The sequence below is a fragment of the Patescibacteria group bacterium genome (genome assembly GCA_041649475.1).
Taxonomy (GTDB): Bacteria; Patescibacteriota; Patescibacteriia; order Magasanikbacterales; family GWA2-37-8; genus JBAZNA01.
Map to the genome: position 1 here is coordinate 519,044 of JBAZNA010000001.1, position 57,671 is coordinate 576,714.

The 57,671-nt window shown below is 41.6% G+C and carries 56 protein-coding genes (2 of these 56 running past the window's edge); 46 read left to right on the plus strand and 10 right to left on the minus strand.

All coding sequences use genetic code 11. The features are described 5' to 3' along the window. The 5 genes in view from WC526_02525 to WC526_02545 are tightly spaced (at most 2 nt apart) and all read right to left on the minus strand, a layout consistent with a single transcriptional unit that may run on beyond the window. Positions 1–1,031: the 5' portion of a Mur ligase family protein gene (locus tag WC526_02525; protein ID MFA5061994.1), read on the minus strand. Its footprint begins 379 nt before the window's first position; the window shows 1,031 of its 1,410 coding nt (coding positions 1–1,031); it begins with the start codon at positions 1,029–1,031; its stop codon lies off the left edge, out of view. A gap of 2 nt (positions 1,032–1,033) precedes the next feature. Further along, positions 1,034–1,681 (minus strand): hypothetical protein, encoded by a 648-nt coding sequence (locus WC526_02530; protein ID MFA5061995.1) that lies wholly within the window; start codon positions 1,679–1,681, stop codon positions 1,034–1,036. 2 nt (positions 1,682–1,683) lie between these two features. Beyond that, positions 1,684–2,805 (minus strand): phospho-N-acetylmuramoyl-pentapeptide-transferase, encoded by a 1,122-nt coding sequence (locus tag WC526_02535; GenBank protein ID MFA5061996.1) that lies wholly within the window; start codon positions 2,803–2,805, stop codon positions 1,684–1,686. Between the two features lies 1 nt (position 2,806). Next, positions 2,807–3,607: a hypothetical protein gene (locus tag WC526_02540; GenBank protein MFA5061997.1), complete on the minus strand. Its 801-nt coding sequence runs from the start codon at positions 3,605–3,607 to the stop codon at positions 2,807–2,809. Position 3,608: 1 nt separating this feature from the next. Beyond that, entirely contained in the window at positions 3,609–5,252 is a 1,644-nt protein-coding gene (locus WC526_02545; protein MFA5061998.1) for an NUDIX domain-containing protein, read from the minus strand. A gap of 43 nt (positions 5,253–5,295) precedes the next feature. Between WC526_02545 and murB the strand changes: the two genes are divergently transcribed. The 5 genes from murB (at position 5,296) to WC526_02570 (ending at position 11,677) form a co-directional block, all read left to right on the plus strand. Beyond that, complete coding sequence (gene murB, locus WC526_02550) at positions 5,296–6,255, plus strand: UDP-N-acetylmuramate dehydrogenase (GenBank protein ID MFA5061999.1); 960 nt, start codon at positions 5,296–5,298, stop codon at positions 6,253–6,255. A 14-nt stretch (positions 6,256–6,269) separates the two neighbouring features. Further along, a complete protein-coding gene (raiA, locus tag WC526_02555; protein MFA5062000.1) occupies positions 6,270–6,632 on the plus strand; it encodes a ribosome-associated translation inhibitor RaiA in 363 nt (120 codons plus the stop codon). Position 6,633: 1 nt separating this feature from the next. Continuing rightward, positions 6,634–8,883 carry a sulfatase-like hydrolase/transferase gene (locus WC526_02560; protein ID MFA5062001.1) on the plus strand — a complete coding sequence of 750 codons (2,250 nt, stop codon included), beginning with the start codon at positions 6,634–6,636 and terminating at the stop codon, positions 8,881–8,883. A 69-nt stretch (positions 8,884–8,952) separates the two neighbouring features. Continuing rightward, positions 8,953–9,318, plus strand: coding sequence for a hypothetical protein (locus tag WC526_02565; GenBank protein ID MFA5062002.1), 366 nt, complete (start codon positions 8,953–8,955; stop codon positions 9,316–9,318). A 100-nt stretch (positions 9,319–9,418) separates the two neighbouring features. Then, entirely contained in the window at positions 9,419–11,677 is a 2,259-nt protein-coding gene (locus WC526_02570; protein ID MFA5062003.1) for a 1-deoxy-D-xylulose-5-phosphate synthase N-terminal domain-containing protein, read from the plus strand. A gap of 32 nt (positions 11,678–11,709) precedes the next feature. Here WC526_02570 and WC526_02575 read toward each other — a convergent pair whose 3' ends face one another. Further along, positions 11,710–11,907, minus strand: coding sequence for a hypothetical protein (locus WC526_02575; protein ID MFA5062004.1), 198 nt, complete (start codon positions 11,905–11,907; stop codon positions 11,710–11,712). 95 nt (positions 11,908–12,002) lie between these two features. Here WC526_02575 and WC526_02580 point away from each other — a divergent pair, with 95 nt between their 5' ends. The 5 genes from WC526_02580 (at position 12,003) to WC526_02600 (ending at position 19,865) form a co-directional block, all read left to right on the plus strand. Continuing rightward, complete coding sequence (locus tag WC526_02580) at positions 12,003–14,459, plus strand: cation-translocating P-type ATPase (GenBank protein MFA5062005.1); 2,457 nt, start codon at positions 12,003–12,005, stop codon at positions 14,457–14,459. Continuing rightward, positions 14,452–15,462, plus strand: coding sequence for a 23S rRNA (adenine(2503)-C(2))-methyltransferase RlmN (rlmN, locus tag WC526_02585; protein ID MFA5062006.1), 1,011 nt, complete (start codon positions 14,452–14,454; stop codon positions 15,460–15,462). The genes WC526_02580 and rlmN overlap by 8 nt, the downstream gene beginning before the upstream one ends. 75 nt (positions 15,463–15,537) lie before the next feature. Next, positions 15,538–15,813 carry a metal-sensitive transcriptional regulator gene (locus WC526_02590; protein MFA5062007.1) on the plus strand — a complete coding sequence of 92 codons (276 nt, stop codon included), beginning with the start codon at positions 15,538–15,540 and terminating at the stop codon, positions 15,811–15,813. Positions 15,814–15,835: 22 nt separating this feature from the next. Further along, on the plus strand, positions 15,836–17,590 hold the full coding sequence (locus WC526_02595) for a sulfite exporter TauE/SafE family protein (protein MFA5062008.1): 1,755 nt from the start codon (positions 15,836–15,838) through the stop codon (positions 17,588–17,590). A 4-nt stretch (positions 17,591–17,594) separates the two neighbouring features. Then, on the plus strand, positions 17,595–19,865 hold the full coding sequence (locus WC526_02600) for a heavy metal translocating P-type ATPase (protein MFA5062009.1): 2,271 nt from the start codon (positions 17,595–17,597) through the stop codon (positions 19,863–19,865). Between the two features lie 10 nt (positions 19,866–19,875). Here WC526_02600 and WC526_02605 read toward each other — a convergent pair whose 3' ends face one another. Next, positions 19,876–22,314: a hypothetical protein gene (locus WC526_02605; protein ID MFA5062010.1), complete on the minus strand. Its 2,439-nt coding sequence runs from the start codon at positions 22,312–22,314 to the stop codon at positions 19,876–19,878. 150 nt (positions 22,315–22,464) lie between these two features. On the opposite strand from WC526_02605, the gene thiI reads away from it, so the two are divergent. The 36 genes from thiI (at position 22,465) to WC526_02785 (ending at position 54,931) form a co-directional block, all read left to right on the plus strand. Next, complete coding sequence (gene thiI, locus WC526_02610) at positions 22,465–23,625, plus strand: tRNA uracil 4-sulfurtransferase ThiI (GenBank protein MFA5062011.1); 1,161 nt, start codon at positions 22,465–22,467, stop codon at positions 23,623–23,625. Positions 23,626–23,639: 14 nt separating this feature from the next. Then, a complete protein-coding gene (locus WC526_02615) occupies positions 23,640–24,224 on the plus strand; it encodes a ribonuclease H-like domain-containing protein (GenBank protein MFA5062012.1) in 585 nt (194 codons plus the stop codon). Positions 24,225–24,241: 17 nt separating this feature from the next. Next, positions 24,242–24,640, plus strand: a complete 399-nt coding sequence (locus WC526_02620; protein MFA5062013.1) for an Rrf2 family transcriptional regulator — start codon at positions 24,242–24,244, stop codon at positions 24,638–24,640. Between the two features lie 11 nt (positions 24,641–24,651). After that, positions 24,652–25,884, plus strand: coding sequence for a cysteine desulfurase family protein (locus WC526_02625; GenBank protein MFA5062014.1), 1,233 nt, complete (start codon positions 24,652–24,654; stop codon positions 25,882–25,884). A gap of 17 nt (positions 25,885–25,901) precedes the next feature. Next, positions 25,902–26,582 carry an iron-sulfur cluster assembly scaffold protein gene (locus tag WC526_02630; GenBank protein MFA5062015.1) on the plus strand — a complete coding sequence of 227 codons (681 nt, stop codon included), beginning with the start codon at positions 25,902–25,904 and terminating at the stop codon, positions 26,580–26,582. A gap of 17 nt (positions 26,583–26,599) precedes the next feature. Continuing rightward, the gene (locus WC526_02635; GenBank protein ID MFA5062016.1) at positions 26,600–26,788 is read left to right on the plus strand and encodes a ferredoxin; all 189 of its coding nucleotides are present in this window, start codon (positions 26,600–26,602) and stop codon (positions 26,786–26,788) included. Between the two features lie 5 nt (positions 26,789–26,793). Continuing rightward, a complete protein-coding gene (locus WC526_02640) occupies positions 26,794–27,123 on the plus strand; it encodes a nucleoside triphosphate pyrophosphohydrolase family protein (protein MFA5062017.1) in 330 nt (109 codons plus the stop codon). A gap of 4 nt (positions 27,124–27,127) precedes the next feature. Beyond that, positions 27,128–27,793, plus strand: a complete 666-nt coding sequence (gene rsmI / locus WC526_02645; protein ID MFA5062018.1) for a 16S rRNA (cytidine(1402)-2'-O)-methyltransferase — start codon at positions 27,128–27,130, stop codon at positions 27,791–27,793. A gap of 2 nt (positions 27,794–27,795) precedes the next feature. Then, entirely contained in the window at positions 27,796–29,334 is a 1,539-nt protein-coding gene (gene metG, locus WC526_02650; GenBank protein ID MFA5062019.1) for a methionine--tRNA ligase, read from the plus strand. A 5-nt stretch (positions 29,335–29,339) separates the two neighbouring features. Then, complete coding sequence (locus tag WC526_02655; protein MFA5062020.1) at positions 29,340–29,864, plus strand: CvpA family protein; 525 nt, start codon at positions 29,340–29,342, stop codon at positions 29,862–29,864. A gap of 4 nt (positions 29,865–29,868) precedes the next feature. Then, positions 29,869–30,225: a hypothetical protein gene (locus WC526_02660; GenBank protein MFA5062021.1), complete on the plus strand. Its 357-nt coding sequence runs from the start codon at positions 29,869–29,871 to the stop codon at positions 30,223–30,225. 2 nt (positions 30,226–30,227) lie between these two features. After that, the gene (locus tag WC526_02665) at positions 30,228–31,067 is read left to right on the plus strand and encodes a TatD family hydrolase (GenBank protein ID MFA5062022.1); all 840 of its coding nucleotides are present in this window, start codon (positions 30,228–30,230) and stop codon (positions 31,065–31,067) included. 25 nt (positions 31,068–31,092) lie between these two features. After that, entirely contained in the window at positions 31,093–31,380 is a 288-nt protein-coding gene (locus WC526_02670) for an AtpZ/AtpI family protein (GenBank protein ID MFA5062023.1), read from the plus strand. Positions 31,381–31,383: 3 nt separating this feature from the next. Further along, positions 31,384–32,175, plus strand: a complete 792-nt coding sequence (gene atpB, locus WC526_02675) for a F0F1 ATP synthase subunit A (protein MFA5062024.1) — start codon at positions 31,384–31,386, stop codon at positions 32,173–32,175. A 143-nt stretch (positions 32,176–32,318) separates the two neighbouring features. Beyond that, the gene (locus WC526_02680; GenBank protein ID MFA5062025.1) at positions 32,319–32,537 is read left to right on the plus strand and encodes an ATP synthase F0 subunit C; all 219 of its coding nucleotides are present in this window, start codon (positions 32,319–32,321) and stop codon (positions 32,535–32,537) included. A gap of 57 nt (positions 32,538–32,594) precedes the next feature. Further along, entirely contained in the window at positions 32,595–33,155 is a 561-nt protein-coding gene (gene atpF / locus WC526_02685; protein ID MFA5062026.1) for a F0F1 ATP synthase subunit B, read from the plus strand. A gap of 79 nt (positions 33,156–33,234) precedes the next feature. After that, positions 33,235–33,624, plus strand: a complete 390-nt coding sequence (locus WC526_02690) for a F0F1 ATP synthase subunit delta (protein ID MFA5062027.1) — start codon at positions 33,235–33,237, stop codon at positions 33,622–33,624. Positions 33,625–33,626: 2 nt separating this feature from the next. Then, entirely contained in the window at positions 33,627–35,114 is a 1,488-nt protein-coding gene (atpA, locus tag WC526_02695; protein ID MFA5062028.1) for a F0F1 ATP synthase subunit alpha, read from the plus strand. A 3-nt stretch (positions 35,115–35,117) separates the two neighbouring features. Then, positions 35,118–36,080: an ATP synthase F1 subunit gamma gene (gene atpG, locus WC526_02700; protein MFA5062029.1), complete on the plus strand. Its 963-nt coding sequence runs from the start codon at positions 35,118–35,120 to the stop codon at positions 36,078–36,080. Positions 36,081–36,109: 29 nt separating this feature from the next. Then, positions 36,110–37,477 (plus strand): F0F1 ATP synthase subunit beta, encoded by a 1,368-nt coding sequence (gene atpD, locus WC526_02705; protein ID MFA5062030.1) that lies wholly within the window; start codon positions 36,110–36,112, stop codon positions 37,475–37,477. A gap of 1 nt (position 37,478) precedes the next feature. After that, complete coding sequence (gene atpC, locus WC526_02710; protein ID MFA5062031.1) at positions 37,479–37,904, plus strand: ATP synthase F1 subunit epsilon; 426 nt, start codon at positions 37,479–37,481, stop codon at positions 37,902–37,904. A 364-nt stretch (positions 37,905–38,268) separates the two neighbouring features. After that, on the plus strand, positions 38,269–38,892 hold the full coding sequence (locus WC526_02715; GenBank protein MFA5062032.1) for a hypothetical protein: 624 nt from the start codon (positions 38,269–38,271) through the stop codon (positions 38,890–38,892). After that, complete coding sequence (locus WC526_02720) at positions 38,889–40,649, plus strand: ABC transporter ATP-binding protein (GenBank protein ID MFA5062033.1); 1,761 nt, start codon at positions 38,889–38,891, stop codon at positions 40,647–40,649. The genes WC526_02715 and WC526_02720 overlap by 4 nt, the downstream gene beginning before the upstream one ends. A 20-nt stretch (positions 40,650–40,669) precedes the next feature. Next, complete coding sequence (locus WC526_02725) at positions 40,670–43,636, plus strand: ATP-dependent DNA helicase (protein ID MFA5062034.1); 2,967 nt, start codon at positions 40,670–40,672, stop codon at positions 43,634–43,636. A 2-nt stretch (positions 43,637–43,638) separates the two neighbouring features. Next, positions 43,639–43,929 (plus strand): DUF721 domain-containing protein, encoded by a 291-nt coding sequence (locus WC526_02730; protein MFA5062035.1) that lies wholly within the window; start codon positions 43,639–43,641, stop codon positions 43,927–43,929. A gap of 45 nt (positions 43,930–43,974) precedes the next feature. Next, positions 43,975–44,376, plus strand: a complete 402-nt coding sequence (locus WC526_02735; protein ID MFA5062036.1) for a hypothetical protein — start codon at positions 43,975–43,977, stop codon at positions 44,374–44,376. A gap of 3 nt (positions 44,377–44,379) precedes the next feature. Beyond that, the gene (locus tag WC526_02740) at positions 44,380–45,426 is read left to right on the plus strand and encodes a rod shape-determining protein (protein ID MFA5062037.1); all 1,047 of its coding nucleotides are present in this window, start codon (positions 44,380–44,382) and stop codon (positions 45,424–45,426) included. 2 nt (positions 45,427–45,428) lie between these two features. Further along, positions 45,429–46,232: a rod shape-determining protein MreC gene (gene mreC / locus WC526_02745; GenBank protein MFA5062038.1), complete on the plus strand. Its 804-nt coding sequence runs from the start codon at positions 45,429–45,431 to the stop codon at positions 46,230–46,232. Positions 46,233–46,237: 5 nt separating this feature from the next. Then, positions 46,238–46,774 carry a hypothetical protein gene (locus WC526_02750; protein MFA5062039.1) on the plus strand — a complete coding sequence of 179 codons (537 nt, stop codon included), beginning with the start codon at positions 46,238–46,240 and terminating at the stop codon, positions 46,772–46,774. Positions 46,775–46,783: 9 nt separating this feature from the next. After that, positions 46,784–48,757: a penicillin-binding protein 2 gene (gene mrdA / locus WC526_02755; GenBank protein MFA5062040.1), complete on the plus strand. Its 1,974-nt coding sequence runs from the start codon at positions 46,784–46,786 to the stop codon at positions 48,755–48,757. A 67-nt stretch (positions 48,758–48,824) separates the two neighbouring features. Next, entirely contained in the window at positions 48,825–49,292 is a 468-nt protein-coding gene (gene greA, locus WC526_02760) for a transcription elongation factor GreA (GenBank protein ID MFA5062041.1), read from the plus strand. A 7-nt stretch (positions 49,293–49,299) separates the two neighbouring features. Next, the gene (lysS, locus tag WC526_02765) at positions 49,300–50,760 is read left to right on the plus strand and encodes a lysine--tRNA ligase (protein ID MFA5062042.1); all 1,461 of its coding nucleotides are present in this window, start codon (positions 49,300–49,302) and stop codon (positions 50,758–50,760) included. An 18-nt stretch (positions 50,761–50,778) separates the two neighbouring features. Continuing rightward, positions 50,779–51,183, plus strand: coding sequence for an adenylyltransferase/cytidyltransferase family protein (locus WC526_02770; protein MFA5062043.1), 405 nt, complete (start codon positions 50,779–50,781; stop codon positions 51,181–51,183). Between the two features lie 8 nt (positions 51,184–51,191). Beyond that, positions 51,192–52,445, plus strand: coding sequence for a serine--tRNA ligase (gene serS, locus WC526_02775; protein MFA5062044.1), 1,254 nt, complete (start codon positions 51,192–51,194; stop codon positions 52,443–52,445). Between the two features lie 4 nt (positions 52,446–52,449). Continuing rightward, complete coding sequence (locus WC526_02780; GenBank protein ID MFA5062045.1) at positions 52,450–53,466, plus strand: hypothetical protein; 1,017 nt, start codon at positions 52,450–52,452, stop codon at positions 53,464–53,466. 424 nt (positions 53,467–53,890) lie between these two features. Then, entirely contained in the window at positions 53,891–54,931 is a 1,041-nt protein-coding gene (locus WC526_02785) for a tyrosine-type recombinase/integrase (GenBank protein MFA5062046.1), read from the plus strand. Between the two features lie 3 nt (positions 54,932–54,934). Here the strand turns inward: WC526_02785 and WC526_02790 are convergent, their stop codons facing one another. The 3 genes in view from WC526_02790 to gltX are tightly spaced (at most 2 nt apart) and all read right to left on the minus strand, a layout consistent with a single transcriptional unit that may run on beyond the window. After that, on the minus strand, positions 54,935–55,561 hold the full coding sequence (locus WC526_02790; GenBank protein MFA5062047.1) for a hypothetical protein: 627 nt from the start codon (positions 55,559–55,561) through the stop codon (positions 54,935–54,937). Between the two features lie 2 nt (positions 55,562–55,563). Beyond that, positions 55,564–56,784, minus strand: a complete 1,221-nt coding sequence (locus tag WC526_02795) for a peptidoglycan DD-metalloendopeptidase family protein (GenBank protein MFA5062048.1) — start codon at positions 56,782–56,784, stop codon at positions 55,564–55,566. 2 nt (positions 56,785–56,786) lie between these two features. Next, positions 56,787–57,671, minus strand: partial view of a glutamate--tRNA ligase gene (gene gltX, locus WC526_02800; protein ID MFA5062049.1) — the 3' portion only. Its footprint extends 507 nt past the window's final position; only the last 885 of its 1,392 coding nucleotides appear in the window; its start codon lies beyond the right edge, outside the window; it ends in the stop codon at positions 56,787–56,789.

Below are 57,671 nucleotides of genomic sequence, written 5' to 3' on the forward strand. Positions count from 1 at the left end.
GTGGCTCTGGCCTTGGTGGGCGAGTGGGCCAGATCGTCATAAATAGTTATATCGCCTTCAGCTTTTTTTTCCAAACGGCGTCTGATGCCTTTAAAGGTGGCAATGCTGTTTAATATGGTGTCTGCATCTATGCCGCTTTCATAGGCCACGGCAAAACAGCCGCAAATATTTTCCGCCATGTGTTCGCCTAAGACGGGTGCGAACACTTGGTAGGTCTCACCCCTATTTTCAATGGCAAATTTTATGCCGTCTTTTGTCTGACTGATATTTTTATACACGTAATCGGCGTTGCTTTTGCCGTAAGTAATGGCTTTTACGTCTGCGATTAATTCTTTGATATTTTCACCGTCAATGCAGGCCACGATCAGACCTTTTCTTGGGATTAATTTGATTAAGTCCTTAAAGGCCTTTAAATAGTCCTTAGCTGTAGGGAAAACATCGGCATGATCCCACAACGCCGCGGAAAGTAGTAGGTGAGTGGGGGAGTAGAGCATAAATTTTGGCCGATTGTCCCAGCGCGCGGTTTTGTATTCATCACCTTCCAGAACGCTCCAGCCCGACCGGTTTTTGTCTTTGCGGAGTTTGGCGCTAAGGGGCATATTCAAACTTATCCCGCCGAACATATAACTCGGTTGTATTTGTGCGTTTGATAAAATCCAGGTGAGCAGGGCCGAGCTTGAGGTTTTGCCGTAGGTGCCGGCGCAAACTACTGAATGATCCTGAACAATATATTCGGCCACAACCTCCGGATATGATTTTATATTTAATTCATTTTCTCTGGCCGCGAAAAATTCCGGATTGGTGGAGCCGGCCACGTTTCCCACCACCACAATATCCGGCCTGTCGTCTCTCATCATTTTTTCCGGATGCCAGCCCGGGTAAAAATTAATTCGGTGTTTTTTTAAATGATCCGAAATCGGCGGATAAAACCCAACATCACTGCCGGTCACTTTCCAGCCGTCTTCGCTAAAGGCAATGGCGAGCGCGCTCATTGCCACTCCGCAGATGCCGATAAAGTGGATGTGTTTCATAATTATTTGAGCAGTTTTTTTAATGCCGCTAAATCAGTTTGCCATTTTTTTCCGTCAAACCATTCCAAACCGGCGAATTGCAGTTTGTATATATCAGTCGGCCTTTGAGCAGAACCCAGATAAATATATTTCTTCTTATTTTTTTTGGCGTATAAAATCGCTTTCAGCATCATGCCCATACCCAAATTTGAATTGGCTTTGGCTAAGTTATAAAAAGGATAGCAGTAGTGTAAAATATGTTTTGTTTCCAGGGCTATACAGTAGCCGATCGTTTCATCGGCCAATTCATATTTCAATAGTAAATTAAAATTACTTTTTTTGGTATCAATTATTAATTCTTTTATTTTCTGCGCGCTGAAAGTTTTTTCACCGAATTTGATCGCGTAAAATTCTTTGCCCATTTTATGTATGCTCCAGTCATAATCAGAATAGGGGATGGGTGCGGTTTTGAGCGCAACATCTTCGGTTTTTTTCAGTATCCTTCTATTTTCACTAGACAGTTCAAATTTTGCTAAATTTATTCTCAAGCTTCGGGTCTGGTTCATTGCACCTTTTCCAACCCGCGTGAAAACAAAGCCGTCACTATAGAGAGAATCAATCGTGTGCGCGTCAAATTTATTTATGGTTTTTTCTTGCCATTTCAAATACATACCTATTTATAAATACTTATCCAAATAGATAAAATAATAAAAAACGACTGCACCAGCCAAAAACGCATGACAATTTTTTCTTCAGCCCAGCCCTTGAATTCAAAGTGATAATGCAGGGGGGACATTTTAAATAATCTTTTGCCAATCAAGCGGCGGAAAAAAACCTGCGCCATAACCGTTAAAATTTCAATGTAGAAAATAAAGCCCAGCAAAGGCAAAAGCATGGTGCGGTTTATGGCGATAGCATTTATGGCAAATAATGCCCCCAGCCCCAGCGAACCCACATCGCCCATCTGAAATTTAGCCGGCTTGACGTTAAAATAGGTGTAAACAATCAACGCGCCCACGACCGTGGCGTTTAAAATGGTAAAGGACTCTCTGCCTTGCACCCAGCTTAAAATCGTCAGCCCCAGGAAAGATAAAATCAAAGATCCGCCGGCCAGGCCATCCATGCCGTCAGTGATGTTAACGGCATTGGCAGTAAACATCACAAAGAAAATCACAATCGGAATTATCCACCAGCCCACAAACGCCTGCCCGTCAAACGGAATCCACAGAGAGTGCCATTGCGGACCCAATTTAAAATATATCCACCAGGCAGTCACTGCTCCGGCCAAAAACTGGAATAAAAGTTTTTCATGCACCTGAATGCCGCGGCCAGGATGAGAGCCAAAAATAGACGTCAAAGATCTAAACGCTTCCCAGGGCAAAGTGATGATATACCACAGTTTCATGTACCATTTTTTGTGAACTTTTATTAAAGTCCAAACGTGAGCCAGTTTGCGCTCACGTCGTTTTTTTCCAAAGATATTCAAAATATCATCGGTGGCGCCCAAGAGGGCGGAAATACCCATCACGCCGATAGGCACGAAGGTATTTTCACGATTCCAGTTAAAAAGAATAGTGATAACCGTAACCGTAATAATGACCAAGAGTCCGCCCATAATCGGCGTGCCCACTTTTTCCTGCCGGTCTCCCTTTAAAGTAAAATCATACTCATCGCGGCGCGTAATCCTGAATTTATTTAAGAATTTGATCAGGAGCGGCGCAAATAAAAACGCGCCAATGGCCGAAGCCATCAGGTAGGTGAGAGCGGTTTGTAAAAGTTCCGGTGAAAAAGACATATTAAAATTTTAATCTTTTCATTTGTAAAATTTCGGCCTGTTGGGCCTCAAGCAAAGTTTCGTTTTTTTCTCCGCTTAATCCTTTCTCAATCCATTCCTGGTCAAGCAAGCCGGCTTCCGGCTTAATAATTTTAATTTGGCCCTTGGTAACGCCGTGACTGTATTGCCCCTCGCTGGACCAGGCCCGGGCATGAACATAATTAATAATCTCGCCGGTATTTTCGGTCACAAGCAGCATATGGTTGCGCGTTTTTCTCGGTCCGGTTTTGAGCATCACAATCAAATCGCCCGGCTTTAGTTCGGACATGGCGTTTACCGCGACAGAGTTTTTTGAATTGGCATAGACCGATACGGACATTTGTTCCACCGGCCGCAGTTTACTGATAATCCATCTGAAAAAATTACGGGGCGAAGTTATAAACATCTTTTTGCGCAAGTCAACGTGTTTGGTTTCCAAAAAATGCGCGATCAAAACATGGCTGATAAATCCGGAGCAGTCAACGCCCAAATTATTATCAATCAAAAATTGGCGGATACAGCCGATATGCTCGGCCTCGGAATGCATATGCAGACAGCAGTGGCCGTCTTTATCAAAAATCCCTTTTTTGTACTGCATGGAGATTATCTTGGCTTCATCCACGATTTCCTGCGGCGTGCCCTTGCCGGCCAAAACCCGAAGTTGCGCCCGTCCGCCTACTTTGGCATTATTAAAATACGGGCATCTAATTTCGGCGACGTCAAAAGGCAAATTAAAATATTTATCAATTAATTTTAAAGCATTGGGAGATAGGGTTTGCGCCATACTAATTTAAGGATGCGATTAATTTCTTTTTTAATGATTCCGGCAGTAATCTTACGGCAGGAAGTTTTTTTAAATCCACCCATTCCAGTTCGTAATAGTTATCCGGAGCGTTGCGCGCCTTTTCCGGACCGCCCAAGGCCTCTTCGCCGACAATGTCTTTCGTGAAAAAATAGTATTCATCTCGGTGAGTCAAAATGCGGAGCGGCTTTTTTGCGTCAAATTGAAAATGCAATCCGGTTTCTTCCAGAATTTCCCTCTTCGCCGTGTCTTTTAAGTTTTCATTTTTTTCAACGGTGCCTCCCGGCATGGAATAATACTTGTTTCCGTATTTGTTTCTTTTCATCAATAAAATTTTTCCGTCTTTAATCAGAATGGCTCCGGATCTTTTTGCCGTCCACCGGACTTGTTTTTGGGCGAACATTACTCCGACCAAAATTGCCAGTCCGTCGGCGTTAAACACGTTGTGTTTTTCCATTATTCCTTTTTCGCTCTGAATTCTGACTAAATCTTCGCCGATTTTTTTATTTTCGTAAACTATAATGTTAGTCGGAACATTTTTAATTTTTGGTATGGCCATCGCGTCAATTCTTTCACTCATTCTTTGGATGATTTGGGCGCCATTTTTTATCTCGGCCAGTTTATAGCCATTCGGGCTGATATCAAGCAAACCGGCCAGATGCGCCGCAAAAGTGGATATACTGTTTGAGTTTTTATTTTTATTTTGTAAAACGGACTCGTAGGTGGTTGAAGCCGGCTGGCGGGCATTGACCTCAATCAGGTATAACTTGCCGGTTTTTTCTTCAGCGATTACATCAATGCCAAAAAGTCCTTTCCAGCCGCTTTTTTTAAGTTTTCTGCCGACGTCAGCGGCGATTTTTTGGTATTGTTTGATTTGTTTTTTATTTAAAATTTTATACGGCAGCTGCCAGTCATTGCCGATGGTGGCAAAGGGATTTTCCGTAAAAGGGGAGAGGCCGGTAATTTGATAATTTATGTTGCCAAGAAAAACTTTATCGCCCCAAACCACGTTGTTATTGGTAAACATCGGGCCTTTGATGTAATCAGCCACTCGGGCTTCGCGCAGGGGAAATTTATTTTTTATTTCCGTCAGTTTTTCTTTGGAATCAATTAGCATTGTGCCGCTGCCGGTATGAGAGCGGTTGAACTGAACGATAAACGGGCTCCATCTTGATTTTATGTCTTTGCACAATTGAATTTTTTGCTTTGGCAGATATTTGGTCAGATCACCTAGCCACTTAACCTGGGAAATTTTTTCTTCCACCCGGCCGGAAATTTCCGCCGGGGGATTAATCAGCGTCCAGCCGTTTTGGGCGCAGAGTTTCTCAATCTGGGTCGTATTTTTAAACACCACCACGAAGTCGCCCCTTTTTATTGCCTGTTTGGCGGTTTTGTGTTGTAATAAATCGCGGGTATCAAGCTGGTTTTTGGCTTTTATTAAAATTATATTCGGCCGGTCTTTGGCGACTTTTCGGGCGAAACCGGTGGAGTTGCTGATGATAAAGTAATTATGAATTTTTTTTAAATCCAGCCCGAGCGCGCGTTCCACGTCCCGGCAAACATAAAACAAACGGTGCTTGCCCAGCCGCTTGGAAATGGCGTTTAAAATACCATTTGCTTGAACCATAAATTTACTATATAATAGCGTAGATTATTGAATTTTACAAGGTATGCCAACAGACGCTTTATATGTTGAGTTAAAAAAATTCGGGCGAGTTAAAGCCAATGAACCCTTAGCCAAACATACCACCTTTCAAATCGGCGGTCCGGCTAAGTATTTTATAACTGTTGATAACCGGGAAAAGCTTATTGGCTTGCTTGACTATATAGCCGGAAACGGTCTTGATTATTTTATAATCGGCGGCGGCTCCAATCTGTTGTTCGGCGACGACGAATTTGACGGCGTGGTCATCAAAATTTGCACAACCAAAGAGCCGGAATTTATAAAAAAGAATGATAAATTTAATATCAAAGTCGAAGCTGGTGTTTCCCTGGGCGCGGTGGTTAATCTGGCCGCGCAAAACGGCCTGACCGGGATGGAATGGGCTATTGGCATACCCGGAACGGTTGGCGGAGCAGTGCGCGGCAATGCCGGGGCTATGGGCAAAGACATGTCTCACGCGGTTAAAGAAGTTGAGGTTTGGCGTGATGGCGAGATTTTAAATCTCACGCCAAAGGAGTGTCGATTTGATTACAGAGACAGCGGTTTTAAATACAATAAAGACGTGATCCTTTCAGCCGGTTTGTTTTTGGAAAAAGGCGACAAAAAAGCAATTATGGCGGCCGTGCAAAAACATATGATCCAGCGCGCTGGCCGGATTACCCAGCTTCCTTCGCCCGGCAGCTTCTTTAAGAATATTAAATTAAGTAAATGGCCGGGAGACACCAAACAATTGCCGGAATTATACGTTCGGCGCGGCACGGTTCCGGCCGGCTGGATGATTGATCAGTTGGATTTGCGCGGACTCTCTGAAGGCGGCGCCAAAATTTCTGATGAGCACGGTAATTTCATAGTTAACATCAATCAAGCCACGCAAAAAGACGTGCTAACCCTTGTTGATATAATTAAAGAAAAAGTATACAATAAATTTAGGGTTGAATTGGAAATGGAGGTCCAAGTCGTTAATTAACTATTTATATTAATATGCAAGTCATTGTTACCGGTAAGGGCCTTGAACTTACCGATGCCATCAGGGACTATGCGGAAAAAAAGATAGGAAGTTTAGAAAAATTTTACAATAATATCATCCGTGCGAACGTCAGCGTCGGGGTGGAATCGCATCACCATCAGAAAGGCAGTATCTTCGTGGCTGATTGCAAGCTGGAAGTGCCGGGTAAAGACATTTTTGCCTCAAAAAATGAAAAAACATTATATAAGGCCATAGATAAAATCCGGGATTACCTGGAGAGTGAACTGAAAAAACATAAAGTTAAAGAACGGGTCAAATCAAAAAAAGACATGCGGCAGGTGAGAGAGGAAAAGGAATACAAAACCGAGTTGTATTAAAATGAAAGCAAAGTTGATAAACTTTATTAAAAAAATAGGGTCGGTTGCCTATGCTGTGGCCGGCTCTTTTGTGATTTCCGCCGGCTGGAGCTGGTACCATATTGCCAAGCGCCCCCATTGGCGGTTTGTGCTTATTGCCTGCTTGTTTTGGCTGGGTATTTTTGCGGGTTATTGTATTTTTAAATGGCTGTACGGATACTTAACAACTAAACTAAACCGTCACAATTTTTGGCAAACTGAATTTAAAAAATATCTGGATTCCCTGTTTTTTATATTATCCTTGTCTTTTCTGGCTTTTTTCTCCCGCTGGGAATGGTTGAGTTTGGTTTATTTTCTGTTCATTTTCGGTTTGTTATTTTGGCGCTTGCAATTCTATTTGGGCTTACACCCAAACGGCAATGCCTGGAAAAAAATAAACAGGCAGGTTTTTGTTTTTATTTTGTTTTTATTTCTTCTCTTAAGCGGTTTGCAGTATGCCGCTTATCATTATTACATTCTTGATCCGAATATAAAATTTTACAATATCGTTTTGTTCCGCTCCTGGGCCATGACCATGTTTTGGGTTTTGGGGTTTGCCCTTTCCGGTCTGCTTTACTGGCGGATCAAAAAGAAAGTTTGGCGGCATCTGTTTTTGATTTTTTGGTCACTGCTCTTTGTGGCGATGCTGATTGTCTGGGTGATAAACGTCGGCATTATGTATTTTTCCGGTTTGTATTTAAATCCGGTGATGCTTGGCTATGCCAAAGGCGCGTCATCAGTTATCTTTAATTGGCTCACCCCGTTTTTAATCAGCGGCGGCGTATTGGTTCTGGTTATTTTTGCCCTATTATTCAAACAGGTCATCAGGGCGCATGACTCCGCTTCAAAAAATTACTGGCAGTACTATAATCTGGCTTTGATCGCGGTGGCTTTACTCTCTATTTTTGGACTAAGTTCTTTTAAAAACACGCCCGAATATACGATTGTGCGGTCTTTTTACAGATATTTTGCCGGTCAAAACCAAAATGCCGTGCTTAGTCCGATTGAACAGGCAAAATTGGAGCGATTCGGTTTGCATTTCAATTTGAATGAATTTGCCGTCGCCCACAAAGAAAAAGTTTTCAGCACCGCAACATTCTCATCCAGCAAGCCGAATATTATTATTGTCTTTTTTGAATCATTTTCATCACGCCTGACCGATGTCTATAACCCGAATTTTAAAGGGCTGACGCCCGGGTTGGATAAAATGGCCGCGGATCCGTTTACAACCGTTTTTCATAAATATTACAATGCTTCCACGCCGACCATCACCGGCATCCTCTCACAGCTTTGCTCATTTCTGCCTCCGACCGGCTACAATGAAATTAATAATGAAAAAAAACTGCAGAGAATTTATGCTTTGTGTTTGCCACAGATTTTAAAAAACAGCGGCTACAAATACGCCTCATATATCACGTCAGTGGACAAAAACTATGAAAATAAAAATTCAATTTTAAGCAGTATTGGCGTAGGTGATATTTATGGCACAGCGGAACTGGGCAGGTATATTTCCGCTAAACCTCTTTCCTGGGGATATTCGGACCACCAAATGTTTCCGGCGTTTTGGCAAATTATAAATGAAAAAACCCAGAGTCCATTTCTAGCCATGATTTCCACCATAGACAGTCATCCGCCGTTTAATTTATCCGCGGACATTATTAAATACGGCGATGGCAAGAATAACCTGCTGAACTCCGTATATTCTACCGATGACGCCTTTGCGAAATTTTGGAATGATTTTAAGGCCAGTGATTTATCCAAAAATACAATTTTAATTGCCGTGGCCGACCACGCCGTTTTTCCGGCCGCTTATACAAAAGATATTTTTCCCGATGTGGCCGGCAAAATTAGTTTTTATGATGAAAATATGTTTATGATGTATGTTCCCGACACTGTTTTGCCGAAAAGCGTTGACATGTATTCATCCGGGCTTGATTTTACGCCCACCCTTTTGCAAATTTTAAATATAAACGTGCCAAATTCGTTTGAGGGCCATTCAATTTTTGACGACCAAAAAAATTACCCCAATCTTTTGGGTATGCATGAATTGGAATTATACATAAACCAAATCGGGCCGGACGGAAAAAGAATTATCAGCCATGACATACCGACAGACATTAGTTGCGGTCCGGATGATTACACCACTACTACAAACACACCACTAACTCCGTGTGAGTATCTGGATTTTTATAAATGGGAAAAACAGATGTTTGAGCAGGGGAGAATGTGGTAGGTTGACGGCTTAATCCATTGACAAAAAGGGTTTTTTAGGGTATCCTGTAGGCACAACAGGAGGCACACAATGACCGCCATTGAGCGCAAGCAGGCGAGTTTCAAGCAGAAGAAGTTGCTGGCTCATATCGCCAGGTTTCTCATCCTGGTGATCTGGACAGTTGTCGTGGCCTTCAGTGCCTTTTACAAGTGGCATGAGAATGCGGTGATTTTCACCGCGACCTCCTTCGCCTTCATAGTGGTGCTCCTCATTGAGGAGTGGCGCCGGAGGCAGGATGTGAAGTACCTCAATTGGTGGGAGAGCGAATACACACAGTTGGCGCAGGATTACGCCAATGCGATCAAGGCCGCCACCAGTTCCGCGCAAGCAGAGCTTCAGTACCGAAGGGCCGTGCAGTATCTGGAGACCTTCCGCCCTCCCTGGGGGCGTACCTGACTCACGCGAGCGCGCGGTTGTTGCTAAGGGGGCATGCAGTTCCGGTTCGGGACTGCTTTTTTCTTTTCATAATCTTTTTTCTATGATAAACTATTTCCGTATGCCATATAACATTTTAAACGCCGAAGAGTTTTCCAAACTAAAAAACATGGAGCCAAACCGGTTTAAGCATGATTGCAAAGATTCAGTGTATTTGGATTTGCGCGGTTTGGCCTTGGAGCCGTCAGCCGGTTTTGAAGTTGGCCGTTTACAACATCTGGCCAAAATTTTGCGCGGACTTATTTTTGCCACAGTTGAGGGGGCGCAGTCCGGCCATCCGGGCGGAAGCAGTTCCAAAGTTGAACAATTTTTGGCTATGGTTTTTGGCGGCGCGATGAGTTTTGATCCCACTGATCCAAAAAATCCCGGACGGGACAGAGTTATTTGGAGCGCCGGCCACTGCACCCCACTCTTATATAGCGGCCTGGCGTTAATATATGAAACCTTACGCCGCAGCGGCAGGCAATTTTCCGAAGCGGTTTTACATCCGATTTTTCCCGAGGACTTGATTCGTTTTCGTCATGTTGATGGACCATCCGGACATGCGGAAAGTTTTCACCCGTTATCAGATTACAGCACCGGCCCTTCCGGCCATGGTCTGGCTGCCGCCGGGGGCATTGCCATCACCCACCGCTCCTGCGGATTAGACACTAAGGTTTGGGTGTTTATGGGCGACGCGGAAAGCGAAGAAGGCATGAGTTATGAAGCCCGTAATGTTTTAGCCGCCACCGGCACAAAAAATATCATCGTCAGTTTGGACTTCAACCATTACGGCATTGACGGAAATATAAACGAAGTTATTTCTTCGGATTACCTTAATCATTGGCTGGGTATGGGTTGGAATGTAATAGAGGCAGACGGACACAATCTGACGGAGTTAAACTACGCCTACAAATTGGCGGCGCAGGGGTTTGACAACAGCGCGCCTGCCGTGATCATTGCCCATACTACAAAAGGCAAGTGTTATGGCTCAAAAGAAAATTCCCAGACCTCGCACGGCAGTCAAGTCGCTCATGATGAATATATAAAAATAGAAAACGAGCTTGGTTTTGCAGTCCCCGGCAATAAGGGGAATGTCATGGAAGACATTGCCACCATTTTTGAAAATTTAAAAGAAGAAGATGAATTGTATCTTGATTCCCGTTTTAAAGTCACGGCTGAAAATATCAAATCCGAAGCGAAATTAGTTGAACAGATGAAAAAATCTCTATCCGGCCGGCCGATAGTAAAACCGCAAACCATAAAACGTCCGGATAAACTCCCGCCGGAATTGGTCTTTGAACAGGACACAAAGGTCTCTACGCGCAAGGCCGCGCAGGCCTGGATGAAGTGGCTGATGACCCAAACGGCGTTTTTTTACGCCGGAGCCGGGGATTTGAGCGGGTCGGTTTTGACCAATTCGGCCGAACAGGTTTATGGAATTATTAACAAACAAAATCCGCTGGGTAGGGGAGTAAGATTTGGCATTGCCGAACAAAATATGGCTATGATGTCGGCGGCCATGACCCAGGATGTTTTGCCGGGAAATTTTCAGCCGATTTCAGTGTTTTCAACTTATGCCGTTTTTACCGGTATGATTGCCAATTGCGTGCGTTTGGCTTTGTTTAACAATAGCATTCTTTCGCAAAAAGGTTTTTTCATATTATTGGCTTCGCATGACGGCCCCGAGACCGGCGAAGACGGCCCCACTCACCACGGCCAATTTTGGATGTCTCTCTATGATGCCTTTCCCGGAATAAAGGTATATAAGCCGTTAGATGCCAATGAGACCATAGAGATGTTGTTTTACGCCTTAGAAAAAGGCGAGCCGATTGTTTTATCCGTGGGCCGACCGGATGTGCCGGTGATAAAAAGAATCCATACCTCTCCTCAAGATGCCACACTGGGCGCGTATGTGTTTAAGAATTATTCAAATAATAATCAAGAAAAAATCGTTTTGGCCATTTCCGGATCATTGATTTTAAAAAATGTTTTAGAAATTTTGCCGGAATTGGAAAAGAGTTTGGATGTAAAAATAGTGGCCGTGACTTCGCCGAAGTTGGCTGGGGATAGAATTGGACAAATTTTATCAACCGAAGAAAAAGACAGAGTAATTACTCTGCACAACGGTTGGTCCGGATTTTTAAACTCATTTATCCTGCCGGAAGATTATAAAGCCCGATCAATCGGCGTTGATAATTTCCTAAAATCAGGCAAACCGGATGAATTGTATGAATTGGCCGGCTTAACCCCGGAAAAATTAAAAGAAAAGATATTAGAAAGCCGGTCGCCTAAGTCCGACCGGCTTAACCCGACTCACCACTTGAGCCAGATAGCATGAGGCCTCCTTGGGCCAAGTCCCGGAGCCAGAAATCACTCCAGGAGCAAGAGTAGTTTGTCTGCCGGTACGACCACCGACTGCATCCCGAGCTCACTGCCGGGTTCGTAGAATCTGATGCTGACGTACTGTTCATCCAGCAGTGTTTGGACTTCGGCAGTTCTGTCCTTTTCCTGGTCGCAGACAATACTGCCTTCGTATATCCTTTGCCCGTTGCAATCCCGAGTTTTCATCCCGCACCTCCTTTCCGCACAGAATTGCAAAAATGTGCTATTTCTAGTATAATATTTTTTTAAGAAACAATTAACAATTTTGTCAAGGATAAACTATGCAAAAGGGTCTTTCTTCAGTTGAAGCGGCGGTCAAACTCAAAAATTTTGGCTATAATTCTTTACCGGTAGCGAAGAAGAAACACTGGCTGATGCGTCTGCTCGGTATTTTTTTAGAGCCAATGATGCTTCTCATTTTAATCACCGCGATTGTCTATTTTTTTATCGGCGAAAAAACTGAAACCATTATTTTTTTGTTTTCAATCGTGCCGATTGCCCTAATGGAATTTTTAGAAGAACAGCGCACGGACCAGGCCCTGGAGGCCCTGGATAAAATGATGGTAACCTCTTGCGAGGTTTATCGTGACGGAAAAATCATCACCTTGGAAACAAAATTTTTGGTTCCGGGCGACCTGGTGCACTTAACTGCCGGAGATAAAATTCCGGCTGACGGCTTTTTGGTTGATTCACCCGGCCTGCGCGTAGATGAAGCGGTTTTAACCGGCGAATCAATCGCGGTGGCTAAGTCGCAGGCCATCAGTTTGGAAAAAACCGGCGATGAAACAAAGTTATGGCAAGGCACATACGTCACTCAAGGCGAAGGCGCAATGTTTGTTAATGCCACGGGTTTAAATACATCTTACGGAAAACTCGGTTCATTACTGTCAAAAATCAAAAAATCCAAAACTCCTTTACAGATTAAACTGAATCGTTTACTAAAAACCATAGCTATACTGGCAATTTTAACAGCCGCGGTTGTAGCCATTATTATATCTTTGACCAAGGGGCTGGTAGCCGGAATATTAGGCGGATTAACCATTGCCATGTCTTTAATCCCCGAAGAATTTCCCATTGTTTTTAGCGTCTTTCTGATTTTTGGGGTCTTGAAAATGGCCAAACGAAATGCTTTGGTACGGGAAATGTCTTTGGTGGAAACTTTGGGTTCAGTGACGGTAATTTGTACCGATAAAACCGGCACCTTAACCGAAGGCAGAATGTCGTTAAAGCAGGTTTATTGGCAGGGGCAGGTAAGAGAAATTAACAGCGGCAATAAATCCGGTCTGACCGAATTCATGAAAATAGTTTTGCTGGCCTTAGAGCGGGTGCCGGTTGACCCGATTGAAATTGAAGCCCATAGTTTTGCCAAAAGCATCGGCCTTGAACCGCATGATATTTATGAAGCCCACAGATTGATAGAAGACAAACCCTTTGATGCCAACACCAAAATGGTTCACCATTTATGGCAGGATAAAAATGACGGCTTCTGCCAATACAGCGCCGGCGCTCCGGAATTCATAATTGATAATTGTAATTTAGCTGAACTGGAAAAACAAAAAATAACCAGGGTTTTTGAAGACGCGTCCAATGATGGCTACAGAGTGGTTGGCATCGCTAAAAAATCCGAGGTCAAAAATATCGCAGATAAAGATTTGGAATTCGTCGGTCTGCTTATTATGAGCGATCCGCCCCGACCGGAAGTAAAGGACGCGGTAGAAACTTGTCAGAAAGCCGGCATCAGAATCATAATGATCACCGGAGACAACAGAATGACGGCTCACAGCATTGCCGAAGAAATCGGCTTGGCTCATAATGAAGAAATTTTAACCGGATCGGATATTGCCAACATGTCGCCTGACGCCTTAAGAGATAAGATAAAAACCTGCAGTATTTTTGCTCGGGTTAAGCCGGAACAAAAATATACGATTGTTAAAGATTTGCAGGATATCGGCGAGGTGGTTTCCATGACCGGAGACGGGGTTAACGACGCACCGGCTTTAAAAACTGCCAATATCGGCGTGGCCATGGGCAAAAAAGGCACAGAAGTCGCCAGGGCCGCGGCCGGCATGGTTTTAATGGATGATAACTTTTCCACGATTGTGGGCGCGGTGCGTGAGGGCAGGCGAATTTATGACAACATGCGCCATGCTTTTGTCTTTTTACTGTCTTTTCATATTCCAATTGTCGGTTTAGCGATCATCCCGCTATTCTTTGGTGATTCAATGATTTTTTTACCCATTCATATTATCTTTTTGGAATTGATCTGTGATCCGGCTTCGGTGCTTGGTTTTGAAAGAGAAGCCGCTCGCTACAACTTAATGAAAGAAAAACCGCGTTCTCCTAGTGAACCGATGATCAATTTTCCGCTTGGCGCGCAGGCCCTATTGCAGGGGCTGGGAATACTAGGCATCAGTTTGGTTTTTTATTATTACTTTGGCGTTTATTTAAATAATTTTGAACTTGGCCGCACCACCGCCTTTGCCGCTTTGGTGCTGTCCCAAATCGCGGTTTTATTCTTTTCACGCGAGTGGGTGCAGATAAAAAGTAATAAAGTTATACTAGTAGTGTCCGCGCTGACCTTCATATTTTTGGTTTTAAGCTTGTTTACGGCTTTGCGAAATATTTTTTACTTCGTGCCAATTTCATTGAATCTTTATTTGTTCATAATCGGCGCCGTGCTGGTTTGTAACTTTTTAGTTGGTTTAGCGGTGTCAAAAATAAAAAATAAATATGCCTGATTTGGGCGTTATAATCGCTTCCGAAAAAAAATTCCGCCAGGATCAAATCTATAAGGCCTGGTTTGATGTTGGCATTGATGGTTATGCGCAAATCACCACTTTGCCTTTGGATTTGCGGGAAAAACTAAAAAATTTGCCCTGGCTTTCGGTTGAGTTGGGACTTCTGCAGGAAAGTAAAACAGATAACACAAAAAAGGCGTTGTTAAAATTAAATGATGGGCAAACTGTAGAAACAGTTTTGATGGGCCGCAAGTCAAGAAATACAATTTGTATTTCCAGCCAGGTCGGTTGTCCGATGAATTGCGCTTTTTGCGCCACCGGATCGTGCGGTTTTACGCGAAATTTATCGGCGCAGGAAATTGTGGATCAATATCGCTTTTGGCAAAGGTATTTGGGAGCGGAAGAGGGGATTGATAATATTGTGGTTATGGGTCAGGGTGAGCCGCTACTCAATTATGATAATGTCAAAACAGCCATAAATATTATTTTAAAATACACTGATATTGGTCCCCGGCAAATCACGATTTCAACTGCCGGCGTGCCTGCGGCTATGGAAAAAATGATTGCAGATAAAGATTTTCCGCCGGTTCGGTTTGCCGTATCGCTTCATAGCGCCATTGACGCCACCCGAAAAAAAATAATGCCATCGCATCAGCCCGGCTTTTTTGATTTTTTAATTGATTGGTCCAAAAAATATCACCAGGCCTTTCCGAGTCGGGCGCATTATCTGGGTTTGGAGTATATTATGCTTGATAAAGTTAATGACGATGCCAAACATTTAAAGGCATTTATTAAACTGGCTTCAAAGTTGGGGAGCGTGAGAATTAATCTGATTCCGTATAATTTGATTTCTACCGGCGCGTCAACCGGGGTTTTTACCGGATCGGCGCCAAAAGTAATAGAACACTGGCAGGAGACATTGCTCAATTCCGGCTTTACCAGCACCATCCGCCATTCCCAGGGCCAGGATATTGCCGCGGCCTGTGGACAACTCAAGGCCTAAGGGCTTGACCTATACCTAGGGTATAGGTATACTATGAGTATTAATCATACTCATTTTTAATTTTAATTCAAAGATATGTTGGAGCCATACACAACCAAGATCAAGGCCAATTTAAAAAAAGTTCAAGGCCAGATAAATTTAATTCAAAAAATGTTGGATGAAAACAGATATTGCGTTGATGTTGCCCAGCAAATTCACGCGGCTGTGGGCATATTAAAGCAGACCAATAACATAATTCTGGAAAGCCACTTAAATTCCTGCGCTTCGCATAAATTAAATTCAAAAAAACAATCCGAGAAAGATGCCTTCGTTAAAGAATTAATTCAAACCTTCAACCTGACAACCAAATAATTCCTTCTTTTAATTTTTTGCTATGTCAAAATTAACTGTACCCATACGCGGGATGCACTGCAAGTCATGTGAAATTTTAGTGGAAAATAATTTAAAAAAAGTTGATGGTATTAAGAGAGTTACCGTCAGCCACAGCGAAGGCAAGGCGGATATAATCTATGAAGGCGAGACACCGCAGGCCTCGCAAATACGAGACGCAATTAAATCAGCGGGTTATGAGGTTGGTCAGAAAGACAAACTGCCGCTATTTTCCAAAGATCCAAAGGATTACAAAAATTTGGCGCTAGCCGCCGTCATTCTTCTTGGGCTTTATGCGATAGCCAGATGGCTGGGAATTTTTAATTTAAGCGTAAGTAGCGATAATAGCGCCGGGCTTTACATTGTGCCAATTGTCGGCTTAATTGCCGGCGTATCAACTTGTATGGCTTTAGTTGGCGGATTACTCCTGGCAATTTCCGCCAGACACGCTGAACTCCATCCCGAAGCAACAACAAAACAAAAATTCATGCCTCATATATATTTTAATATCGGCCGGGTTGCCGGCTATGCTTTGTTTGGCGGACTAATCGGTGCAATCGGATCAATAATCAGTCCGTCGGTCGGCGTGCTGGGTCTGTTAACCATAATCGTTGGTGGAGTAATGATATTTCTGGGTTTAAAACTCATAGAAATTTTTCCGTACTTGAAAGACAAAACCATTGCCCTGCCAAAAAGCATTTCCAGAGTGTTGGGAATCGGCAAAGAAACAAAAGAATACAGCCACCGCGGTTCAATGATTACCGGCGCTTTGACATTCTTTCTGCCTTGCGGATTTACCCAGGCGATGCAGCTCTATGCCGTCAGTACCGGTAGTTTCACGAAGGGCGCCTTGATTATGGGTTTGTTTGCTCTTGGCACCGTGCCGGGGCTATTAACTGTTGGCGGATTAAGTTCAATCTTTAAAGGCCAGAAAGCAAAAATATTTTTTATGGTTGCGGGCTTGGCAGTGATAATTTTCGGCTGGGTCAATATTGCCAATGGCAGCAGATTGGTCTCCGGTCTGGGCGCAAACAAGCCGGTTCAGGTTACAGACACAGCCAACGCACAAGTTGTGCAAATGACACAGGATTTTAACGGCTATTCACCAAATGTTTTTACCGTTAAAAAAGGTATACCGGTTAAGTGGGTAATCACATCCAAATCCGTTCTTTCCTGTGCCAGTTATATTGTTATGCCCAAGTATGGAATCAGCCAAGGTTTAAAACAGGGAGAGAATATTATCACCTTCACTCCAACTGAAACCGGCGAAATTCCATTTTCCTGTTCAATGGGTATGTATACCGGAAAATTTGTGGTAGTTGATGATACCAGTGGTGCCAGTGCGCCCGCCAAGGCAACAGTTGCTTCCGCAAGTGGCGCTTGCGGAGCCAGCGGAGGCGGTTGTGGCGGTTGCGGGGGTGGGAACTTTAAATATACACCGCAAACAGGTAAAATAAATACAGCTACAACTGATGAGCAGCAAAATGTTCAGTTAGTTCAAACCACTTTTACCTATAACAAAGATATCCAGCCAAATGTCTTCACAGTTAAACAGGGCCAGCCGGTAAAACTTGTTGTGGATGTTAAAGAAAACGGACAGGGTTGTATGAGCACGATTATGATTCCCGGATTATACAACACAGCGCAACGCTTGCTGGCTGGAGAAAAAATAATTATGACGTTTACACCCACTCAAACCGGGGATTATCCAATAACTTGCGCAATGGGTGTGCGCAGAGGGGTTTTGAAAGTAATTTAATTATATGGATAGCGACAAACAAACAAACTTAAGCATCGGCGGCATGCACTGCGCTTCCTGTGCGGCCATTATTGAAATGAGTTTGAAAAAAGTGCCCGGAGTGAAATCCGCTCATGTTAATTTTGCGGCGGAAAAGGCCAATATTTTTTATGATACGGCGACTGAAAGTGATTTACTGAACGCGGTCAAACATGCCGGGTATAAGGCCGAAGTGATTGATGTTGATCATCCGGAAATAGAGAAAGAAAAAAAAGAAAAAGAGATGAAGGGTTTACAGTTGCGCCTGATAGCCAGCATAATTTTAAGTTTGCCGATGGTATTTTTCATGTTTTTTGATTTGCCATATGAGGGGATAATCTCATTTATTTTGACCACGCCAATTCAGTTTATAATCGGCGCCGGATTTTATAAAGGCGCGTGGAGCAGCTTAAAGATGAAGATGTTTAACATGGACAGCTTGATTGCCATTGGCACTTCTACTGCCTATATTTATAGTTTGGCAAATTTAATTCAGGGTCTGCCGGGTTTGTATTTTGAAACCGCCGCCTTTTTAATTACTTTTGTCACTTTGGGCAAGTGGCTGGAAACCAAAGCAAAATACAAAACCTCGGATGCTATTAAAAAATTAATGGGTCTACAGGCCAAAACTGCCCGCATTATTAAAAATGGATCAACGGTTGATGTGCCGATTGAACAAGTTGTGGCCGGAGATATTATAATCGTTCGTCCCGGAGAAAAAATTCCGGTTGATGGCGTGGTCACAAAAGGGGATTCATCGGTTGATGAAGCGATGTTAACCGGTGAAAGCATTCCGGTAGAAAAAACCGTGGGCGACAAAGTGATTGGCGCGACCATAAACAAACATGGCAGTTTTGAATTTAAAGCCACCAAAGTTGGCAACGAAACCGCACTGGCGCAAATTATTCGTTTAATTGAAGAGGCGCAGGGTTCAAAGGCCCCGATTCAGGATATTGCCGACAGAATTTCCATGTGGTTTGTGCCGATTGTGATCGGTTTGGCAATTTTGAGTTTTCTTATTTGGTTTTTTGTTCTTGGCGCCGGTTTTGCTTTCAGCATAATGGCCTTTACCTCTGTAATCGTGATTGCTTGCCCCTGTGCGCTGGGTTTGGCCACGCCTACGGCAATTATGGTAGGCACGGGCAAAGGCGCCCAATATGGCGTTTTAATTAAGGGTGGCGAGCCGCTGGAAGCCGCCTGCAAGATTAAAGCCATTGTTTTTGACAAAACCGGAACTTTAACCAAAGGCAAGCCAGAAGTTACAGATGTTATTGAACTTGATCATATCGGCACTGATAAAGCGATTGGTATTGCCGCCAGTTTGGAAAAGTTATCCGAACATCCGTTGGCCGAAGCGATTGTTGGTTATGCCCAGCAAAAATCAGTTGCGTTTTTGGAAGTTAAAAATTTCAAAGCCATCCCCGGGCACGGCGTTGAGGGTATAGTTGAAGATAAAAAATATTATTTCGGCAACCGCAAATTGATTACGGACTACACTAAATTAAATTTAGCCAAAATTGATAAAAAAATGAAAGAATTGGAAGATGGGGGAAAGACCGCTATGATTCTGGCTGATGAATCGGAAATTTTAGGGTTGATTGGTGTGGCTGATACTTTAAAAAGTAGTTCTGCCGAAACAATTAAGAAATTACAGCAGGCTGGCATCGCGGTATATATGATCACCGGTGACAACCGCCGCACCGCGCAAGCCATTGCTCAACAGGTAGGCATAAAAAATGTTTTGGCCGAGGTCTTACCCGAAGACAAAGCCAATGAAGTTAAAAAAATTCAAAGCACCGGCATTGAGGTGGCCATGGTTGGGGATGGTATAAACGACGCACCGGCGTTGGCCCAGGCCGATTTGGGCATTGCTATGGGCGGAGGTACGGACGTGGCCATGGAAACCGGCGGAATTGTTATTATCAAAAATGATTTGCGCGATGTTTTGACGGCCATAAAGTTAAGCCGCGAGACAGTGGGAAAAATAAAACAGAACATGTTTTTTGCTCTGTTTTATAATGTGATTGGCATTCCTATTGCCGCGCGTGTTTTTGCCGGACTGGGTATTATTTTGAAACCGGAGTTGGCCGGATTGGCTATGGCCTTGAGTTCAATTTCAGTGGTAAGCAATTCTTTACTATTACAAAGATTCAAACCTAACAAAACCAACTATTTATCTCTTATTGCCCCGTTTATAATGGGCTTAATCTTCCTGGGGTTATTTATTGAGTTTGCGAGGTTTAGTTCGGGGGTGTAAGGTTTCTACACTATCTCACCGGTCTTGGATCAAAAACCCAATAATGAATAGGATACCACTCTACATTTATCTCTAAATATGCTAATTCTTCCTTTAGTTTCTTGATATTGTCTTTAACCAAGGCATTGGGCCCTTCCTTGTCCATGGAGGTGAATATGATTGTGTCCGGACGTACAAGTTTTGCCACATCTGACATCTTCTTAAAATCATTTACACCAAATAAACTGACAGACTGTTTAATTTCACCAATAACAAACTGTCCATCTTTTATACAAACAAGATCAAGTTCAGTATCAATTGTTTCTTTATTTGTACCCTTCTTTTTCGAAAGTTCTATGCTTGGCATAAATATAGCCGCGGATCGTGCATCTCCCATAACTTGTCCGAGTGTAATGAGTAGTGGGATTGTACCATGCAGGGACACGGCTGCTCGTATTAAACTATTTAGGCGATAAAACCACTCTGGTTCAGCAGGTAGAGAAAATTCATAACCACATCCTCTGCATTTAATTTTTTGTTTAATATCATTGATCTGATACCAGATTCGATAGCCACATCGATGGCATCGCGGCTTAACTCCCAAAAGAAAAATATTTGATTCAATCATATCAGATAGTTCATTCTTAAAGTCTTCCTCATTAAATTCAATAGTTTGTACAGATGGTTTTTGGTTGTATTCCTCCGTTTCTTGTTTTGCCAAATCACGAAGAATATTGTAATTCAAATCGATTTCTTCCTTGCTATAGTCTTTTGCAATATTAACTACAGTATGAGCAAGCCATTTCTTTGCGCTGTCTGATCCCTTAAAATCCATTCCTGAGTTTATTTTTTTCGTGAGCTTGTTGAGAAGTTTTTGTTGAGTATCTTCATCTTGTTCGAGGTTTTGATTAGACATTCGTGAAAAGATATGTCTCCAATACCGCTTTTCAAAAAGCTGGTGGGCATTGAGTAAGTCCGGGAAAAGTCCTAAAACACCAGACAGATACATACCTTTATCTGAACGTTGTAAACGATAGAAAGGCCGAGAGAGGGAACGTTCTTTATCTCCGTTTTTTATGCAATCAAAACTTTCTCCACACAACAAAGCATAAAATATTGATTTATCTTCGGGAATCTTAATAACCAGAGTAGTATCTTCTCCATGAATTCTAGTTTTGCGACTCATCAAGACACTAAACATTCCATGTTCGTTAATGCGAGCCTTTTTATTAAAGAATGGCAGATCGTGTACGATACTGTTACGTTTTGGAAGTTGCCACCAATAGTCTTGTCCAATGATGTTTTTGAAGCGCTCTGGGCGGTATTGAATATAGAGATCAGTAAACCAGTTTTCTCCCCCCATCACACCCTGTTCTACATCAGGTTCGTCTAAAATGAGATATTCTTCATTTGAATGTGCTCGGTGAAAATCTAAGCCTTGTCGCAAAAAGAAGTAAGAATCTCTAGAATTATAATCAGGTATTGGATGTTCTGTAAAAAGAGTAAATTTTTTTGGGTGCCATATTAGTGCATTAAAAAGATTTGCAACCGTTTGTATTTCAGTTTCAGTGAGTGAGAATGTTGTAAAATGTGCCTCTTGACCATGGTGGTTACCTGTACTGCCAGCATAGCGATTAATGAATTTTCCAAGTCCAGGCCTCAATAATTCGCTTTCCGCAAGTTGTTTTGGGAGCCATAGTTGCGTAAAGTAAGTTCTGAGCCAAGTACTCATCTCTAAGGTACGATTCCAAAAATGTGTAAACTCATCCACTGTATCCCCAACGATAATCTCAAATTTTTCATTATTATATGCATGTTCAGCCTCCTTGAATGAATTTGGTAACGAACAAATTTGAGCAGGGAAAATTGCCTTTGTGTGCCAATCTCCCAAGTCAAGCAAGGCTTCATTTAGAGAGGGCTCATCTATAACTTTGTATTTTTTGGCATGACAGGTTTCCAGTGCTTTTTTAAGTTGAGAAGTCATCATTGGTTCCTGTTTCAAAAGTCCAAAATTTCTATCTAAAAAAGTCTTAATTATTTCAGGGGTTGTTTCAACAACCTCAAATAAAATTAAATCATTTTTTTCTTCAAAAAGCGGAATTCCTATTTGGGAAATATTTTTTTCTGTTGGAAGTATGGAAATTGGATGGCTGCTAATATTTATGTGAGTGTTTTCTGGACGAATTTCTTCCACTTGAAGTGGAGAAAGAAATGTATGAATCTTTTTTTTCAATTCTTCCGACAAAACAACGGTTGAATGTATAATATCAGGATCATATCCTCGTAAGAATTTCCACCAGCTGTCGGTTATAGTTACACCATCAGTAAAAATAATAGGGTTGAATTTACCTCCCCACTTCTCTCTATTATAGGCAATTATTTTATCAACCCAGTCAGTGTCTGATTTTGGGTTTATTAAAAAAGCTATCCGGAACGGACGGTGATTTATATAAATTGAGTATGGTTCCATAAATTGTTAAAACCCCTTTCTAACTGTTAAATTTAATGCATTACATATATACCATTATTGGTTGGGGATATTTAAACATATTTGAACAGTTTGGGCAATTCTCTTGAAGTTTATACCGAAAGTGGTAAGATATTGCCATATCTATTTGGTATGAATTTCATCATCCACCCCGACGAAATATTTTTAAAAGGCACTAACCAGCCGTTTTTTTATCGCGCTTTGAAAAATAATCTGGAAAAATTGTTTGCCGGCGCAAATGTGAGAAGAGTGGAAAGCGGAATGGTGTTAAGCGCTGATTTAAATGAACAAGATATCAATCGGCTGGCCTTAATTCCAGGCATAGCCAATTTTGCACCGGCAATTATAACTAAGGCAGATAATATCAACGATTTAAAAAAATCCATAGACAAATTACTGCAAACCCCCGAATGTGCCAATTCTAAACACACATCCTTCCGCATATCTTCAGAACGCTCATATAAAAGTTCTCCTTTGTCCTCAAAACAAATTGCCAATGAGATAGGGGAGTATGTGCGCCTAAAAACCGGTTGGAAAGTTGACCTCAAACATCAGGATTTGGATATTAATATCGCCATCGGCAAAGATCAGGCTATTATTTATGGAAATTTAACCGATGGCGCCGGCGGCTTGCCGACAGAATCATCCGGCAAAGTATTGTGCTTATTATCCGGCGGTATAGACAGCCCGGTCGCGGCCTACAAATTAATGTGCCGCGGTGCCGAAGTTGGTCTGATTCATTTTCAAAATCAAACGCAAGTTACAGTCGAAGTGGGGGAGAAAATTTTTGATCTGGCCAAAACTCTGGCCAATTACCAATCAGAAGTTCAGCTATTTATGGTCCCGTTTGCCGAACTGCAAAAACAGGTGATAATGAAGATTCCTTCACAGTACAGAATGCTGATCACGCGCCGATTATTCAATAAAATCGCCTGTGAAATCGCCAAAGCCAACAAATATCAGGCCTTGGCCAATGGCAACTCGCTCGGCCAGGTGGCTTCGCAAACTCTGGAGAATATATCCGTGGTAGAAGCATCGTCTGATTTGTTAACTTTATCTCCATTGATTGGAACCAATAAAAAAGATATAATGAACACAGCCAAAAAAATCGGCACGCTGGAAATTTCCAACCGTCCTTACGAAGATTGTTGCAGTTTGTTTGTAGCCAAGCATCCGGAAACCAAAGCCCGGCGCAAACAGATTGAAGAAATGGAAAAAGCGGTAGATATGTCCCAATTTGACAAAAGCAGTATAATATCATACTATATTAGTGCGAGTTCTGCTCGTCCTTAGTTATTTAAAAAATTATGCCCAACGAAATCGTTTTTGACATTGAAACCCAAAACACCTTTGCCGACGTGGATAATGACTTTAAAAAATTCAAAATATCAGTAGTTTCAATATATAGTTCGCAAACAAACACTTACACCAGTTTCTCCGAAGATGAATTAAAAAATTTATGGCCCATTTTGGAGAAAGCCGACCGGTTAATTGGCTATAACAGCGAACATTTTGACCTGCCGATTTTGCATAACTACTATCTGGGCGATTTGACCAAAATTCCGCATCTGGACATCATGAAAATTATCAAAGACAGCATCGGCATCCGGCTTAAATTAAGCGATGTAGCCGAAGCCACGCTGGATAATATCACCAAAAGCGCAGACGGGCTCCAGGCAATCAAATGGTGGAAAGAAGGTAAGATTGATGAAATAAAAAAATACTGCGAGCAGGACGTGAAAGTGACCAAAGAACTTTATGACTTTGGCAAAGCTAACCGGCAGTTATTCTACAAATCCCTGGCCGGAGACGTTATACCCTTTGCTGTTGATTTCAGCGTCGCGCCAACCGCCGCTCCTAAAAACAATTTAAATTTAACTTTACCATTTTAATTAATTATTTTTAACTTATGTTCAGCTTAAAACGGGAAACGGATTACGCCGTGCAGTTAATCAAATATCTATCCGGTAAAGGCGGTAAAAAATTTAAAAGCTTGAAAGATTTTTCCAAAGAATCAGAGATTTCTTTTTGGTTTTTACAAAAAATCGCGCGCAAATTAAATTTAGCCGGTATCATTGCCGCTGAACAGGGTGTCAATGGCGGTTATGCGATGAAAGTGCCGTTAAAAGGTCTGACTCTCTACAGGATATTTGAAATAATGGAAGGCAAACAAGCGGTTACCCCGTGTCTCTTAGGCGAAATTGAATGTGCCGGTAATCATAAAAAATGTAAATTTAGAACCATGACAGCAAAATTAAATAAAGAAATTATAAAGACCCTCCAGCAAGTGAAAATCTCGGCCGTATAAATGGTATAACTATGTTGCCAAAGGCCAAAAAAACAAGAGAGGTATATCTGGATCATGCCGCCACGACATATGTTGAACCGGCGGTTTTTTCAGCTATGAAGCCGTTTTTAACCGAACATTTTGGCAACCCCTCGGCTTTGTATCACATCGGCCGGTTTGCCAACAAAGCCATAACCGACGCTCGCAAAAAAGTGGCTGAACTTATTCATGCTTTACCGGAGAACATTCTTTTTACCGGCAGCGGTACCGAATCTGACAACATGGCCATTTATGGCATTGCCAAAGCCCACCAACATCGCGGTAAACACATTATCTCCACTCCAATTGAACATCACGCCGTGCTTGGCCCGCTTGAGGATTTAAAAAAGCAGGGCTGGGAAATTACCTATGTCCCGGTAGATAAATTCGGTATTGTTTCCGCCCAGGATATCATCAAAGCCATCCGTCCGGACACAGTTTTAATTTCCGTAATGTTTGCCAACAACGAAATGGGCGCGATAGAACCGATTGATGAAATTGGCCGGGAACTTTTGAAATACAGAAAAACAAATAACACACCGTATCCGTTTTTTCATACTGATGCCTGTCAGGCCTCCGGATTTTTAAATTTAGACGTAGAAAAATTACACGTTGATTTAATGACTTTAAACGGCAGTAAAATTTACGGGCCAAAAGGAATTGGTATGTTGTATTTGCGCCGGGGTGTGCAAATAAAACCGATTATTTTAGGCGGCGGGCAGGAACGAAAACTGCGATCCGGAACTGAAAATGTGGCCAGTATTGTTGGTTTTGCCAAAGCCCTGGAACTGGTCCAAGCCAATAAAGAAAAAGAGAGTAAACGTTTACAGGATTTGGTAAAATATTTATGGAATAAAATTCAAAAAGAAATAACTGATGTGAAGTTAAACGGTCCGGAAATAGGGGACAGCCGGTTGCCAAACAACTTAAACGTCACTTTTATGGATGTGGAAGGCGAGGCCTTGCTGCTGTATTTGGACGAATATGGAATCATGTGTTCAACCGGTTCGGCCTGCACTTCAGAATCATTGGAGCCGTCGCATGTCTTAACCGCCATGGGTTTGGCTTATGAATACGCGCACGGCAGTTTGCGCTTTACTTTTGGTCACTCTAACAACAAAGAGGATGTTGATTATTTAATGAAGTATTTGCCTTTGATTGTAAAAACTTTGCGAGAAATTTCACCGGTTCATTTAAAACAACAGCAACACGCCAAATACAAATAGAGGCGAACCATAATAATATGCCAAAAAAAACCATCAAAAAACAAAATCTAAAAGAAGAAGTTGACATCCGCGCGAGTGGCGGCGGCGGCTGGGTTTATTCTGATATTGTCAAGGATCATTTTTTCAATCCGCGCAACTTCATGCATTATGGCGAAGAAGAAAAGTTTAAATATAACGGCATGGGTCGGGTCGGCTCTCCGGCTTGCGGCGATGAGATGGTGTTGTGGTTAAATATTGACCCAAAAACAGAAAAAATTAAAGATTGCCGCTGGCGAACTTTTGGCTGTGGCAGTGCCATTGCCTCTACCTCAGTTATGAGTGAAATGATCACTGAAAAAGGCGGTATGAAAATTGACAATGCCCTTAATTTAAAACCGCAGGATATTTTGGCGCGACTGGGCGGTTTGCCTGATAGAAAAATTCATTGTTCGGTGCTTGGAGATAAGGCGTTACAAGCCGCGATTAATGATTACTTTAGAAAAACCGGCCAGCACCAGAGAGTTTTGACGGCTGGTGCCAAAATCATTGACCATAAGTTGAATATCACCGACAAAGACATTGAGGAAGCCGTACTTGAGGGCGCCCACACTTTGGAAGACGTTCAGAAGAAATTAAAAGTAGGAGTGGGAGACCCGAAAGCAATCCCGGATATTGAAGAGCTTATCAGATTCTATACCGAAAAGTATTGTCTAGAATAATTTTAAAGCTGAAATTTATGCCTAAACCAAAAATAGACAAGGAGCTATGTATTGGCTGTGGAACTTGCGTAGCTATTGCCGGTAAAACCTTCAGAATGAATGACGAAGGCAAGGCCGAGGTGTATAATGAAACAGGGGACGATGAACAAACAATCAAAATGGCTTGTGATTCCTGCCCGGTTATTGCTATTTCTCTAATTGATTAATTAATATGAATTTTGAAGAATACCAGACCGCCAGCCGAAAAACCGTGATTTATCCAAACCCGGGTCATAATTTTATTTATCCGACTTTGGGGTTGGCCGGCGAAGCCGGGGAAGTGGCGGAAAAAGTAAAAAAACTAATCAGAGACAATAACAGCGAAATTGACGAGCAAAAAAAACAGGAAATTGAAAAAGAATTGGGAGATGTTTTGTGGTATGTATCCCAACTCGCAACCGAGTTCGGCCTGTCTCTGGATCAAATCGCGAATAAAAATATAGAAAAATTGTATTCACGACTGGATCGCGGGGTTATTGGCGGCAGTGGTGATAACCGTTAAATTTATGTCCGGTAAGTTATATATAGTTGCCACTCCAATTGGCAATCTGGATGATATTACACTGCGAGCTTTGGAAACATTGAAAAGTGTTGATTTTATTTTATGCGAAGACACGCGGGTGACCAAAAATCTGCTTAATCATTATGAAATCAACCGGCCACTGATAAGTTATCATCAGCACAGTGATGCAAAAAAATTGCACGAAATTATTGAGTTATTGAATGAAGGTAAAAATCTAGCTTTGGTGACCGATGCCGGCACGCCGGGCATAAGCGACCCGGGCAATTTATTAATCAGGGATTTGGTAAATAAAAACCAACAAATTGAAATAATTCCCATTCCTGGTCCAAACGCCGCTATTTCCGCCTTAAGCATTTCCGGATTTCCGACCGACAAATTTGTTTTTATGGGTTTTCCTCCGCATAAAAATAAACGGCAAAAATACTTTAAAGAAGTGGCGAGCATGGATTATACGGTTGTATTTTATGAATCAAGCCATAGAATTACAAAATGCCTGAATGAATTAAAGGAATATTTAAAACCGGAAACAAAGTTGGTAATCTGCCGCGAACTGACAAAAAAGTTTGAAAGTACTTACCGGGGCACAATAGAACAAATTTTACAAATGAATATCCCGGAAAAAGGGGAGTTTGTTTTAGTAATATCATAAATATGCAAGAAAAATTTTATCTCACGACCTCAATTCCTTATGCCAACGCGGATCCGCACATCGGTTTTGTGGCTTTGGAACTGTTAAAGGCGGACATAATGGCACGGTATCAGCGACTTTTAGGGAAAGACGTGTATTTTTTAACCGGCACCGATGAACACGGCCAAAAGATCTATAAAACCGCCAAAGTCGCCGGCCAGCCGGTTGAAAAGTTTGCCGCCGAAAAATCCGCCATGTTTCAAAATTTGGCCGATCAATGGAATATTTCCAATGATGATTTTATCCGCACCACTGAAGAGCGGCACATGGAGCGCGCGCAAAAATTTTGGCAAATAGCCCAGGAAAGCGGGGATATCTACAAAAAAGAATATTCCGGTTTATACTGCATGGGCTGTGAAGCGTTTAAAACGGAAAAGGATTTGGTGGACGGCAAGTGTCCAGATCATCCGAATTTAACTTTGGAAGTTGTTAAAGAAGAAAATTATTTTTTCCGGCTTTCCAAATATCAGGAACCGTTGGAATTTTTATTTAAGGAAAAACCAGATTTTGTTTATCCGGAAGTGAAGTATAACGAGATAAAAAATATTTTAAAAAGCGGTTTGGAAGATATCAGCATCTCCAGATCAAAAGAAAAATTGCCGTGGGGCGTGCCAGTGCCCGGTGATGATTCGCAGGTAATGTATGTTTGGTTTGACGCGCTGACAAATTATATCACCGCTCTGGGCTGGGGTTCAGAAAATCAGAATTTATTTGATAAATATTGGCCCGCGGACGTGCATGTGGTTGGAAAAGATATTAATCGTTTTCACTCGCTTTTGTGGCCGGCGATGCTCATGTCCGTTGGATTGGAACTGCCCAAACAAATTGCCGTTCATGGTTTTATTTACGTTGACGGACAAAAAATGAGCAAAACAGTCGGCAATGTCATCAATCCGGTTGAACTTACCGACAAATATCCGCTGGATGCTCTGCGTTACTTTTTTGCCCGAGAAATCCCTTTTGACAATGACGGTGATTTTTCCTACGCGAAATTCGAAGAAAGATATAACGCCGACCTGGCTAATGGCATCGGCAATTTAACCAATCGCATCTTGGTCATGATTGAAAAATATTGCGATTCAGTCGTCCCGGATATGACTAAAACTGATAAAGATTTGATAAAGTTTTTATCTAAAGATGTTTGGCCGGAATACGTAAAAAATATGACTGTCTGGCGTTTTGACAAGGCCCTGGATGCAGTGTGGAAATTTTTGTCTTACTGCGATCAGCTTATAACTGAAAAGCAACCCTGGGCTTTAATTAAAGCCGGAAAAACAGAAGAAGTGCAAAATTTATTGCATCACTTGGCCGAGGCCTTGCGTCATATTGCCGTAATGATTTGGCCGGTTATGCCTGAAACCGCAGAAAAAATATTTGTCCAGCTTGGTTTGGATATATCAAAAGAACTGGGCAAACAGCTGGATGAACAGAAAAATTGGGTGCCGATTTTAGTGGGCAACAAAATTCAAAAACCGGAAGCATTATTTCCGCGATTAAATTAATATTTATGTCCTATCTTGATATCGCCCTTATAGTAATCATTGCCGGTTTTGCCCTGGCCGGATTATGGTATGGCTTGGTACATGCGGTATTATCCCTGATAGGAACTATTGTCGGAATTTATATCGCCACCAGATTATACGAACCGGTCGCGACTTGGATTATACAATCAACCGGTTGGAATCAAAACTGGGCCAAAGTAATCTTTTTTATTCTGGTTTTTATAATTATCGTAAAATTAATTTCGGTTATCTTTTGGCTGGGCGAAAAAATTCTTGGTTTAGTCACAAAACTGCCGGGCATTAAGGGCTTGGACAAATTATTGGGTTTGCTTTTTGGCACCGCCGAAGGCGTGTTTTTCTTAGGTCTCATTTTATACTTTATCGCCAGATTTCCAATCAGCCCCTGGTTTATGGAGCAGATGGCCAATTCCTTTTTAGCACCGCCTTTGGTGCGAACGGTTACGCTTTTATTACCTCTTATTCCTGATGCTTTAAAAATGCTTCAAAGCACGGTGGATAAAATAATGTAAAAATATGTCTGAACTAAATGACATGATAATAACCCCGGAATCAAGGATTAGTTATGTAAAAACCACCTTGAAACATCTGCGCAATGACTATATTGAAGAAATTCCTACAGAAATAGTTGGGGGTAAAAAGATTACACATAAATGCCAAAAAAACTGGTTTCAAGGGGTCGTAGGTCTTATTGATCAAGTTTGTAAAATTTTAACATCAAAGCAACAAGTACCGCCCGATGATTTTGAAAATTTTTTTAAAAAATATACAAACATGAATTTTGTTTTGCAAACTTTGGTGACATCTGAAGACGTAGCCGCCGGTAATAAAGTTCTGGATTTGGCTATAGAGGAGATGGAGAAGATAAAATAATTATGTTGATTGACACTCACTGTCACATTCAATTTAATGCCTATAAAGATGATGCCGACGAGGTTTTAAAACGCTGCCAAGAAAAAGGCATGGTTTTGAATGCAGTTGGTTCACAACGCGATACCAGCTTGCGGGCAGTTGAATACGCCGAAAAGTATGATTTTATTTATGCCACGGTGGGTCTGCACCCAATTCATACGCATGAAAACGAAGTTGATGAAGAAGAAATAAAATTTAAATCAAGAGAAGAGGATTTTGATTATGGGTTTTATAAAAAATTAGCTTCTCATCCCAAAGTGATCGCGATAGGGGAATGCGGGCTTGAACTTTATCACGTACCGGAAAATATAGATAAAGAAAAGTTTTTGGAAAAACAAAAAGAGATTTTTTTGGCGCAAATTCAATTAGCCCAAGAATTAGATCTGCCTCTTGTTATCCACGTCAGGGACGCACATAAAGAAATAATTGAAATTTTAGAAAAACAACAAAATTTGAAAGGCGTTGTCCATTGCTATACCAGTAATTGGGAAAATGCCCAAAAATATTTGGACATGGGATTGTATCTTGGATTTACCGGCGTCATCACTTTTCCGCCTAAGAAAACCGACCCACAATCACAGATTGATTTACTGGAAGTTGTTAAAAATTGCCCTTCGGATCGTATTTTAATTGAAACTGACGCGCCCTATCTCGCTCCCCAGGCCTACCGCGGCCAAAGATGCGAACCGTGGATGGTGGAAGAAGTGGCCAAAAAGATTGCAGAAACTCGCGGACAACCCTTGGCAGACATTGAAAATATTGTATTTGGCAACGCGAAAAAGCTGTTCATAAAAATCCCTTGACTTGTCAGGGGATTTTTAGTAAAATATGGTCGCCCTTAAAAAACTATCTATGGACGAACAGAAACCGCAAAAAACTACCAGCCGCGAATACTATCTGTTTGCGTTTAAGATACTTGGCGATTTCGGCATCTCAATTGCAGTTCCGGTAGTCCTATTCGTCATAATCGGCCATTATTTAGACGGCAGATACAACACAACACCGTTATTTACAATCCTGGGCTTTGTCCTCGCCGCTCTTATCACTATAAAGATTATAAAAAACAAAGCCACTTTATACGGAGCCGAGTATAAAAGAATGAACGATAAAAAATAATATATGCAATTGCCTACATTGTCAGCGGAAGTCCTTTTCCACATTGGGCCGCTGCCAATCACTAATACAATTTTAAATGTCTGGATTGCAATCGCAATTTTTCTAATAGTAGGTTTGATTTTACGCAAAAAAATAAATTTAAAACCGGGCAAATTACAAAATTTTTGGGAATATTTTTTGGAAATTTTATTGGGATATTTTGATCAGGTAACCGGCGATCGCAAAAAAACACTGAAGTTTCTGCCGCTGGTCGGTTCGGTTTTCTTCTTTATTCTGCTCTCAAACTGGATGGGTCTTCTTCCCGGTACCGGCAGTATTCATATTGGTGAAGCGCCGCTGCTCCGCCCGGCCAACACCGATCTAAACCTCACCGCGGCCATGGCTATTTCTTCGGTGGTAATTTCTCATATTTTCGGGCTGATCACAGTCGGATTTTTTACCTATATCAACAAATTCATCCAGATTGGCACGTTTATCAAAAGCTTGCGCAAAGGGCCGGTGGCGATTTTTACCGCGATTATAGGATTAGCCGTGGGGCTTATAGAGATTATCAGCGAATTTGCTAAGGTTTTATCACTGTCATTAAGGTTGTTCGGCAATCTGTTTGCCGGAGAGGTCCTGATAACCGTTATCAGCAGCATTATTGCTCTACTACTCCCAACACCGTTTATGGTGCTGGAAATGTTGGTCGGTTTAATTCAGGCCAGTGTATTTACCATGCTAACTTTAGTATATTTAACAGTTGCCACATCACCGCCGCACGGCGAACATGCTGAAACGGAACACGCGCATTAATTTTTTTATTTATTAATCATATTATTTTTCCTTCGTCTGAAAAATAATATTAAGAAAGGTCAAAAAATATATAAGTTGTATATATTCTAATTCGTTCGGAAAAAGTTAAACACATTTAACTTTTTCTCTCACTCATTACGAATATGGATCACGCATCAATCGTGACATTAGCAAAAGGTATAACCATGGCTATCGGCGGTTTTGCGCCGGCTCTAGCCATTGGTATGCTGGTTGCCAAGGCCATGGAAGCCATTGGCCGCAATCCGGAGGCCTCTGACAAATTATTCGTGCCAATGCTCTTGGGCGCCGCTTTTGCCGAGTCAATTGCCATCTATTCTTTGGTTGTAGTGTTTACTTTGTAATTTTCCCGGCCAGATCTATAAAGGTCTGGCTTGATAAAATTATTTAAAAGAAAAGATATGATATTTATCAACACAGCTTTAGCCGCGGGTGCGGAGGCAGCAGCCGAGGCCACTTCGTCAAGTGAAGGCGTTTTAGCTTCTCTTGGCATAAATGGCACCTTGTTTATTTTTCAGCTGATCAACTTTGCCGTTGTAGCCATAATTTTGTGGTTTTTGATTTTAAAGCCGTTGACCAAAAAAATGGCCGAACGCCAAAAAATGATTGACCAAAGTATTGATAATGCCAAAAAAATTGAAGCCAATTTAATCATGAGCGATAAAAAATATCAGGAACGCATTGATCAGGCCAAAGTTGAAGCCAATAAAGTGATAGACAAAACCCAGGCCGAGGCCTCTAAACTAGGTGAAGAATTAAAAGCCAAATCAAAAAAAGAAATTGAGGGCTTGATTGATCAGGCCAAAAAGAACATTAAAGTTGAACGGGAAGAAATGCTGGGTGAGGTAAAAAAAGAGGCAGTCAATCTGGTGATTGAGGCCATTGCCAAAATTTTACCGGAAAAAATGGATGGGACTAAGGATCATAAATTAATTGAGGAAACAATCAAAAGCTTGAAGTAAAATTATATGGGCTACGCCCATATAAGCTCATTCGTTCGAAAATGAAAATAAATTTTCATTTTGCTCACTCATTTCGCTTATGAAAAAAACCAGCAATAAACAATACGCCAAAGCGCTTTTTGAAGCGACCAAAGGTATGTCAGCCCATAATCTGACTGAAATTGTGAATAGTTTTTTGGGTATTTTGCAAAGAGATCACCGCTTAAAAAAAATTGAGTACATTATTGAAGAATTCGTAAAGTATTCAAAAAAGGCCGGAGGGATAAAAGAAATTGAAGTTGAATCGGCGCGCAAATTAGAACCGGTCACAATTGAGAAAATACGAAAGGTTTTTGGCGCCAAATCGGAAATTACCGAAACAATAAATAAGGACTTAATCGGCGGCTTGCGCCTGAAAGTTGATGATGTGATTTTAGACGCCAGCATAAAAAATCAATTACAAAGATTAAAACAAACATTAACTAAATAGATATGTCTACAAATTCCATAGTAGAGGAACTACGAAAAAATATTGCCCAATTTCAAAAAGAAGTTGCCAAAGAAGAAACCGGCAAAGTTATTGAAGTTGGCGACGGCATTGCCCGCGTTTCCGGCTTAACCAAATGCCAGGCCAGTGAAATGATTGAATTTCCGGGCGGAACCTTTGGTTTAGCTTTGAATCTTGAGGAAGAAACCATTGGTTGTGTGCTTTTGGGTGAATACGAACACATTAAAGAAGGGGATATTGTCAAAAGAACCGGCAGAATTTTGTCCGTACCGGTGGGCGAAGAGTTAATCGGCCGCGTGGTCAACCCATTGGGTTTGGCTATTGATGGTGGCAAGGAATTAAAAACCAGCAAATTTTATCCGATTGAAAAAATCGCTCCGGGCGTTATGGCCCGCCAGCGGGTAAGCCAACCTGTCCAAACCGGTATCAAAGCCATTGACGCTATGATCCCAATCGGACGCGGACAGCGCGAACTTATAATCGGCGACCGTCAAACCGGCAAAACCGCCGTGGCCATCGACACTATCATCAACCAAAAAGGCAAAGACATGATTTGTGTGTATGTTGCCATTGGTCAAAAAGAATCAAAGGTTGCCCGCATTGTGGCCAAACTCAAAGAGACCGGCGCCATGGATTACACCATCGTGGTTGTTGCTGGCGCTTCCCAGCCCGCTTCTTTGTCATACATTGCCCCATACGCCGGCGTGGCTATGGCTGAATATTTTATGGATCAAGGCAAGGATGTGTTGTGCGTATATGACGACTTATCCAAACAGGCCTGGGCCTATCGTGAAATTTCACTATTGCTTCGCCGACCACCGGGACGCGAGGCCTACCCCGGCGATGTATTCTACTTACACTCTCGTTTGCTTGAACGTGCTTGCCGACGAAACAAAGAAGCAGGCGGTGGCTCAATCACCGCTTTGCCAATAATTGAAACCCAGGCCGGTGATGTGACTGCGTATATTCCAACCAATGTGATTTCCATTACCGATGGTCAAATTTTCTTGGAAACAGATTTATTCTTTCGCGGCATTCGTCCGGCTTTAAACGTCGGCATTTCCGTATCGCGCGTCGGCGGCGATGCTCAAATCAAACCAATGAAAAAAGTTGCCGGCAAGTTAAAATTGGCTATGGCCCAATTTAGAGAACTTGAGGCCTTTGCCCAATTTGCCAGCGACTTGGATCCGGAAACCAAAAAGCAAATCAGTCGCGGACAGCGCATTACTGAATTACTAAAACAACCACAATATCAGCCGGTGCCGGTTGAAAATCAGGTGGTTGCCATTTACGCCGTAAATAATGGCTACTTTGATTCTGTTGAAGTTAAAGATGTGCCGGTTGCGGAAAAAAAGCTGGCTGATTTCATGAATAAATACAAAAAACCATTACTGGAAAAAATCGCCAAAGGCGAATGGGATGAAAAAGTTGAGGCCGAATTAAAATCGGCCTGTGAGGAGTTTAAAAAGTAAACTATGGGGGTAAATACCAAAGCAATCAAGCGCAGAATAAAATCAGTCGGCAGTATTGAGAAAATCACCAAAGCCATGGAAATGGTTGCCGCCGCCAAAATGCGCAAAGCCGTATCAGCCGCGTTAGATACCAGAACCTATGCGACTCTGGCTTGGGATTTGCTGGTAAATTTATCAATCACCCAGAAAGCAGTTTTGCCTTTATTGGATATTCGGCCGGTAAAAAAATTACTGATTATTTTGATCACCTCAAATAGGGGCATGTGCGGCAGTTTTAATTCAAATATTATCAGAAAAACCGCCGAGCAATTAAAGAATCCACAAAATATCAGCAAACAAAGAATAAAAGGCGTGGATGTCAAACCCAGTGAAAAAGTTGAAGTTGACGTGGTTGGAATTGGCAAGAAAGGCGCGGATTTTGCCAAAAAGATGGGAGCAAATTTAATCGCGTCTTTTACCCAGCTTTCCGACACCCCCACCTTTGAAGATGTCATGCCGATTTCCCGAATGATTATAGAAGAATACGAAAAGAAAAATTACGACAAAGTGGTGGTGGCTTATACGGATTTTAAATCAACCATTGCGCAAGTGGCTAAATTGCGCCAGGTCTTGCCGATTTCCGAAGTTGATTTAGAAAAAATGATTAGTGAACTGGGGCAAAACAAACCTGAAGAAAAAGTAAAAGAAGATTCAAAGCAACTAGCTCTGCGCCATTATCTATTTGAACCGAACAAAGGTGAAGTTTTAAAAATTATTTTACCAAGATTGGTGGAGACACAGATTTATCAGGCCATGCTTGAATCAAACGCCAGTGAACACAGCGCCCGGATGATGGCTATGAGAAACGCGGCTGACGCGGCTGATGATATTATTAAAGAGTTAGAATTAAACTTTAACAAAGCCAGACAGGCGAGCATCACCCAGGAAATTGCTGAAATTTCCGGTGGAGCCGCCGCGCTGGGATAAATAAAAAATCAATTTAATATCAAAACTTTATGAACAAAGGAACCATTTCACAGATTATCGGTGTAGTAGTAGACGTGCATTTTCCGGAAAATTTGCCGGGCATTTTTAACGCTCTGGAAGTGAAAATGCCAAACGGCGAAACCCTGGTGCTGGAAGTGCAACAGCATTTGGGCTCAAACATGGTGCGAACCGTGGCTATGAGCACAACTGATGGTTTACAAAGAGATGCCGAAGCAGTTGATACCGGCGAACCTATTTTAGTTCCGGTTGGGCCAACCACTTTAGGCAGAATGTTTAATGTCACCGGCGCGCCAATTGACGGCTTGGGAGAGGCCAAGGAATTAAAGAAGTATCCAATTCACCGCAAAGCTCCGACCTTTAAACAACAATCAACCAAAACGGAAATTCTGGAAACCGGTATTAAAGTTATTGACTTGATTTGTCCGTTTTTGAAAGGCGGAAAAATTGGCTTGTTCGGCGGCGCCGGCGTAGGAAAAACCGTAGTTATCCAGGAACTGATCAGAAACATCGCCCAGGAACACGGTGGTTATTCAATGTTTGCCGGAGTAGGCGAGAGAAGCCGTGAAGGAAATGATTTGTATAAAGAAATGAAAGATTCGGGTGTGCTGGCCAAGACCGCTCTGGTTTTTGGTCAAATGAACGAACCACCTGGCGCCCGCGCGCGCGTGGCTTTAACCGCCTTATCAATGGCTGAATATTTCCGCGATGAGGAAGGCAAAGATTTATTGCTTTTCATTGATAATATTTTCCGTTTCACCCAAGCCGGTTCAGAGGTTTCGGCTTTGCTCGGACGCATGCCATCAGCCGTCGGTTATCAACCTACTTTGGCCAGTGAAATGGGCGGTTTGCAAGAACGCATCACTTCAACTGAAAAAGGTTCCATCACCTCTGTACAGGCCGTTTATGTGCCAGCTGATGACCTTACAGACCCGGCTCCGGCCACAACCTTTGCCCACTTGGACTCAACCGTTGTATTAAACAGGTCTTTGACAGAGTTAGGTCTTTATCCGGCCGTGGATCCGTTGGACTCAAATTCAACCATCCTTGATCCCAACATCGTCGGTGAAGAACATTACCGAACCGCCCTTGAAGTGCAAAGAGTGTTGCAGAGATATAAGGACTTGCAAGATATCATTGCCATCCTGGGTATGGAGGAATTATCCGATGACGATAAAATTATTGTTCAGCGCGCCAGAAAAATTCAGAGATTCTTGACACAGCCATTCTTCGTTGCCGAAACATTCACCGGCACTGAAGGCAGATACGTAAAATTGGCCGACACCGTGCGTGGCTTTAGAGAAATTTTGGACGGCAAGCATGATGACAAGCCGGAACAGGCATTCTATATGAAGGGTTCAATTGATGATGTAAAATAATATGCTCAAGTTCAAAATCGTTACTCCGGAGAAGACGGTTTATGAAAACGACATCTTTCAGGTTTCTATCCCGACAATGGATGGTGAGATTACCGTGCTTCCACAACACATCCCTTTGGTTTCCATCCTTAAAGCCGGGGAGTTAAAAATCAAAGACAAAGACGGCGACAATGCCATTGCCGTCTCCGGCGGATTTTTGGAAGTGCGCGGAGAAAATGAAATTGTCATTTTAGCCGACCATGCCGAAAGAGCTGAAGAAATTGATGTTGCTAAAGCGGAGGAAGCCAGAAAACGCGCCGAACAGCAGATGAAAGAAGCTGTGAACAAACAGGATGTTGATTATGCCAAATTACAGGCAGTGATTGATAGAGAGATGAACAAAATCCGGGTGGCGAAGAAGTACAAAAATTTGCCACAGATGAAGTAAATTACTTGTGGATAAAATTACTAGTTGACAAATTAGAGAGATTGTATAAAATATATTCAATTACTACATGCATACAGGCCCATAGGTCCACCAAAATGGTCATCTCAACAGAGGTGGCTATTTTGTTTATCTCTCTTGCGCCCCCTTTCCCATTTTGCTATAGTACACCTGTCTATTTTTAATCCATAATCCATACATTTATGGAAAAATGCTCTAAATGCGAGATGCCATTAGAGCACGAAGAGGATCGCTGTATCTGCAATGATGCTCTTTGTACCCATTGTTGTGAATGTGATGCCGGTTGTGGTTGCAGTTGCAAACCAGAGTAATTTCTTCCACAACTTAACGGAAAATCCATAATTTTATGGATGTTTTTAAAGTATATAAACGGCTTTACAGGATTTACGGACCGCAGGGGTGGTGGCCGATTATTGGAAATACTGATAAAAACTGCCATGATCCGTATTTTGAAATCGCCGTTGGCGCTATTCTAACCCAAAATACCGCGTGGAAAAACGTGGCCAAAGCAATTTCCAATTTACACCAAGCCGAACCACTAAAACCCGAATTAATTCTAAAATTAAACACCAGAAAACTTCAAACCCTGATCAGACCGGCCGGATATTACAAACAGAAAACTAAAAAGCTAAAAATATTCTGTCGCTGGCTGGTTGAAAATTACAATGGCGATCTGACTAAGTTAAAAAAATACCAAATTAAAACTGTCCGTGCCAAACTCCTTGATCTGTGGGGGATTGGCAAAGAAACCGCTGATTCAATTATTTTATACGCGCTAAACAAACCAATATTCGTTATTGACGAGTACACACGCCGATTGTGCCACGCCTACAATATAAGTTTTCCCGAATATGATGATTATAGACATTTTTTTGAGACAAATTTAAAGAAAAATAAATCAGCCAAATTATTTCAAGAATATCACGCACTGCTGGTTGCATCAGGGAAAGAAAAACATAAACACGTATGAAGGACAACACTAAACAAACACTCAAAATTTATTGGCGGCATATCAAACAATTTAAAGTTGCTGGTCTTATTGTATTTATTTCCATGATAGCTGTGTCTGTAGTTAATATAATCATACCACTATATTACAAAACTTTTTTTGACGCTTTAGCCAGCGGATCAAGCCAAGATGCCGTCGTTAAAATTTTAATTAATACCCTTATCGCTATTGGCATCTTAGAACTTATTCAGTGGCTAATATGGAGAATTGTAAGTTTTGCCGATACGCACTTTACATCGGAGGTCTCGGCGGCACTCTCAAATAGTTGTTTTAAATACTTACAAAAACATTCTTTCAGCTTTTTTAATAATAATTTCGTGGGTTCACTAACAAAAAAAGTGAGTCGATTCACCAGAGCTTTTGAAAGTATTTCGGATATAGTGGTGTTTAATTTAATGCAACTTGCAGTTAGTATAATAGCCATAATTATTATTCTTCTTCAAAAAAATATCTGGGTAGGCATAGGCATGGTTATTTGGATTGTGGTTTTCATGATAATTAATATTGTCTTTTCCAAATATAAACTAAAATATGATCTAAAACGTAACGAAGCCGATAGTAAAATAAGCGGATTACTAGCTGATACCGTAACAAATAATGTTAACATCAGATTATTTGGCGGCTACAATAGGGAGCTTAAAAATTTTGATAATGCGATTCAAAATTTTAAGAAGTACAGAGTTAAAACTTGGAATTTAGCCAATATTTTTGAAGGTATACAAGGTATTTTATCAGTTGCGTTAGATATCGGCATTTTTTATTTAGCAATTGTGTTGTGGAAAAAACAATCCTTAACCATTGGCGATTTTGTGTTAATCCAATCATACTTAGGTATTATAGTGTCAAGGATGTGGGATTTTGGCAGAGTTATAAAAGCGGTCTATGAAAACTTAGCCGATGCCGAAGAAATGACTGTGATATTAAACACCCCGCATGAAATAACGGATATACAGAATGCGTCAAATCTAATCGTCAAAGAAGGTAAAATTGAATTTAAGGATGTCAGTTTTAACTACAATGAAACCAGAAAAATTATTTCTAAATTCAATCTAAAAATTGAACCAAAAGAAAAGGTGGCTTTGGTGGGCCCGTCCGGAGCAGGGAAGACAACCATTGTCCGGCTACTGTTACGTATGTACGACGTAACCGGGGGAAAAATTTTAATTGACGGTCAAAAAATTTCCAAAGTAACCCAAGAAAGTTTGTGGAAAAATATCAGTATGGTTCCACAGGATCCAATTTTGTTTCACCGCAGTTTGTTGGAAAATATTAGATATGGAAGACCAGAGGCAACTGAAAAAGAGGTAATTGAGGCCGCCAAACTGGCTCATTGTCATGAATTTATCAAAGAAACGGCTGACGGGTATCAAACATTCGTGGGCGAACGCGGCATCAAGTTATCCGGTGGTGAAAGACAGCGCGTGGCCATTGCCCGGGCCATTCTTCATAACGCCCCAATTTTGGTCCTAGACGAGGCCACCTCCAGTTTGGATTCAGAGTCCGAGATGCTCATCCAAGACGCTTTAAACACCCTTATAAAGGGCAAAACAGTGATTGTGATAGCCCATCGGCTGTCCACTATAATGAAAATGGACAGAATTGTGGTTATTACCGAAGGCGGCATTGCCGAGGAGGGCAGTCATAAAATACTTCTAAAAAATAAATCAGGAATCTATAATCGCCTCTGGCAGGTTCAAGCCGGCGGATTTATCGCCTAAATTAAACGCCTACATAAATTATGAGTGAAAAAAAACTAAACCCATCCCAAAAACAAGCCGTTGAATACACCTCCGGTCCGCTGATTATTGTCGCCGGAGCCGGCACCGGCAAAACCACGGTCATCACTGAAAAAATTTGTTATCTGATTAAAAACAAACTGGCCAAACCGGAGGAAATTTTGGCTTTAACTTTTACCGATAAATCAGCCGCGGAAATGGCCGAAAGAGTGGATGGTATGATTGAAATCGGTTATCTTGATCTGCAAATCTCAACCTTTCACGCCTTTTGCCAAAAACTTCTAGAACACCACGCCATTGATATCGGTTTAAGCAACCAATTCAAACTTCTTACCGAAACCGATGCCTGGATGCTGATGCGCAAAAATTTAGATAAATTTAACCTGGATTATTACCGCGCACTGGGTAATCCGTCTAAACATATCCACGAACTTATTTCCCATTTTTCCAAATGCAAAGACGAGCTTATCTCGCCTCAAGAATATCTTGATCATGCCGAGAACCTAAAAATGGACAAAGACGACATGAATACCGAGGAAAAAAATCAGCTTTCGGAAATCGCCAATGCCTATCACGCGTATAATCAATTATTACTGGATAATAACGCGCTTGATTTTGGCGACCTGATTTATTATGCCCACAAGCTTCTAACTCAACGGCCGCTGATTTTAGACGCTCTGTGCAAAAGATTTAAATATATTTTAATTGACGAATTTCAAGACGTGAACTGGGCGCAATACCAGTTAGTGCAAATGCTGGCAGGGGATAGTGCAAAGGGGTTAACAGTGGTGGGTGATGATGATCAAAGCATTTATGCCTTCAGGGGCGCTTCGGTCTCAAATATTTTAAGATTCAAAGACGATTTTCCCAAAGCCAAAGAAATTGTTTTAAACGAAAACTATCGCTCCAACCAAGGGATCCTGGATTATGCCTATAAACTAATCCAAAACAACAACCCGGATCGCCTGGAAGCCAAATTAAAAATTGATAAAAAATTGAAATCAAATTTAACTGGCGCTGTTGATGCTGAAAAATCCGTTGTACACATTTCGTGTTCAACTCTTGATGATGAGGTAAAGGCGGTGGTAAAAGAAATTTCTAAATTAAAAAAAGCAGACAAAGACGCCACCTGGGACGACTTTGCCATTCTAATCCGCGCCAACAACCACAGCGAGCCGTTTATTTCCGCCTTGGAAAAAACCGGCATACCCTACGAATTTCTGGCCGCCGCCGGATTATATCGCCAGCCGGTTGTTTTGGACGTAATCAACTACTTGAAGCTTCTGGAAAACTATTGTGAGTCGTCCGCTATATACAGGATGTTATGTCTGCCGTTTTTACATTTTGATGAACATGATATACAGAAAATATCATACTGGGCCAAACGCAAGGGTACATCATATTATGAAGCTATAAAACGGGCCCAGGAGGTTGGACTTTCCAAAGAAGGCGTCATTATTTGCGATAAAATTTTAAATCTAATTCATACTGGATTGCAAAAAGTCCATCATGAAAAACCGACCATTGTTTTGTATGAATTTTTAGAGCAGAGTGGCTATCTGGAATATTTAACAAAAGAAGAAGACCGTGGCAACAGGGAAGTGATCAGACAAATTTATCAGCTGAAAGAATTTTTTGAGGATATCGCCAATTACGAATCAGTCACGCCCGGCGCTAACACCAGCAATTATTTAGAGCACTTAAACTATATTTTGGAGTCCGGTGACCGAGGAGCAATGTATCAACTGTCGGACACGCCCGATTCCGTAAATATTATCACTGTGCATAAAGCCAAAGGCCTGGAATTTAAATATGTTTTTGTGGTCAATTTAGTTGAAGACAGATTTCCGGCGCGCAAATATGGCGAATCAATTGAAATTCCTACTGAACTGGTCAAAGAACAGTTACCGGAAGGGGACAGCCACTGGCAGGAAGAACGCCGTTTGTTTTATGTGGCCATGACCCGCGCCAAAAACAGATTATACTTAACCAGTGCCAATGATTATGGTGGAGTCAGAAGCAAAAAAATCAGTCGCTTTTTAGACGAGCTTGGATTTAAGGTAGGGGATGTGGGACAGGGGTCAGCGTTACTTTTTGTGAAGCGTGAGAGCGGAACAAAAAGTCATGCTGACTCTGTCCCAGAAGTGGGATCAGCTCAATTCAAATACGAACTTCCCAAGGCCTTTTCCTTCTCTCAAATCAATATCTACAACGACTGTCCATACAAATACAAACTGGCACATATAATAAGTATTCCCACCAAGGGCAATGCCGTTTTCAGCTTCGGACAAACCATGCATAGCACCATGCAGAAGTTTTACCAGCGGATTCAGGAACTAAACAAGGTGGAACAGGGCTCGCTGTTTAATCAGGTCGCTCCCACCCCCAAAGATGATAAAATTAAAGTCCCAACCCTGGATGAACTTATAAAAATATATGAAACCTCCTGGATTGATGAATGGTATAAAGACAAAATACAAAAAGACGCTTACTATAAAAACGGTAAAGATATTCTAAAAATATTTTACGAATCAGAAAAAGACAACTGGACCATTCCGATTGCTTTGGAAAGCAGGTTCAAAATCAAAGTGGGGGAGTACCTGATCAGCGGACGGATTGACCGCGTTGATCAGCTCAAAAATGGTACTTTGGAAATAATTGATTATAAAACCGGCGTCAGCAAAGAAAAAATTGAGGGAGATGATAAAAATCAATTATTGATTTATCAAATGGCGGTTGAACAGCTCGCTGAATACAAAAATTTTGGATCTTTAAACCAACTGACCTTTTATTATTTAAATGACAACCTAAAATTGTCGTTCATGGGCACACCCAAAGAACTGGAAAAACTTGAAGAAAAATTGATTAAAATTATAGACAAAATTCATGCCGGCGATTTTACCGCCACACCCAGCCAGTTTGCCTGCCAGCATTGTGATTTTAGGGATATCTGCCAATACAAAATTTAAATATGCGCTCGCTTAGCGACATCCTGAATAACCATTTTAAAAATTCGCCACTTAAACGAAATGTGGAAGCGTCAATTGTGGTTGAAGAAGCCAACAGAATTATCGCGGAACTCTTGGGACAAGACGCGATCAAATATGCCCAGGCCGTTTATGTAAAAAACCAGATCCTCACCATTGCCTGTTTAAGCTCGGTAATCGCCCAGGAAATCAAGCTTAATGAACCGGTTATTTTGGCCAAAATAAAGGAAAAAGCAGGGGAGCGGGCGGTTCTAAAGATAAGATACTTATCCTAGCTTGCCAAAAGGCCTGTAACAAGCTAGAATAAATACACAAGAATTATGTCTCTAAGGGCTTATTTAATCATAATGACCATCGGCGCCCTAATCTGCTGGCTGGCTTGGTTTTTTGTAGTCGGCAGTATTGATCCCAGCTCTGCCGGCACCATTGGATTTATTTTCTTTTACGCCAGTTTGTTTCTGGCTCTGACCGGTTCATTTGCCATCATCGGATTTTTAATCAGAAAAAAAATTGTAAAAAACGATGATGTGGTATTTCACCATGTAAAGCACACCTTCAGACAGGGAATTATTATCGCCGCGACTTTAATTATCGCTTTAATGCTCTTGCAGGCAAAACTGCTGGCCTGGTGGAACGCAATCCTGCTTTTGCTTTTATTCTTTATCATGGAAAGTATTATATTTACCGGCCGTAAATACAACAATCGGGATATCGCGCCATAACATATGTTTAAAAACCTGTTTGAACGATTCAGAAAAGATATCGGCATTGATTTGGGCACTGCCAACACCCTTGTTTACGTAAAAAACCGGGGCATTGTTATAAACGAACCGAGCGTGGTGGCCGTCAATACGCGCACCGAACAAATTTTGGCGGTTGGCAACGAAGCCAAAGAAATGCTTGGCAAAACTCCGCCGCATATTGTCACCACCCGACCTTTGGTTTCCGGCATCATTTCAGATTTTGAAGTCACGGAAAAAATGCTTAGATATTTCATGGATAAGGTCTACGAAGACAGTATGAATTTTATGACCAGGCCGCGCGTGATAATCGGCGCGCCGCTTGAGATCACCGAAGTGGAAAGAAAAGCTATCATTGACGCGGCCACCAATGCCGGGGCCAGAGAAGTCATGATTGTGGAAGAACCAATGGCCGCCGCCATCGGCGCCAGAATGCCGGTGCGCGAACCGGTGGGAAACTTTGTCGTTGAAATCGGCGGCGGTACTTCGGAAATCGCGGTAATTTCTTTAGGGGGAATTGTCACTCATAAATCCCTGCCCATTGCCGGCGATGAACTTAACCGCAACATCATCCAATACGCCCGCGATGTCTTTAATCTCCTCTTGGGTGAAAAGCAAGCCGAAGAAATTAAAATAAAAATCGGTTCGGCCGTGGAACTTAACGAACCTATGCAATTTCCAATGCGCGGCCGAGATCTGGTAACCGGCTTGCCCAAAGAAATTATGATTAGCGACTCTCAAGTCAGAGAAGCCATCACCAAATCACTGCGAACAATCATTGAAAATATAAAAGCTACTCTGGAAATTACTCCGCCGGAACTGGTGGCCGATATCCATGAAAGAGGAATTTTAATTTCCGGCGGCGGCGCGCTCCTGCGCGGATTTGACCAACTGATTGCCCGGGCCGCCGAAATCCCGGTCCGAATCGCCGATGATCCGCTCACTTCAGTAGTTCGGGGCGCCGGCATACTGCTTGACGAGGATGAACTTCGCGATGAAGTTATAATAAAACCGGAAACAAGAAGGGCCTAAATATGCTTTCTAAAAATACTGGAAGAAATTACATTCTTTTGGGGGCAATATTGGTATTGCTCATTTTTTTTCATTACTTGGGCTGGCTGACCGCGGTAGAATCGGGACTGCGTAAAATCTTGATGCCCATCCCCACCGCTTTTAATAACATAAGGATCAGCATCAGTAATGCCCAAAATAATTCCAAAGACAAACAAGACCTGATTAATTTGTATAATACCTGCCTGGCCAACGGTCAAAAAAATGCGGTTGACGGCGCCCGGTTATTAACGCTGGAACAGGAAAACGCGACCCTGTTAAAACAGCTTAATTTTTTTAACAGCCATAAATACACAATGGTCAGTTCAAATGTTATCGGAAAAAATGACAGTTTGGAAAATATGATTATGATTGATGCCGGACAAAGCGCCAACATAAAAGTAGGGGAGCCGGTAATCGTGGGAGAAGGTATTTTGGTGGGCACAATTGCCAACGTGCAAAAAGACGTATCCATGGTCCGTTTAATCAGCGATAATCAAAGTAAGATCGCCGCCACCATCTTAAACAAAGATAAAAGTTTGGGCGTAGTTGAGGGCGGCTACGGTTTAAGCATAAAAATGAATTTCATCCCGCGCGACGAGGCAGTGATAGTCGGAAATACAATTATCACTTCCGGATTAGAGGAAAATATTCCCCGCGGTCTTTTAATCGGTGAAGTTGCTGCCGCCGAAAATGAGGCCTATCAGCCGTTTCAACAAGCCATCCTGACCCCGATTGTGGATTTATCAAAACTCACCGAAGTCAGCGTTATTACTTCAAATCAATAGAGCTTATGAAGCTTGCTTGGGCCATATTGTCAAAATTTTTAATTATTCTGTCAATTCTGGTTCTGCATTTTTTGATTATAAATTTTTTGCCATATCCAATTAATCATATCAATATAATTTTTCTGTCTTTGCTTTGGCTGATCATTTTATACCCCAAGCAAAATATTTTATGGATCGCTCTGGCCGTGCTCTATATTTCCGAACTGTTCACCAGCATGGCTTTCGGCACAAGCAGCATAGCCATGCTAATCAGTTTATCGGTCGTCAGCTGGTTTCTTTTTAATATTTTTACCGATCGGTCTTTCCCGGTCATAATTCTCTCATCGGTCATCGGTTTGATTTTATACCGATTTTTATTCTTTCTTTTTTTAATTTTTTATAATCTTTACGCGCACCAAAACCTCCTGCCCGGCAAAGAAATTTTAGTTGACGTCTTGTGGGAAGTTTTTTTAAGCTCGCTGATACTCTCGGTCATTTATTTAATCAGCTGTAGATTCAGCCGGCGTTTAAATCCGAAGTATATTGATATCCACTCCTCCTAAACCAAACTTATGGATAAAGGCCTTTTTGAAATCAAAAGCAAAATAGACAAGGGTGATCTGCCCGGTAAATATTCAAATTCCTGGATTGAGGACTCTTTTGATTTTGAAAAACCGATTGGTAAACAAATCAGTTTGTCGCAAACTAAAAATTATTTAGGAACAAGCATCACCAATAAGAAAATTTTATGGTTAAGTATTATTATGATAGTCGGTTTGGTTATCATCTTCGGCCGCATTATCTACTTACAGGTTATCAGAGGTGATTACTACCGTTCTTTAGCCGAAGGCAACCGCATCCGCTTGGAGCCCATACCTTCGCAGAGAGGCATTATTTTTGACAGAAACCGCAACGAACTGGTACAAAACGTCCCGGAATTTTCCTTGGCGATGGTGCCACAGGATCTGCCCAAAGATTCAGCCCAGCGTGAAACTGTTATTGATGACACGGTAAAATTAAGCGGAGTTTCCAAAACACAAATCACCGATCTCCTAAAAAAATACGGTTCCTACAGTTACGCTTCGCTCGTGATTAAAGAAAATCTTGATTACGAAACTGCACTCAAACTTTACATAGCCAGCGCGCAGCTGCCCGGCATAGTGGTGGAAAAGGGAAGTAAACGAAAATACGCGATCAACAATGATTTATCAACCCCGACCAGTTCTTTGAGCTTGAGTCATTTATTAGGTTATCTGGGAAAAATCAACGATGATGAATTAACCGCGTTTAAAGATAAAGATTACCTGCTTTTTGATAATATCGGCAAAACCGGATTGGAAAAAACCTACGAATCTGCCTTGCGCGGCGCTTACGGAGTTGAACAGGTTGAAGTTGACGCTCTCGGGCACGAGCAAAATGTTTTAGCTGAAAATTCTCCCGAGCCCGGTAAAAATTTAATCCTGGCTATTGACGCCGAGGCCCAGGTGAAAATGGAAAATTTAATTAAAGCGACGCTTAAAAAAATCGGCAAAGGGGGAGCAATAGGAATAGCCATGGATCCACGCGACGGTTCAATTTTGGCCATGGTCTCTTGGCCGTCGTTTGATAATAATGAATTTTCCGGCGGCATTTCTGTGGATAATTATAATAGATATCTGAATAATCCAAATGATCCTTTGTTTAATCGGGCCATAGCCGGAACTTATCCGTCCGGATCAACCGTTAAATTAATTATTGCCGCCGCGGCTCTGCAAGAAAAAATCATTACTCCCAATACCGCTTTTTTAAGCACCGGCGGTATCCAGGTTGGCCAGTGGTTTTTTAGGGATTGGCTGGCCGGCGGACACGGCGTAACCAACGTTACCAAGGCCCTGGCTTGGTCAATTAATACTTTCTTTTATTATATCGGCGGGGGTTATAAAAATTTCGTCGGCTTAGGCGTGGACCGGTTGGTCCAATATATGAAATCTTTTAACCTGGCCAAACAGACCGGCATTGATTTGCCCGGAGAAGCCAGTGGATTTTTACCAAGCAAAGAATGGAAGCTAAATACCAAGGGCGAATCATGGTATATCGGTGACACCTATAATCTTTCCATCGGACAAGGCGACCTATTGGTCACACCTCTGCAAATGGCGGTTTGGACATCGGCCGTGGCTAATGGCGGCACAGTTGTCCAGCCGCATTTGGTAAATAAAATTGAAGATCCGGTTACTGGTCAAACCACGGTGTTAACTTTTGCCAGAACATCCACTATGATATCTGACAGTAATTTAGCGGTCGTGCGCCAGGGTATGCGGGACTGCGTCACTTATGGCAGTTGTAAAATGCTGCAATCCTTGCCCTTTTTGGCCGCCGGCAAAACCGGAACGGCACAATGGAACAGCACTAAAGATAATCATGCCTGGTTTACTTCTTTCGCTCCCCTTGATCATCCGCAGATTGTAGTGACGGTAATGATTGAAGAGGGGAAAGAAGGCAGTACTATTTCCGAACCAATCGCCAGGGATTTTTTGGCTTGGTGGGGCGCTAAATATCTTAAATAAAAATGACTTTAAATTTTACTTTATTCGTGATATAATTTTTAGATATACATACTAGAACAATGAAAATATGTCTGACAAAATTCAATATCTTACAGCCGACGGCTTAGCTGCTTTAAAAAAAGAGCTGCAGGAAATAAAAGACACGCGCATTCCGGAAATCGCCGCCAGAATAGATGAGGCCAAACAACAGGGCGATCTTTCTGAAAACGCCGAATATCACCAGGCCAAGGATGATATGGCTTGGGCGCAGGGGCGCCTGCGACAATTGCAATATATTTTGGATAATGCGCAGGTGGTTGAGTCATCCGGAAAAAACAAAGAAACGGTCATTGTGGGCAGTACGGTGGTTGTAAAAATAAACGAAAACACAAAAACCTACACCATAGTCGGCCCGCAGGAAGCCAACCCGCTGGAGGGCAGAATTTCCAATGAATCCCCGCTGGGCGGATCGTTTATTGGCCGTAAAATAGGGGATAAAGTTGAAGTGCAAACACCGGCCGGAACACAAATTTATCTGATTTTAGAAATAAAATAAAAATAGTATGACCAACCAATTGAGCGAAGAGCAGGTTAGGTTAGAACGCTTAGCCAGTTTAGAGAATCAAGGCATAAATCCATATCCTGACCACTGTGACCGTAAAAACACAACTGCTGAAGCAAAAAATAGTCCGACCGGCGCCAAGGTTGTGGTCGCCGGCAGATTAATAGCAAAAAGAGAAATGGGCAAAATTTGTTTCAGTCATATTCAGGATGAGTCCGGCAAATTGCAAATCGCTTTTTCCGAAAAAGAACTGGGCAAAGATGGCTATAAATTTTTTCTAAAAAACTACGACCTGGGCGATTTTGTTGAAGTTACAGGAGAAATGTTTACTACCCACAAAGGAGAAATAACGGTCCTGGCCAAAAAATATATTTTACTGGCCAAAGCGCTCTTGCCCTTGCCGGAAAAATTTCACGGCTTGGCCGATGTTGAACTGCGCTATAGGCAAAAATACCTTGATCTGTTGGCCAACGAGGAAGCAATGAAAATTGCTAAAATGCGCAGTGCAATTGTGCGTAACCTGCGCGCTTATTTTGACGACAAGGGCTTTATTGAAGTTGAGACCCCAATCTTACAATCATTATACGGCGGGGCCGCGGCTAAACCCTTCATTACCCACCACAATGCCCTAAATGCGGATTTTTATTTACGCATCGCTCCTGAATTATATTTAAAACGATTAATTGTCGGCGGACTGGAAAAGGTCTATGAAATTGCCAAGTGTTTTAGAAACGAGGGGATTGATAATAATCATAATCCGGAATTTACGCAGATTGAATTTTACTTGGCCTATGCAAACTACAACGATTTGATGGATTTAATTGAAGAGCTTTTGCCTAAAATTATAAAATCGGTTGATTTGTCTTTAAAAATGGAAATCAACGGACAAAAAGTTGATTTTACGCCGCCGTATCCAAGAGCAACCATGCGGGAACTAATAAAAAAATACGCCAAGATTGATATTGAAAAATATCCCGACCAAAAATCATTATTTGCCCAGGCCAAAAAACTCAAAATAGAGGGTATCAACGCCAAAACCGGTTACGGAAAATTGGTGGATGAGATATACAAAACATTTGTGCGGCCGAAAATTGTTGACCCGATTTTTATGATTGATCATCCGGTAGAGCTGTCGCCGTTGGCCAAAACCAAACCTGATAATCCCAAATATGTTGAGCGGATGCAACTTCTGTGCGCGGGCGGAAATGAACTGTGTAATGGTTTCTCTGAATTAAACGATCCGATTGAACAGGAAAAAAGATTTAAAGAGCAAGAGAGGTTGCGTAAAGCCGGGGATGAAGAGGGGATGCCTTATGATGAGGATTTTATTATTGCTTTAAAACACGGCATGCCGCCGACCGCCGGCTTGGGTATGGGCATTGACCGGTTGGTAAAACTGCTCACCAACTCTCAAAATTTAAAAGAAGTGATTTTGTTTCCAACCTTAAAACCGGAAAAATAATTTACGCTTATATTGATTATGAAAAAAGTGATTGTTTTCGGCACGTTTGACATCATTCATCCCGGCCATATTCACATGCTAAAAGAAGCCAAAGAATACGGTGATTATTTAGTGGCGGTAATTGCCCGGGATCCGATTGTCTGCGAAGTAAAAGGCAAACTGCCGAAATATAATGAAAATATTCGCTTGGAAAACGTCCAAAAACTGGGTATTGCCGATAAGGTGCGTTTGGGTTGTCTGGGTGAAAATAAATACCAGGCCATTGCCGAAGAGAACCCTGATGTGGTGGCTCTGGGCTATGACCAAAAGGCCTTTGTGGACAATCTGGCTGATGCCGTAGATGAGCATGTGCAGATTGTTAAATTACAGCCGTACATGGAAGACATTTATAAAAGTTCAAAATTAAAAGAATTAACTACTTAAGGGCTAATATGCTAGACATTAGATTTATAAAAGAACATAAAGAAGAAGTGAAAAAAAATTGCGCGAACAGAAATGTAAAAATTGACATTGACAAACTTTTACAATTGGACGAAACCAGGCGAAAAATTTTAAAGCAGGTGGAAGATCTCCGCGCTCTGCGTAATGCCAAATCAAAAGGCAAACCGACTGCTGAAGAAATAAAAAAAATGCGGGAAGTAGGGGAGGAGATAAAAAATTTAGAAACAGAATTGGAAAAAGCCGTAACCGCTTACCAAAATTTGCTTTTGGCCGTGCCTAATTTAACCCATCCGGACAGTCCCATCGGCGGAGAAGGGGACTTTAAGGTTGTTTATAAAAACAAAGAGCCAAAACCATTTAAATTTCCACCAAAAACTCATGAAGAATTACTGACAAATTTAGATTTAATTGATTTTGAACGCGGAGCCAAGGTGACGGCGGCAAAGTTTTATTTTCTTAAAAACAACATGGTGCGTTTAAACCAGGCCTTGATAAATTACGGTATTGATATTGTTACCAAGCACGGCTACATGCTTGTAGAAACACCAGACATGGCGAAAAACGACATTTTGGAAGGAATCGGTTTTAACCCCAGAGGCAAAGAAACACAGGTGTATTCAGTTGAAAATACGGACTTAAGTTTGATCGGTACGGCCGAAATCACTATGGGCGGATTCCATGCGAATGAAGTTTTGGATTTGTCTAAAGGCCCGTTAAAATATGTGGCGCTTTCACATTGCTTTCGCACCGAAGCCGGCGCTTACGGCAAGGTCAGCAGGGGTTTATACCGGGTGCACCAATTTACAAAACTGGAAATGTTCATCTATTGTAAACCGGAAGACAGTGAAAAACTTCATAAAGAATTACTGGCAATTGAAAAAGAAATTGTTAATGGTTTAGAGATTCCTTATCAGGTAATAGATATCGCCAGTGGAGATCTTGGCGGACCGGCCTTCCGTAAATATGATCTTGAGGCCTGGATGACCATGAAGGGTGAAGGGGATAAACAGGGTGATTATGGCGAAATTACCTCGACCAGCAATTGCACCGACTATCAGGCGCGGCGATTAAATATCAAATACCGCAAAGAGAATGGATCTGCTGAGTATGTTCACACTTTAAACGGCACCGCGGTTGTTTTAAGCCGATTTCCATTGGCTATCGTGGAAAATTACCAACAGAAAGACGGCAGTGTTCTGATACCAAAAGTTTTAAGGAAATATTGCGGTTTAAAGAAACTCTAAAGGCATGCGTCATTATAAATCAGAATATACCTTCGCCAAATACAAACCTTACCAAAATCCTTGGAAAAGGTTTTTTGGTATTTTTAAAAGAAAAAAACAAAAAAACTTTTATCCGGTAAGAAGCACCCCCGCCTATAAAATCAATCCGTTTAAAAAAAGAGAAAAGAAACCCTGGACAGCCGGAAAGATAATCGGCATGATACTTGTCATTCTGGTCGTTGTTTGGGCTGGCATGTTAGTTTATATGCCTTTTTTTCGCATAAATAAAATTGAATGCTCGGGATTTAAAAATATTAACGAAGAGGAGGTAGATAATTATATCAAAACAACTTACCTGGATGGCGGCAGAATTTTGCCGGCAAATGATTATTTTTTGGTTGACGTTGATAAAATTCAGAAAGGACTAAGTGAAAAATTCTCCGTTCAATCTATTTTTGTAGAGAAAGTGTTTCCAAACTTATTAAAGGTTAAAGTAATAGAGAAACAATCATCCTTGATATATGACAACGGACAAAAATATTTTTTGCTTGACGATGGGGGATCGGTTATTAAATATTTAGCCGATGTTGAAAAAACTGAATTTCAAATTGTCACCACTAGTATTTCTATACCGACTAATACACCGGGGACGCCAGTTATGACTTCAAGTACACCAACTACCACTGTGCATATTCCTAATTTTAGTAAAATCAAAAATCAGTTTGGTTCTTTCCCCATACTGTATGATGAACGCGAATTAATTGTCACGGAAAAACAATTAAATATTTTATCAAGCGATATTATATATTTTATCGCCTCATGGTATAGCGACCTGCCCAAGCAGGGGATAGAGCCGCAGTACTTTGTTCTGGATAATCTTAATTCCGGTATTTTAATTAAAACAAACAAACCGTGGAATATCTTTGTCCAGCCCGGCAATAATTATACTCCCCAGCTAAATAATTTAAAATTATTTTTAAAAACAATTCATCCAAAAGAATACATTGATCTAAGATTTGGAGAGAGGGTGTACTGGAAGTGATGGGAGACCACACCAAAGGCGGGTAGGGGTGTGGATAAACCCATTTGACTGAAGATATAAAGAAATATATAATTGAGTATAATATCCCTTACACTCAATTATTATATAGGGTTTTAAGCCAAACCAGCAAATATGACGATTTCTTCCCGATTTAACTATTCTTATAAGATTAAAGATTTTCTTCAGAAAAATATTTTATACTTCTCCGGATATATATTATATATATTTGTATATATAATTAGATTTTTTTCATTCAGATTTGATAAATTTTTGATCACAATTTCACCCCTGATATGCTTTAGGCCGGTTTATGCCCCTTTTGAGGGTTTTTCCGCTTGTTTAAGCCATTTCAAAGTCATTATCTTGGCTAACATTAGCCAAAATATGAGCGTAACGCATTTAAATCGTTTTTAAAGGCCTTGATATGAAAAGAGGTATAAACACTCGTCTTGATAAGGAAAAAACGCCACATGAAAGCTCTGTGGCCGCTAAGACAACAACTGTAAGAAGGGTCGGGGAGATGTTATATCCACTTCCCTACCTTGATGATTTTATTTTAAACCTGCGCGCGAATAATCTTTCCGAAGAGACCGCGTATAATTATGATCGCGATTTAAAAACTTTTGAGAATTTTTTGAGTGAAGACGTAAAAAAAGATTTTACCAAATTAGATAAAACGGATTTGTTGCGTTTTAAAGCGTACCTGATGTCCACAGACCGAAAAACCTTAAAAAAGGGACCTTCAAAGAAAAAACTAAGCAGCTATTCAATAAATCGGGTACTTTCTGCCTTGCGCTCATATTTGAAATTCATGGAGGATATGGACCACAATCCACCCGTCTCCCCTGCCGCCGTAAAATTAATTAAAAACATAAAAAAGCACGGGCAGGTGCCGGAATTTACCGAGGTGATAAAAATAATTGAAGCGCCAATGAAATATGAAGATGATGAAAAGGTGGCCTTGCGCAATCGGGCCATGCTGGAAACATTATTTGCCACCGGCATGCGTATTTCCGAACTTTTATCACTCAAGGTCAACCAAATTGATCAAACCGGACGTATATATATTCTTGGCAAAGGAAAAAAACAACGATTTGTATATCTGACCCCGCGGGCGCTGGAGCATTTAAAAAATTATCTGGCTAAACGCGCCAGCACTTCGGAAATGTTATTCGTCCCCTACCGCGGCCGCAATAATCAGGAAAAGAATAAAAAAATCTCGGCAAATTATTTACAATTTAAAATAAAAAAATACCGAGAGTTGCTCGATATAAATATTCCGATTAGTTGCCACACCCTGCGACACGGCTTCGCCACCTTCCTGGCAGAAAATGGCGCCAACCCGGCGGCAATACAAATTCTGCTCGGCCACGAATCGCTTGATACAACTACTCGTTATGTCCACGCTTCTGATAAGTTTGCCGAAAAGACCCATCATGATTTTCATCCATTGTTTGAAAAGTAAAGTTTAGAGCAAACTAAACGTCTTCATTATCTCATCAAAAATATTTGTCACAGCCGCGCGATCAAACTCGGCTGGCCTGGTTTCTTCCGGATAATTCAACCTCTGCACCGAGTGCATAAATAGGGCAACATTGTAACACGAATCCCCTTTCACGACCGCATAGCGCACATCTTCATAATAGTTCCCTGCCCCAGCACCGGATTCGTCAATTTTATTAAAAGTAATTCCGTTTATCGTTACAGTTGAAGAACTATTTTCTCCGCCATTAAATGACGCATAACAATCAGCCGGCGTGGCCACTTTACGATTTGTAATTCCAACATACGCCTCACGTAGATTCGTGCCCGTAGTATAGGTTGAAGGAAAATCAATTTCCGTACCGGTCGCATTGTGATCCACCAAAAATATATTGTCGTCTTTCAAATTAAATTCCGGCGGATAGCTGATTTTATATCCGTCTTTTGTGCTCGCATAAGTATTCCAGGCATCAGGTGTCCCCTCTTGAGTGCTTGTTGTCGGAGTTGGTGATGTTGAAATGGGTGTTTGTTTGTTTAAAAAAATTTTACCAACGACCAAACCGGCCACGATGATTAGGAGAACAACTATCCAAATCAGTCCTTTTTTATACATAATTATGGATTTATATAGCCGAACGGATTAACCGGAATACCGTTTAAACGGGTTTCAAAATGCAAGTGGGGACCGGTGACAAACGGCCCGGAGCCAACCATTCCCGGCGTGCCGCCGGACATACCAATCACGTCGCCTTTGGTTACAAATTGGTTGGGAGTAACATCCACACGGCTTAAATGCCCGTACAAAGTTGAAAAGCTGGCTGTATGTATTATCAAAACATAACTGTAGCAACTTGACAAGCTGCACCGTTTGGCCGTGGCCACATATCCTGATGCCGCGGCACGAATCGGCGTCCCCTGCGCCGCCCGTACATCTATACCGCTATGCTGCATGACATTTTTAAACGGATAATCCGGATCATGAAAAATAGCATTTACTACATGACTGGGCACCGGCCACTGTAAATCACCCACGCTCGTGTCCGCGATTTGATTATTAGCTTCCAATTTTTTGCGCATTGACTGTTCGTCGCTGTTAATCTGACTCACGATCGTCTGGTATTGCTGTTTTAAACTGGAAAGCAGAGTGCGGTATTTTAATTCTGAAGATTTTGTGGATACCAAAAGTTGTTGTTTGGCGTTTGATTGATTGGTCAGGGCATCCATTTTTTCCTGCATCTGTTTTTGCAGATCCTCAAGATTTTTTTCTTTATCCTTTAACTGCTGCTGTTGTTTTTGCAAATCCTCTTTGGCCAGCCGCAAAACTTTAACTGATTTTCCCAAATCAGTATAAACATTTATCGTATACTGCAATTGATTAAAAAAATCAGTGAGATTATTATTGGTAAGCAAAATTTCTAAATAATTTTTCTGTTTTTCCGCGTTTATATTCTGCACCATTTTAGCAATTATGCCTTTTTGTTTGGCAATGACATTTTCTTTATCCTGAATAATCAGTTGCAAGGCAGCAATTTCCAACTGGGTTTGTTTTATTTGTGTTTGGGTTAAATCTATATCGGCTTGAGCTTTGGCAATATGGTTATCCAGTATCCCTAATTGATTTTTCAAAGAGTTGGCTTCAAGTTGTTTCTGGGAAATATTTGTATTGTATTTAGCGATTGTATCTTCCAGTTGTTTAACAATACTTTTGTTGGCTTCAATTTCTCTTTTTAATTGATCTATTTCTGTCTGATTGGTGGTTGTTGTCTCTGCAAACGCAAAAACGGGCTGAAATAATAGCCCTAACACAACCAAGAAAATCAGAATGGTTTTTTTCATGGTTATATTATACCACGGATAGCGGTTTGAATTCTATTTAAGGTCTCCTCTTTGCCTAAAACCTCGGCAATTTCATACGGTCCGGGAGAATTTTGCTGACCTGATAAAGCCACGCGCAGAGGCCACAATACCGAACCGGTTGAGTATGCTTTTTCTTTCATCCACTCCCCTACTTTGGCTTCCAAACTTTCTTTTGTCCATTTTTTTTGTTTGGCTAAAAATTCAGCGAGTTGCGGCAAGATTTTTGCCGCCTCTTCTTTGGAACTTTTTTTCCAGATTAAAAGATCTGGTTCATATTCCGGCAATTGGGTTATGAATTTTATCGCTTCGGGTAGCTCTGACAAAACCGTGATTCTTTCTCTTTCCAACGCAATCGCGTTCTCCAGTTTCTTATCTTTTGGGTTGAGTCCGGCCATTTTTGCCAACTCTTTATTTGATAATTTCTTTATATATTGTTTATTATACCAGTCCAATTTTTCCAAATTAAATACGGCGCCGGATTTATTCACTTTTTCCAGCTTGAATTCTTTTATTAATTCCTTAATGCTGAAAATTTCTTTTTCCGTGCCCGGGTTCCAACCAAGAAAGGCGACGAAATTGATTAATGCTTCCGGCAAATATCCTTTTTTTCTGTAATCTTCAACCGCCACATCGCCCTGGCGTTTGCTTAGTTTGGATTTATCCGGATTCAATAATAATGGCAAGTGCGCCATATTAGGAACTTCCCAACCAAAATATTTATACAGTTGAATATGCTTGGGCACACTGCTAATCCACTCTTCACCTCGGATAATATGGGTGATATTCATTAAATGATCATCAACCACCACCGCCAAGTGATAGGTGGGGAAGCCGTCGGACTTTAACAAAACTTGATCATCAACCAG

Excerpts from the sequence above, each read along its gene's own strand:
- WC526_02530 (MFA5061995.1), bottom strand. The coding sequence starts at position 1,681 with ATGTATTTGAAATGGCAAGAAAAAACCATAAATAAATTTGACGCGCAC.
- WC526_02535 (MFA5061996.1), bottom strand. The coding sequence starts at position 2,805 with ATGTCTTTTTCACCGGAACTTTTACAAACCGCTCTCACCTACCTGATG.
- WC526_02540 (MFA5061997.1), bottom strand. The coding sequence starts at position 3,607 with ATGGCGCAAACCCTATCTCCCAATGCTTTAAAATTAATTGATAAATAT.
- WC526_02545 (MFA5061998.1), bottom strand. The coding sequence starts at position 5,252 with ATGGTTCAAGCAAATGGTATTTTAAACGCCATTTCCAAGCGGCTGGGC.
- murB (MFA5061999.1), top strand. The coding sequence starts at position 5,296 with ATGCCAACAGACGCTTTATATGTTGAGTTAAAAAAATTCGGGCGAGTT.
- raiA (MFA5062000.1), top strand. The coding sequence starts at position 6,270 with ATGCAAGTCATTGTTACCGGTAAGGGCCTTGAACTTACCGATGCCATC.
- WC526_02560 (MFA5062001.1), top strand. The coding sequence starts at position 6,634 with ATGAAAGCAAAGTTGATAAACTTTATTAAAAAAATAGGGTCGGTTGCC.
- WC526_02565 (MFA5062002.1), top strand. The coding sequence starts at position 8,953 with ATGACCGCCATTGAGCGCAAGCAGGCGAGTTTCAAGCAGAAGAAGTTG.
- WC526_02570 (MFA5062003.1), top strand. The coding sequence starts at position 9,419 with ATGCCATATAACATTTTAAACGCCGAAGAGTTTTCCAAACTAAAAAAC.
- WC526_02575 (MFA5062004.1), bottom strand. The coding sequence starts at position 11,907 with ATGAAAACTCGGGATTGCAACGGGCAAAGGATATACGAAGGCAGTATT.
- WC526_02580 (MFA5062005.1), top strand. The coding sequence starts at position 12,003 with ATGCAAAAGGGTCTTTCTTCAGTTGAAGCGGCGGTCAAACTCAAAAAT.
- rlmN (MFA5062006.1), top strand. The coding sequence starts at position 14,452 with ATGCCTGATTTGGGCGTTATAATCGCTTCCGAAAAAAAATTCCGCCAG.
- WC526_02590 (MFA5062007.1), top strand. The coding sequence starts at position 15,538 with ATGTTGGAGCCATACACAACCAAGATCAAGGCCAATTTAAAAAAAGTT.
- WC526_02595 (MFA5062008.1), top strand. The coding sequence starts at position 15,836 with ATGTCAAAATTAACTGTACCCATACGCGGGATGCACTGCAAGTCATGT.
- WC526_02600 (MFA5062009.1), top strand. The coding sequence starts at position 17,595 with ATGGATAGCGACAAACAAACAAACTTAAGCATCGGCGGCATGCACTGC.
- WC526_02605 (MFA5062010.1), bottom strand. The coding sequence starts at position 22,314 with ATGGAACCATACTCAATTTATATAAATCACCGTCCGTTCCGGATAGCT.
- thiI (MFA5062011.1), top strand. The coding sequence starts at position 22,465 with ATGAATTTCATCATCCACCCCGACGAAATATTTTTAAAAGGCACTAAC.
- WC526_02615 (MFA5062012.1), top strand. The coding sequence starts at position 23,640 with ATGCCCAACGAAATCGTTTTTGACATTGAAACCCAAAACACCTTTGCC.
- WC526_02620 (MFA5062013.1), top strand. The coding sequence starts at position 24,242 with ATGTTCAGCTTAAAACGGGAAACGGATTACGCCGTGCAGTTAATCAAA.
- WC526_02625 (MFA5062014.1), top strand. The coding sequence starts at position 24,652 with ATGTTGCCAAAGGCCAAAAAAACAAGAGAGGTATATCTGGATCATGCC.
- WC526_02630 (MFA5062015.1), top strand. The coding sequence starts at position 25,902 with ATGCCAAAAAAAACCATCAAAAAACAAAATCTAAAAGAAGAAGTTGAC.
- WC526_02635 (MFA5062016.1), top strand. The coding sequence starts at position 26,600 with ATGCCTAAACCAAAAATAGACAAGGAGCTATGTATTGGCTGTGGAACT.
- WC526_02640 (MFA5062017.1), top strand. The coding sequence starts at position 26,794 with ATGAATTTTGAAGAATACCAGACCGCCAGCCGAAAAACCGTGATTTAT.
- rsmI (MFA5062018.1), top strand. The coding sequence starts at position 27,128 with ATGTCCGGTAAGTTATATATAGTTGCCACTCCAATTGGCAATCTGGAT.
- metG (MFA5062019.1), top strand. The coding sequence starts at position 27,796 with ATGCAAGAAAAATTTTATCTCACGACCTCAATTCCTTATGCCAACGCG.
- WC526_02655 (MFA5062020.1), top strand. The coding sequence starts at position 29,340 with ATGTCCTATCTTGATATCGCCCTTATAGTAATCATTGCCGGTTTTGCC.
- WC526_02660 (MFA5062021.1), top strand. The coding sequence starts at position 29,869 with ATGTCTGAACTAAATGACATGATAATAACCCCGGAATCAAGGATTAGT.
- WC526_02665 (MFA5062022.1), top strand. The coding sequence starts at position 30,228 with ATGTTGATTGACACTCACTGTCACATTCAATTTAATGCCTATAAAGAT.
- WC526_02670 (MFA5062023.1), top strand. The coding sequence starts at position 31,093 with ATGGTCGCCCTTAAAAAACTATCTATGGACGAACAGAAACCGCAAAAA.
- atpB (MFA5062024.1), top strand. The coding sequence starts at position 31,384 with ATGCAATTGCCTACATTGTCAGCGGAAGTCCTTTTCCACATTGGGCCG.
- WC526_02680 (MFA5062025.1), top strand. The coding sequence starts at position 32,319 with ATGGATCACGCATCAATCGTGACATTAGCAAAAGGTATAACCATGGCT.
- atpF (MFA5062026.1), top strand. The coding sequence starts at position 32,595 with ATGATATTTATCAACACAGCTTTAGCCGCGGGTGCGGAGGCAGCAGCC.
- WC526_02690 (MFA5062027.1), top strand. The coding sequence starts at position 33,235 with ATGAAAAAAACCAGCAATAAACAATACGCCAAAGCGCTTTTTGAAGCG.
- atpA (MFA5062028.1), top strand. The coding sequence starts at position 33,627 with ATGTCTACAAATTCCATAGTAGAGGAACTACGAAAAAATATTGCCCAA.
- atpG (MFA5062029.1), top strand. The coding sequence starts at position 35,118 with ATGGGGGTAAATACCAAAGCAATCAAGCGCAGAATAAAATCAGTCGGC.
- atpD (MFA5062030.1), top strand. The coding sequence starts at position 36,110 with ATGAACAAAGGAACCATTTCACAGATTATCGGTGTAGTAGTAGACGTG.
- atpC (MFA5062031.1), top strand. The coding sequence starts at position 37,479 with ATGCTCAAGTTCAAAATCGTTACTCCGGAGAAGACGGTTTATGAAAAC.
- WC526_02715 (MFA5062032.1), top strand. The coding sequence starts at position 38,269 with ATGGATGTTTTTAAAGTATATAAACGGCTTTACAGGATTTACGGACCG.
- WC526_02720 (MFA5062033.1), top strand. The coding sequence starts at position 38,889 with ATGAAGGACAACACTAAACAAACACTCAAAATTTATTGGCGGCATATC.
- WC526_02725 (MFA5062034.1), top strand. The coding sequence starts at position 40,670 with ATGAGTGAAAAAAAACTAAACCCATCCCAAAAACAAGCCGTTGAATAC.
- WC526_02730 (MFA5062035.1), top strand. The coding sequence starts at position 43,639 with ATGCGCTCGCTTAGCGACATCCTGAATAACCATTTTAAAAATTCGCCA.
- WC526_02735 (MFA5062036.1), top strand. The coding sequence starts at position 43,975 with ATGTCTCTAAGGGCTTATTTAATCATAATGACCATCGGCGCCCTAATC.
- WC526_02740 (MFA5062037.1), top strand. The coding sequence starts at position 44,380 with ATGTTTAAAAACCTGTTTGAACGATTCAGAAAAGATATCGGCATTGAT.
- mreC (MFA5062038.1), top strand. The coding sequence starts at position 45,429 with ATGCTTTCTAAAAATACTGGAAGAAATTACATTCTTTTGGGGGCAATA.
- WC526_02750 (MFA5062039.1), top strand. The coding sequence starts at position 46,238 with ATGAAGCTTGCTTGGGCCATATTGTCAAAATTTTTAATTATTCTGTCA.
- mrdA (MFA5062040.1), top strand. The coding sequence starts at position 46,784 with ATGGATAAAGGCCTTTTTGAAATCAAAAGCAAAATAGACAAGGGTGAT.
- greA (MFA5062041.1), top strand. The coding sequence starts at position 48,825 with ATGTCTGACAAAATTCAATATCTTACAGCCGACGGCTTAGCTGCTTTA.
- lysS (MFA5062042.1), top strand. The coding sequence starts at position 49,300 with ATGACCAACCAATTGAGCGAAGAGCAGGTTAGGTTAGAACGCTTAGCC.
- WC526_02770 (MFA5062043.1), top strand. The coding sequence starts at position 50,779 with ATGAAAAAAGTGATTGTTTTCGGCACGTTTGACATCATTCATCCCGGC.
- serS (MFA5062044.1), top strand. The coding sequence starts at position 51,192 with ATGCTAGACATTAGATTTATAAAAGAACATAAAGAAGAAGTGAAAAAA.
- WC526_02780 (MFA5062045.1), top strand. The coding sequence starts at position 52,450 with ATGCGTCATTATAAATCAGAATATACCTTCGCCAAATACAAACCTTAC.
- WC526_02785 (MFA5062046.1), top strand. The coding sequence starts at position 53,891 with ATGAAAAGAGGTATAAACACTCGTCTTGATAAGGAAAAAACGCCACAT.
- WC526_02790 (MFA5062047.1), bottom strand. The coding sequence starts at position 55,561 with ATGTATAAAAAAGGACTGATTTGGATAGTTGTTCTCCTAATCATCGTG.
- WC526_02795 (MFA5062048.1), bottom strand. The coding sequence starts at position 56,784 with ATGAAAAAAACCATTCTGATTTTCTTGGTTGTGTTAGGGCTATTATTT.